Source organism: Nonomuraea sp. NPDC049486 (assembly GCF_040676925.1).
Classification (GTDB): domain Bacteria; phylum Actinomycetota; class Actinomycetes; order Streptosporangiales; family Streptosporangiaceae; genus Nonomuraea; species Nonomuraea ferruginea.
In genome coordinates, this window is record NZ_JBFAPV010000008.1 from 367,394 (window position 1) to 413,039 (window position 45,646).

Sequence of the window (45,646 nt, forward strand, 5' to 3'; positions counted from 1 at the left end):
CTCTACCCGCTGACCGACCAGGCCCTCCAACGCTCGTACGAGTCGGCGCCCACCAGCTCATTGCTGTCATAGCGCAACTTCAGAGTTCGGCCATTGATCTTGACCGTGCGACCCTCGCTTCCCTCACCCTCAACGGCTACGTCGATGAACTGCCCATCGAGGTCCTCGACCGCCTCGAAGCCGGGCCGATCGGGGATGGACAGGATGATGCGCTTCATTCCGTCACTCATTGACTCATTGTGACGCAGAAGGGGGTGAGCGTGTTGTGCCCCGACCGACCATCGGCGACGCCAAACGCACCGCGATCCTCGACGACATCCGCGCAGGCGAGAAGTCAGCACGCCAGATCGCACGCGATCACGGAGTAGCACAATCCACCGTCTCCAAGCTGGCCAAAGACGCCGGAATCACGAACGCGTTCGATCGATCGAAAACGAAGAACGCGACTGAGGCGGCCCGCGCGGACAACGCCGCGTTGCGGGCGTCGACGAGCCGGCGCTTCCTGGAGAAGGCCAACCAGCTGCTCGACCAGATGGATCAGCCCCACGTCGCGTTCAATTTCGGCGGCAAGGACAACACCTACAACGAGAAGCAGCTCGACCGGCCGCCCGTGAGCGACCTCCGGAATCTGATGACGGCCGCGGCCGTCGCCGTCGACAAGCACCTCGTGATCGAGAAGCACGACAACTCCGGCGAGTCTCACGCGGCCGTGGATCAGTGGCTTGAGGAGATGACCGGGCTGTGAAGGTCGCCCCGCTCGTCGGCAAGCAGCGCCAGAGCGTGCAGCTTGCGACCGCCCGGTTGAACGTGTGGGACGGCTCCGTCCGCTCGTCGAAGACGATCAGCTCGCTGATGCGCTGGCTCAAGTTCGTCCGCACCGCGCCCCCAGGCCCGCTCCTCATGGTGGGCAAGACGGAGCGCACGCTGAAGCGCAACATCATCGACCCCTTGGTGGAGATGCTGGGCGAGAAGCGCTGCAAGTACGTGGCCGGCCTCGGCGAACTCCACCTCCTGGGCAGGCTCGTGTACGTGGCCGGCGCCTACAACGAAGGCAGCGAGGACAAGATCAGGGGCCTGTCCCTGGTGGGCGCGTACGTGGACGAGGTTTCCACGATCCCCGAAAGCTTCTGGGTCATGCTGCTCACCCGGCTGTCCATCCCGGGCGCGCAGCTGTTCGGGACGACGAACCCTGACGGACCCCAGCACTGGCTCAAGGTGAACTACCTAGACAGGGCCCGCCTGTGGGTCGACATCAACGGCCAGCTCCACGAGGGCAGCCCAGACAGCCTCAACCTGCACCGGTTCAGCTTCCAGCTCGCCGACAACCCCAGCCTCACCCCCGAATACGTCGCCGACGTCTCCAGCGAGTTCACCGGCCTCTGGTATCGCCGGCTCATCTTGGGCGAGTGGTGTCTTGCTGAGGGCGTGGTCTACGAATCCTGGGATCCGGCCCGGCATGTGGTCGACCAGCTGCCCGCCATCCAGCAGTGGCTGTGCATCAGCTTGGACTACGGCACCACCAACCCGTTTCACGCCCTCGCCATCGGCCTGGGCGCCGACGGCAGGCTGTACGTCGGCCACGAGTGGCGCTGGGACTCGAAGAAGCAGCGCGGCAGCCTCACGGACGCCGAATACGCGGAGCGGGTGCGCGCCTGGGTGACCGGGCTCGGCATCACCCCGTCGTACTGGATCGTCGACCCGTCCGCGAAGTCGTACCGCGTCGAGATGCACCGCGGCGGCATCGCGTCCACCCTCGCTGACAACGAGGTGGTTGACGGCATCCGCGACGTCGCGAGCTTGTTCGCCACCGGCCGGCTCAAGGTGCACGCATCGTGCCGGGAGCTGATCCGGGAGATTCCCGGCTACGCCTGGGATCCGGACGCGTCCGAGAAGGGCGAGGACAAGCCGTTGAAGGTGAACGACCACGGCGTGGACGCGCTCAGGTACGGGATCCGGACGACGCGCAACATCTGGCACGGCCAGCTCGCACCGCCGTCCAAGGCCGCGTGAGCAACTCCCAGCGAGCTCCCAGCATCTCCAACAACTTGGAGATCGCCGCTCTACCGATTAGTAAGTTGCGGGAACTCTAGCTTCCCGCAGGCAACCATCCATGATCCAAAACCGAGCCTTTTGGAGATCAACATGGCAAAGAAGCCCTACATCGGGCAGATCGTTCACTACCAGTCGTACGGCACGCCCGGCGGCGAGTACCCGAGCGTCTGCCGTGCCGCCATCGTGACTGCCGTCGACGAGTACCAGCCTCCCGTGGACGACAAGTGGTTCGGCCACATCGACCTCGCGGTGCTCAACCCGGAGGGCATGTTCTTCAACCGGGGCGTCCACCAGGATCAGGACGAGTGCCGCGGCGGCACCTGGCACCTGGTGCACCCGTGATGACGCCGGAGGAGGCGGCCGAGAACGCCGCCAAGGTGCTCGACCTGGCCGTCGACGAAGCGGACTGCAACCCCAACTTCGTGAACGCGCTGATCGCGATAGCGGATGCGTGGACGCGCCTGCACACCGCCCTCGCCGCCACACAGCCCCGCATCCCCGCCCCTACCGTGACCTCGCACAGTGACGACATGCCGGTGCTCGGCGGCGACCTCGCCGCCCATGCGCTGCCTGAGCCTCCCGATCTGTCCCCGATTCGCGCCGCCCTCGTCCAACTCCCCGTGACGTGCCAACACCACGGCAACAACACCAAGCCGCGCGACGGCTTCCCCGGGCGTGAAGCGTGCTGCGACTCCGGCATCCCCGCCCGCCGGCGCAGGCTCGCCGCGGAGACGCTCCAGGCGCTGAGCGACTTCTTCCACATCTGAGAGGGGAGGCCCGTCGTGCCGCTCCCGGCCGGCGGCGGCACCTGGCCGCCCCAACACTTGCAGCCCATCTACAACCACTACTCGGTGCTGGACGCCTGGTACACCGGGGATCCCGAGCAGCTAGCCACCATCTACGGCGACCCCCACAACCACGGCGTCCCCGCCAACCGGCCCAGCCAGCACCGCGGCGGCCTCGTCGGCACCGTCGCCAGATGGTTCTGGGGCCACCCCACACCGCAAGGCCAGAAGCGGGCGAAGGTGCATCTGCCGATCGCCGCCGACCTCGCGACGATGGGCTCGGTGCTCCTGTTCTCCGAACCGCCGACGATCACCGTCCAGGATCCCGGCACGCAGGAGCGCATCGACGACATGCTCCCCAGCCTCCAGGCCACCCTCCTGGAAGGCTCCGAGGTCGGCGGCGCGCTCGGCTCCTACTACCTGCGCAGCGTGTGGGACACGTCCATCGCCGAGAAGCCCTGGATGGCCGCCGTCCACGCCGACAGCGCCGTCCCCGAATGGCGGCACAACCGGCTCTGGGCAGTCACCTTCTGGCGGATCATCGAACAAGAGGACACCACCTGCCTCTGGCACCTCGAACGCCACGAACCCGGCTGGATCCTCAACGGGCTGTACCGGGGCGGGCCCACCTCGCTCGGCGAGCAACTCCCGCTCACCGCCCACCACGAAACCGCCGGCATGCAGCCCGCCATCGAAACCAAGCTGGCCCGCTCCACCGCCGTCCACGTCCCGAACATGCGGCCGCAGCGCACGTGGCGGAACTACCCCGCCGGCGCCGCGCTCGGCCGCTCCGACTTCGACGGCCCGATCATGGGGCTGATGGACGCACTCGACGAAACCTGGACGTCGTGGATGCGCGACATCCGCATCGGGAAAGGCCGCGTCCACGTCCCGGCCGCCTACCTGCAGTCGCAGGGCCGCGGCCAGGGCGCCTACTTCGACCCGGACCGCGAGATCTACGAGGCCATGAACGTGCTCGGCGGCGACGAGCGGATGGAGATCTCGGCCACCCAGTTCGCGATCCGAGTGCAGGAGCACAAGGAAACCCAGGCTGAACTGCTCGAAGCCATCCTGAGGTCGGCCGGGTACAGCGCACAGTCGTTCGGGTTGCGCGGCGAGGTCGCCGTCACAGCCACCGAGGTGACCGCCAAGGAACGCCGCTCGCTGACGACGCGCGGCCAGAAAGCCCTGTACGCCATCCCAGAGTTGGCGGCCGGGATCGAGATGCAGCTCCAGCTGGAGGTGGCGCTCGGCTTCACGTCGGGCATCGTCCCGGAGAAGCCCACCGTCGTGCTCGCCGACTCCGTGTCGCCGGACATGATGCAGCTGGCCACCACCGCCGAGCTGATGCGCCGGGCCGAGGCCGCGAGCGACGAGACCCTCGTCAGGATGCTGCACCCGGACTGGGACGAGGACCAGGTGCAGGCCGAGGTCGCGGCGATCGGGGATGCCCGGCCGGAGCCGATGCCGGATCCGTTCGCGCTCCCGGCCGAGATGGTCGACCAGGGCGGGGACGGCCAGGAGGAAGAGCAGCCCGCGGAACCTTCAACCGAGGATTGATAGTTCGGGGAGGTCCTGCTCGTGGCCGTCGACCAGGACCTGCTCGACCGCATCGCCGGCACCATCGCCGACCTCTACCGCGAAGTAGAAACCGCGCTGGTGCGCACGGTCGCCCAGCGTCTGCGCAAAGACCTGCCGTCCCCCTTCCAGGAGGAGAAGCTCGACGCGGTCCGGCAGTTGCAGGAGACGGCCCGGCGGATCCTGGCCAAACTCCAGGCCGCCCGCGCCGGCCGGATCCGGGAAGCCATCGCCGCGGCGTACCGCACCGGCCAGGACGCCGCCACCGTCGACCTGCCCGCGTCGTGGGATCCCACGGTGGGCCCGGCCGCCCGCCAGGCGGTCGCCGTCATCCCGAACGCCCGCCTCATGGAGAACCTGGCTCAGGCCCTGCACCGCGATGTGGGCCGAGTCGACGCCAACATCCTGCGCGCCCCCGTCGACGCCTACCGTGCCGTCCAGGCCGGGGCCGCCGCCCGCATCGCGTCCGGGGCTTACACCAGGCGGGAAGCGTCGCAGGCCGCGTGGCAGGCGCTGATGGACAAGGGCATCAGCAGCTTCACCGACAGGGCGAACAGGCGTTGGCGGCTCTCCAGCTACGTGGAGATGATGGCGCGCACCAACATTCAGCGGGCCGCCACCCAAGGCCAAACCGACCGGCTGCAGGAGATCGGCATCGACCTCGTGTACGTGTCCGACAACGTGCAGGAGTGCAAACGCTGCCGCCCGTTCGAGTCGAAGGTGCTGCGCAGGGATGCGGGCCAGACCGGCAAGATCCAGGTAGAGCACGCCACCCGCGACGGCGAGATGATCGAAGTCGACGTGCTCGACACCCTGGCCGGGGCGATGGCCAAGGGCCTCATGCACCCGAATTGCAGACATTCCGTGTCCGCGTACCTGCCCGGCGTCACCAAACTCCGGACGGGCACCGCCGACCCCAACGGCGACAAGGCCCGCCAGAAGCAGCGTGCCCTCGAACGCCGCATCAGGGCCGCGAAAGAGGCCGAGGTGGGCGCGCTCACCCCGGAAGCCAAGAAGCAGGCCGCCGCCGACGTGCGCGCCGCCCAGGAGGCGCTCCGCGCACACCTCAAGCAGCACCCGTTCCTGAAGCGCTTGCCGTACCGGGAGCAGATCGGCGCCGGCAACATCCCCCGCGGCGGTGAAGCGCCGGGCGGTCCGATCACCGACCTGACCCCGCCGCCGACACCGCCCACCACGCCGACCCCGGCCGTGGTCCCGGCCCCGCAACCGCCCGCCCCCGAGCCTCTGCGCGAGCGCGCGGCGAAGCCGGAACCGAAGCCGAAGCCCGCCCCGAAACCGAAGGCGAAGCCCTCGCCGGAGCCGGAGCAGCCGCGGCAGGAGAAGACGCTCGCCGACCGCATCGCGTCCGGCGAACGCTCCCGCACCGAACTGTCGGGCGGCATGTACGGCGACACCAGCCTGGTCGTCCTCAACGACGGATCCAAGGTCGTCCACAAGGTCACGAAGAGGACGCACATCTCGGACGACGCCGTCAACCAGGCCGACGCCGAAGAGCTCGGCGGCAAGGTCGCACGCGCCCTCGGTGTCCCGGCCCCGCAAGTTCACCGGGTAGGCCCCACCGAGATGTATCAGGAGTTCATGGAGGGCAAGCTCGCCGAAAGCAGCCGCCGCCCCACCGGCTACGTCCGATCAGACGACGGCTGGCGGATGGGCTTCCTCGACGCGCTCGTCGACTACCCGGACCGGCACGGCGGCAACTGGCTCCACCAGCGCGGACGGCTCATCTCCATCGACCACGGCCTCGCCTTCCGCTACCGCGACAAGATGCTCAACCCGATCCGGGACGGCCGCCCGGTCCTGCACAAGGCGGGCACCTTCGAAACCCTGTTCATGCGGGAAATCCCGAACAACAAGGGCGTCGGCAAATGGATCGACAACGACCTCTCCCCAGCCGACATCGACACCGCCCGCCAACGCCTCACCCAGCTCCGGCCAGACTTCCAGCAGCTGGGCAGGCTGGACTGGTGGGAGGCGATGATGGCCCGGCTGGAGGCGATCGCACCCCACGCCAAAGGCGACAAGCGGAGAATCACCTGATGACCCTCCACTACGTCGACGCCGACGACCAGCTGCTCGACACCATCACCCTCGCCGACGGGCGGCTCGCCTACGACACCGGCGCGGCCCGGCCGGTGCTCGAATCCCTGCGAGCACGCACCCCCGACGGTTCGGACCGGGGCGTGTTCGCTGCTCTGGCCGAGGGCGGCTGGTCGAACGGGTACGCCACCATCCGCCCTGCCTGACATCTGAGTCTTCCCGCCAACCCTGGCGGGCGCCTCGCCCAGCGTGACGCTCGGCGGGCTTTTCGGCATGCCCGGCGTGACGCCGCGCATCCCCACCTGAAGGAGCAGCCGCATGGCTGACGACACCACCACCGACGACGCCACCGTCCAGGACGACACGACGGCGGGGGACGGGACGTCCACCGACACCGACGACCTGGCCAAGCTGAAGTCGGCGCTCGCCTCCGAACGCGAGCAGCGCAAAGCCTTCGAGAAGCAGGCCAAGGCCAACAGCAAGGCGGCCGAGGAACTGCAGCGGACGCGCGAGGCCGCGATGTCGGAGCAGGAGAAGGCCGTCGAACTGGCGCGCGCCGAGGGCCGCGCCGAGGCGGCACGCGAGCACGGCCGCGTCCTGGCCGAAGCCCGCTTCGAGGCCGCACTGGCGAAGAAGGGCATCGAGCTCGGCCCGGCCGCCGACCTGATCGACAAGACAAGGTTCGTGGCCGAAGACGGCAGCGTCGACGGCAAGGCCATCAGCGCCGCGGTCGACCAGCTGGCCAAGCTCACCCCCAAGGGGCCGCCCGGATCGTCGGGCGGCGACTTCGGCGGCGGCAACGGCAGCGGAACCCCCGCGAAGAACCTGCGCGAGCAGATCCGCGAGGCCGAGACCAAGGGCGACTGGAAACTCTCACGCCAGCTGAAGTCCCAGCTCGCCCTCGAACAGACCAAGCAGTAGACGACAGGGCCAGGCGCCGCGCCTGCCCGACCTCGACCAGAGAGGATGACACCCCATGGCGGGTATCACCGGGCAGGGCGACACCTTCGACCTGCCGAACTACGTCGGCGAACTCTTCGCCGTCACCCCCGAAGACACCCCCTTCCTCAGCGCCATCGGCGGCCTGACCGGCGGCACCCCGGCCGACGCCACCCTGTTCCAGTGGCAGAGCTACGACCTGCGTGACGCGTCCGCGACCAGGCAGCGCGTGGAAGGCGCGGACGCGCCCACAGCCGAGGCCCGCACCCGCAGCAACGTCACCAACGTGGTCGAGATCCACCAGGAAGCCCTGGAGCTCTCCTACACGAAGCTGGCCGCCACCGGCCAGTACAACAGCACCGGCTCCAGCCACGCCGGCTCCGTCGGCGTCAACGGGTCGAACCCGGTGCTGAACGAGCTCGACTGGCAGATCACCCAGCACCTGAAGCAGATCGCCCGCGACGTCGAGCGCAGCTTCATCGTCGGCACGTTCAACAACCCGAACACGAACGGCACCGCGAGGCGGACGCGCGGCATCCTCGAAGCGGCCAGCACCAACACGACCACGCACGGCACCACGGTCGGCACCGCCACCATCGAGTCCGACACCGAAGTGTGGACGATCACCTCCCACGGGCTTGCCGTCGGCGACCAGATCATCGTCCACACCCTCACCGGCGGCGCCGTCGGCGTGCTGGTCGAGGACACCATCTACTACGTGCGCACCGCCCCGGACGCCAACACCTTCACGGTGTCGACCCGGCCGGGCGGATCTGCGGTGGCGTTCAGCACCGACGGCGGCGCCGCCGTGGTCGAGCCCACCCCGCTCACCGACGCGGTCGTGTTCGACCTGCTGCAGACGGTGTGGGAGAACGGCGGCATCCAGGAGTCGGAGACCGCCACCGTGATGGCCGGCGCCTCGCTGAAGCGGGCCCTGACCAAGATTTTCATCAAGGACCGCAACTTCCAGGAGACCACCCGCACCGTCGGCGGCGTCAGCTTGATGACGTTCGAGTGCGACTTCGGGCGGCTCAACCTGATGCTGAACAGGCACATGCCCACCAGTACGCTCGCCGTCGTCTCCCTCGACGAATGCGCCCCGGTCTTCCTGCCCATCCCGGGCAAGGGCCACCTGTTCGTCGAAGAGCTTGCCCGCTCCGGCGCGGCGGAGAAGCGGCAGATCTACGGCGAGATCGGCCTCAAGTACGGCAACGAGCGGGCGCACGGCAAGCTGCTACGCGTCGGCGCCCCGAGCGGCGCGTAGACCGGTGCCGGTCTTCCGCTGCGGGCGCTTCCCCGACGGGGAAGTCCCGATCCGGACACGCCTCGGCCTGGTCACCTTCAAGGATGGCCGGGCCGAGGTCGAGGATCCCGAACAGGCTCAGGCGCTGCGCGAGCAGCCGCCGTCGTTCGAGATCACCGAGGACGTGGCGGGGGCCGGGAACCACGGGCCCGCCCCCACCACCCCCTCACCGAAACCCGCGCGCCGCAGGCGCTCCACCCAGTCCAAGGAGTAGGCGATGGCGCGTACCGCGGTCACCGTCACCACCCTGACCGAGGCCGGCATCGACCCGGCCGACGTCGACCAGGCGGCCGAACTCACCGACGGCAACTCGTTCCCATGGGCGCCGCACCGGCTCCTGTACGTCCTCAACGGCGACGACAGCGCGCTCACCATCACCGTGCCCACGCCGGCCACGGTCGGCCGCGGCCAGCTCGCCATCGCGGACACGACGATCGCCGTCCCGGCCGGCGAGTACAGGATCGCGGGCCCGTTCGGGCCGGAGCATCGGCAGGCGGACGGCTCCGTCCACGTCGACTACGCCGGCACCACCCCGTCCGGGGTGATGGTCGCCGTCCTGGACGCCTAGATCGTGCGGGCGGGCGAGGGGTTCTGGAGGGTGCGCGCGCCCGCCCGCGCACAACCATCGAGTGGAGGGGCAGGGATGGCGTACGCCACCAGCGAGGAGTACGAGGACGAGACCGGCACCACCGCGCCGGCGAACATCGGCCGCCTGCTCACCCTCGCCAGCAGGGACGTCGACGCAGCACTCATCTCGGCCGTCTACGACACCGAGGACGAAGACGTCGTCACCGCGCTGCGGGAGGCGACGATCGAGCAGGCCGCCTACTGGCTCGACACCGGGGACACGACCGGCACCGGCGGCATCGCCGCCTACAGCGCGGTGTCGATCGGGTCCGTGCAGCTGGCCCGCGCCCAGACCGGGGGGGCGGGCGGAGGCTCGGCCGCCCGCCCCCTCGCACCACAAGCCTTCTCCGTCCTGCAGTTGGCTGGCCTCACCGGGCACAGCCCGCGGACGTACCCGGTGTGCGAGGCAGCGGATGGGTGACATCCCGGCCTTCCTGCTACGCCACACCGTCCAGATCGAGCCGCACACGGGTGACGGCCCGTTCGGGCCGCAGTACGGCGAGCAGGCCAGCGTGCTGTGCTTCGTTGACGACAAGCGGCGGCTGGTAGTCGGTCCGACCGGCGATCAGGTGGTGTCCGAGTCCACCGTCTACATGCCGCTCGACACCGTCTGCCCCGTCCACTCCCGCGTCACCCTCCCCTCCGGCCGCACCACGGTGGTGCTGGCCGCGTCCCGGCGCGACGGCGGCGGCCTCCCCACACCCGACCATCTTGAAGTGAGCCTCATGTGAGTTGGCCGCGCCTACTCCTGACATAGTGCATGTTGCACATCCCCGTCGTCCTGTAGGGCCGATCACATCCGGGGAGTTCACACCTTCGACCGATTGCGCCAGCGGCTTCTGACTGGCGGCGCCTGTTCTCGGCCTGGGTCACGGCTTCGAGGTGGTCGGGCCGCACGCACGTAATGTTTCGACACAAGTGATCGATCTGGAAATCGTCAGGGATGGGTCCGACGAACCACTCGTAGGCCACCCGCGACGCCATCTTCCAGCGCCGGGCAACCGAGAAGAGCGGATAACCGCCGCGCGTCCTGGTTTTCGCTTGCCAGACCCAGCAGGTCTCGGTCTTGAGCACCTTGCTGAAGAACCGCTTCTCATCGTCGCCAACGATTCGTTGCATGATCGGTTCGGGGTTTCCGTGCAAGATCCAGCGGTTGTAGTGCATCGAGCACCAGCCGCGCATCTTCACCCACACAGGCCGCTCGCAATGTACTACTGAGCAGGTCAAATCCACCTAATCAGAGTATCGAATGTTTACGTGGTCGGTAAGGGGGCGGGGATGGCGCAGCGCGCGAGCTTGAAGGTGAACACGCAGCATCTGGCCGACCGCGAGCGGGAAGGCGCAGTGGCCGGGCTGAAGGTCGCTTTGGAGCATCTGCTGCAGGCGAGCCGCGAGATCGTCCCGCACGAGGAAGGCACCCTGGAGCGGTCGGGCACGACGAGCGTGGACGGGTTGAAGGGCGCCGTCTCCTACGACACCGTGTACGCCGCCCGCCAGCATGAGGAGTTGACGTGGCGGCATGACCCGCCCCGCTCCGCCAAGTATCTGGAAGGGCCGGCCGTCACCGAGTGGCCGCAGATGCAGGAGCTGATCGCCGCCCAGATCAGGCGGTCCCTGCGGTGACCCTCCTGGAAGAGCTCATCGCCTACGTGCAGCTGCTCGACCTCGACGTCGGCCCGCTGTACGCGACGAAGATGCCGGCCTCGCCGGATCGGGCGGTAGCGGTGGCCCGGTATGGCGGGCCGGAGTCCCGGCTCGCGGACAACTACGACGAGCCCAGGGTGCAGTTCCGTACGCGGGGCCCGTCGACCGATCACCGGGTGGCCGAACGCGACGCCGAACTGCTGTACGACGCGCTCAACGGGCTGCAGGACGTCGCCCTGCCGGGCGGCACCCGCCTATCGCTCATGGTCGGCCTCCAGGCGGGGCCGGTCTACATCGGCCAGGACCAGAACGGCCGCGCCGAGTTCACGGTCAACTTCCGCTGCGAGATCAGCCGGACGAGCACGAACAGGGAGAACTGATGACTTCCGTCAAGATCAAGGCCAGGGACTTGATCGTGGAGGTGGAGACCACCACCGACACGTGGCTGCGGGTCGAAAACCTCGCCAACATCACGATCAACCCGAGCGAGAACGTGGAGCGGGCCGACCGCACCGACTTCGACTCCCAGGGCGCCTACGAAGAGTGGATCATGCAGCGCGGCGCCAGCATGACCCTGTCCGGGCAGGACGAGAACGACTCGTCGACCGGAGCGGCGAAGCCGGGCCGCGCCCAGGTCGAAACCAACGCCGGCGAAGACAAGCTCGGCGAGGACTCCATCGCCCGCTACCGGTTCCGGCACCCCCGCCACACCTCGTGGAAGATCTGGGAGGCCACCACGGTGCTGGGCGAGAAGGGCGGCGACACCAACGCGATCAGCTCCTGGGCCGCCACCATCACCAAGTCCGGCCTGACCACCACCGAGGCGGTGGAATAGGCCGTGTCGACCACCGAGCCAGTCGACCACGACGAGCACGACGACGACGACGACGAAGAGTACGGCTCGTGGGACGCGTTCTGGGACGAAACCCTCCGCCAGGAGGCGGCCGAGCGCGGCCAGGAGCCGTCCACCACCATCCGCGGCATCCAGGTGCGCATCCCCGTAGACCTGCCGCTCGGCTTCGAAGAGAAGCTTCGCCGCGCCCGGGCCGCCTACGACGAAGCCACCTTCAAGCAGCTGCTGCAGGACCTGTTCGGCGTGGACGTGCTCGACGCCTGGTTCGCCGCCGGGATGGGCGAACGCGAATACCAGGTCGTGCTCACCTGGGGCATCTCCTGCGGGCGGGGCCGGCCCATCTCGTTCCGGGAAGCGTACGAGCGGTTCCAGGCCCGGCAGGCCCCGGGAAAAGCGGCGGCGGAGACGACCTCGACCCGGCCGAGCGACGAATCCGACGCTACTGGCGGCTCATCGAAGCCGACTTCCGCAGGGAATACCAGCTCACGCCGAAAGCGATAGCTGGCCTGACGTGGCGCGAGTTCTGGACGCTGCTGGACGGCCTCTCCGTCGACAGCGTCTACCGGCTCGTCGTCGCCAACGCGCCCCTCGAACTGTCCGGCGAGCGTGCCGCCGACTTCATCGACACCCTGTAACCAGGTGAGAGGCGGTGGTCTCTCATGCCTCTCACCGTCGGCGAGCTGGTCGCCTACGTCGAGATGGACGACCGCGACTTCCAGCGCGGCGCCCGCGACGTCGACCGCGGCCTGAAGTCGATGGAGTCCAGCGCCACCCGGTCGACGGCGCGCATGGAATCCACCACGTCGAAGGCCTTCCAGAGCATGGCCAGGTCCGCGGTGGACGCCCTGGCCGACGTCGAGCGGGCCGCCGACGACCTGATCCGGTATGGCCACATCGACATCGACGTCGACGTGGACACCGCCGCCGCCCTCGCGGCTCTGGCCGCCTTGGAAGTGGAGGCGGAGCGGGCCGGGGAGCGGACCGCAGACGGGTTCTGGCGCGGCGCCGACGGCCGCCTGCGCGACGCGAAGGGCCGGTTCGCCAGCGAGGACGTGTTCAGGCCGATCGTCGACCAGGCCGACAAGGCCGGGTCGGCGATCGGCTCCGCGATGAACGCCGCGCTCGGCGCGGTCGGCGAGATGGGGCCCGCGAAGGTCGGCATCCTGGCCGCCGCCATCCAAGCCTTGCCCGCCGTGGCCGGTGTCGCCGCATCCGGGATCGTGCTCGCGATCGGCGCAGGCCTGCTCACGGCCGGCATCATGGCCGTGAGCCAGTCGGAGAAGGTGCAGGCGACCTGGTCTCAGGCCGCTGATGTGATCAAGGCCGACATGGCGGACGCGGCTCAGCCGCTGGAAGCCAGCACGGTACGGGCCGCCGACGTCGCCATCTCGACCTTCGAGCGGATCAAGCCCGCCCTGTCCCGGATCTTCCGCGACCTGGTCCCGGATGTGGACGCCTTCGTTGACGGGGTCGGTGTCGGCGTCCAGCGGATCATGCCCCACCTGGAAAAGGTCGGCGATTCCTTCGGCGATCTGCTGGCGAATCTGGGCCGGGAAATGCCCGCGATCATGGACGCGCTCGGCGGCGCCTTCTCCACCTTCGCCGAGATCATGGACGAGAACCCGGCCATGCTCGCCAACCTGATCAAGGACGCGGTCGGGCTGCTGCAGGTCGGCGCCGACGTGTTGAGCTGGGCGGACGAGATCAAGGTCGCGTTCGACACGCTGACCGCCACCAACCCCACCACCCTGGTGGACCGGCTGATGGGCGGCAGCCCCGAAGAGCAGATGCGCGCCCTCGAAGAACTCCCCAACAGCATGGCGGCGATGGAGCTGTCCGTCCGCAAGGCGATCGCAGCCCAATACGATCTCGGCAAGGCCGGCGGCGACGCCGCGTCCAGCGTCCGCGACCTCAACGAGGCCCTGAAAGAGCATTACGATCCGGCCGCGAAGGCGCTCGAAGCCGAAATCGGGCTCAAGAGGGCGCTGGAGGAATCGGCCGAAGCGGGCAAGATCGCCAAAATGTCGGAGACTGACCGCCTGGCCAAGGTGCAGGAGCTGACTGGCGCGATCGCGAAACGGTCGATGGCCGAGATGGACTCGACCGGCAAGACGAAAGAGTCGACGGCTGCTTTCCTGTCCGCTCTGCCGCAGCTCACCGCGTACGCGGGCAGCAACGACACGGCGAAGGCGGCGATCGCCGCGCTCGGCGAAAGCCTCGGCATCACGACGCAGAAGACGAAGGGCGGCATACTCGCCGTCAACGAACTCGGCGAAGTGATCAAGATTCTTCCCAACGGGAAGAAGGTGGAGATCGACGCCAGCACCGCGGCCGGGAAGAAGCAGATCGCCGACTTCCTGCTGTACGTCGCCCGCCAAAAAGGCACCATCGACGTGCACGTCCGCACCATCTACGACAACCCGTCCGGCCGGGCGGCCATCGCCCAGAAGACCCGGGCGTCGGGCGGCATCTACTCCGGCGACGGCAACACCCGCTACATGGCCGCCGGAGGCATCACGTCCGGGTCGTCGAGCGGGCCGCCTCCGCCGATGATCGCCGACAAGGCCACCTTCCTGCCCCACAACAACACGATCTTCGGCGAGGCCGGGCGGGAAGCCTTCATCCCGATGAGCGGCAAGCACCGCTCACGCGCCCTCGGCATCCTGGCCGAGGTGGCCGACGCGCTCGGCGTCGAGGTGTTCAACAAGCAGGCCAGCAAGCGCATGCAGGACTCATCCGACGTCATCAACCAGGGCGCCGGCATCGTGTCCACCGGCCTAGAGTCCGCGATGGGCGTCGTCTCCGGGAGCCTCGGCGCGTCCGGCACGCTCACGTCGGCGATCATCGGCGTGGGCGAGACCGGCGGCCAGGTCGCCGACTCCTGGATCACCGGATCCGACCAGATCACCCGGAGCGTGGAGGACGCGGGAGATCGGATCGGCGACATCACGCACGGCGTCGCCGGCACCGTCTCCGCCGTGGTCGACGACATGACCGGCCGCATGGGTGCCAGTATCGGCGACCTGACCAGCAGCGTCGGCCAGCTCGCGCAGGCGATCGTGGCGGCGAAGGCAGCCGCCGCGAAAGCGCCGGCGCAGAAGGCGGGCAAGGGCGGCGACCCGGCCGACCGCGGGTCATCGGCAGGGTCGGTGATCCCGCCGGGGCCGGGCAGTCACCCTGCCGACCGCGGATCGTCGGCAGGGTCGGTGATCCCTCCGGGGCCGAAGTCGAAGTCGCCGGGTGGCCTGGTCGGCGGGCATTACGGCACCGCCGCCAGCGTGCCGCTCGTCGACATGAGCGGCTCGTCGTGGACGGTGCGCGAGGAGGCCGACATCGACAAGATCGGCAACACCATCGGCTTCAAGGTTCTGGCCCAAGGACTCACGTAGGAGGACCCGCATGGGCGTGCAGGGATACAGCGCCATGGACCTGCGGCGGCTCAAGTCCGTGCAGGTCCGGCCGCGCGGCTGGACCCACCAGGTCAAGCCGCACGTCACCGAGTACCGCGACGAGCTGACCGGCCACTGGATCAAGGTCATCCGCGACCAGCTCGGCAACCGGGTCCGCATGCGCTGGGAGGGGCAGGACGCGCGCATCGTCCTCCCCCACTTCAAGGTCAACCCGTGGACCGGGGTCACGATCAGCAAGGAGTACACCTGACATGGCGAAACGGATCGTCCGGCACGGCCAGCGCCAGCGCGCCGCTGTGCGAGCCCTGGAGGACGCGTGCACTCCTCTGGAGGAGGCGCTCTATCAGGCGAAGGAGGCGTACTGGGAGGCCGTCGACGGCGGCGACCGGGCCGCCATCCGCGCGGCCAAGCAAGCCAAGCAGGAGGCCGCCGCCAGGCTGGAGGAGACCCGCACCTGGCTGCGCAGAGAGGCCGAGATCGTGAAACTCCAGTCGCGGACCATCCCGCGGCTGGAGCAGATCCTGGCCGGGCCCATGTTGGTCAAGGACGGCAAGAACGACGCCCGCGAGGACCTGGTCGCACGAGCCGAGGTTGAGCAGGCGCTCACCGCGGCCCGGGCCGAGCTGGAGACGCTGACCGCGCTCGCCATTCCGCTGCGGCGGCAGCTGCAGGAGCTCGGCGGTGTGGTCGAAAGCGATCCGGTGCCGCCGGACCTGCCGCCCGGCAGCGCGGACGTCACCCTGCCCGCGGTCACAGTGAAGCCGAAGGCCCGCCGCGCCAACACGACCACGGACGGGGGGCGCTGACATGGCTTCTGGCGTGTATTTGCCGACGATGGAGGACATTCTCGACGCCACCGGGCTCGCACTCGCCTGGGACGCTGAGGACCACCAGGCCGCCCTCTACAACAGCACGAGGGCGTCCGCGGCCAACTACAACTCGGACACGTCGTACTCGACGACGAACGAGATCGTCGGCACGGGCTACACGGCCGGCGGCGTCGTCGTCACCGGCACCGCGTTCACCCGGCCGGGAGCCGGCCTGATGAAGTACAGCTCGAACGCATTCCAGTGGGAGGGCTCCACCCTGTCCGGGGTGGCGCACATCGACGTGTACGCGGCCGCGGTGAGCGGTGATCCGCTCATGTTCGGGGTCACCATCTCGCCCGTCAACACGAGCGACGGCACCCTGCTCGTCACCCCGCACAGCAACGGGCTCGTCACCTTCGACCTCACCCCATAACCCCCAGCACAGCCCGCTGATCCGCCGCCTCCCGGGGCGGCTTTCCCATGACCGGGGGAAGGGAGGGGCTGCATGGTCGCCGCATACCGCTCCCACACCACAGCCACCAACGACGCCAGCGGCACCTACACGATCAACCGCCCGCCAGGCACCACCGAGGGCGACATCCTCGTCCTCGCCCACGCCACCGACTCCGGCGCGGTCACCACGCTCACCGCCCCGTCCGGATTCTCGGTGGAACTGTCGCAGGCGTCCGCACAGACGTACACGCGCGGCCGCGTCTTCCTCAAAGCCGCCGGCGCGTCCGAGCCGGCCACGTACACGCTGACGAAGACGGCTTCGGACGCGGCAGCAGCGATCCTCATCTGCATCTCGGGGGCCGAGCTCCCCGCAGTGTCGGCGGCTTCGTCCTCCGGATCCGGCAGCAACGTCTCCACCCCTTCGGTCACCCCGTCCACGGCGAGCGGCATCGAGGTCCGGTTCGCTGCCGGAGACGGCAACGAAACCGGGCGCACGTTCACCGCCCCGGCCACCTACACGGAGCCGTCCGGCGCCGACATCAACATCGGCGGCTACACGCATCTGACCGCCGCCTACAAGGTGTTGTCGTCGGCGGCGGCCACGGGCGCGCTCAACTTCACCGCCTCCGGGACCATGGTGTCCTACGTAGGCTTCACGATCTTCCTGCCGTCCGCCGGCGAAGACGCTGAAGCCACCCCGGGCACGGTGGCGGCCGTCGCCGCCGTCCCCGATCCTGTGGTCGGCATCGGCGCCGAACCGATCCCTGCCACCGTGGCCGCCACCGCGGCACTACCCGGCCCGGACGTGTCGGCCGGGTCGACGGCTACCCCGGCCACCGTGGCGGTCGAGGCCGCCGTACCGGCCCCGTCCGTGACGACCCAGGACGTGGAGCTCGTCGTCCCCGCCACCATCGAGGCGGCGGCCGGCGTGCCCGATCCGGCGGTCGCTGCCAGCGCGGATGCCACCCTCAACACGATCGAAGCCGTCGCCGCCCTGTACGGGCCCGACGTGTCGTCCAGCGCGTCGGTCACCCTCGCCACCGTCGCGGTGGTGGCCGACGTGCCAGCGCCGTCGGTGACCGTGCCCGTCCTGCCGGGAGACCAGATCAGCCGGGCAGGCCAGATCGAGTGGAATGGTTTCCTGCTCGGCTCGCTCACCCCGTACAGCTGGCAGGAGCTGCAGGGCTGGACGGATTCGGCGCCGTTCATCTCCGGCAACGTCGACCGGCCCGACAGCAGCGGCTCCTACCCGGGGCAGCCGTATACCGCCGAGCGGACCATCAACTGGGGGATGTTGATCAAGGCGCCGCGCGCCACGATGGGCCAGGTCGTGCATGACCTGGTGATGGCCACCGGCCCAGCCCAGAGCGAGGACGAAGGCTGGTTGGTGATCTGGGACTTCGACGACCTGCAGCCGCGGCTCGTACGGGCGCACCTGGCCGACCGCCTGCCGGGCCCCATCAACCAGCAGGCCAGATTGGGCCTGATGCGCGGCGCCCTCCAATGGATCGCCTCCGACCCGCGCCGGTATGACCCGGTCCGGTCGTCGCTGACGATCGCCAAGGACGTCGAGACGTCGATCCTCAACAACGGCAACGATTCGACGCCGGGCGAGCTCCGCTTCCCGGGCCCGGCGACCGGCATCCAAGTCGAGAACCTGACCACGGACAGGGTGATCGCGTTCTCCACCACGGTCGCCGACGGCGAAACGCTGATCGTCGACGTCAAGGAGGGAACCGTCGCCATCGGCGACACCAACAAGCTCAACGACCTCGTCGAAGGCAGCAGCAGCGTCCAGGACTTCGTGTTCGATCCCGGGCCGAACACCCTGTTCTACACGGCCGACACGGGCGGCACGGCCGGCATGGAGACGTTCTGGCGGCACGCCGTCAGCTGACCGCAAGGGGGTGAGCGGCATGGCCGGAACCGCATCCCCCCGCTCCGTCAACGTGTACGCCGTCGACGACTTCGACCTCGTCGACGCCCCCGACGGCGTCCAGCCCGGAGACATCATCCTCGCCCTCGTGTCCTCCACCGGCGACGTCGACGACATCGACATCACCGGCGGCAGCCCGTGGACGGTGCTCGCCGAGAACACTGACCAGTACAAGACCCGCCTGTACGCGCAGGTGGCCGGCACCACCAACCCGACCCGCTACCGGGTCGAGCTGGGCGCCTTCGACTCCGGCCTGGTCGCACTCGCCCACCTGCGCGACGCCACCCTGTCCAACCTCATCATCGAATCCACGAGCGGCGGGTTCCGAGAGAGCGGCGTGCCGTGCCCGGCCGCGGCCCCAGGCGTCGCCGGCGGCGCCGAAATCCGGGTCGCCCTCGCCTACAACTCGGTCGACGACCTGAACTTTTCGGGCGGCGGGTACACGCACCAGGACCAGGCCGTCGAGAACGGCGACGCCATCTGGGCGGGCGCCCGCACCAGCCTGTCGTCGACGGATCTGCCGCAGCAGACCATCTCCACCCGGGGCGACTTCGTCATCGCCTGGCAGTCGTGGACGATCATCGTCTCCCCGGCCAACACGGTGCCACCGCCGCCGCCGGTGCCCGCCTTCGCCGTCAGCGGGCGCGCGCTCTACAGGTACACGGCGCACGACTTCAAGACCGGCGAGTACATCGACGACATCTACCCGCGCGACGTCGAATACTCGAAGAGGCTGCGCGAGCCCGGATCCTTCTCTGGGTCGCTGCCGATCCCCAACCAGCGGGTCGCGCGCGCCGTACGAAGGGTCATCCCCAAGGTCAAATCCGATATGACGACCGGCCCGGGCCGCGTCGAGATCCGCATCTGGCGCGACGGCCAGCTGTGGGGCCGGTACTGGCTGACCGGCTCCCGCCTCACCCGCGGCCGCGACGGCAAGATCAGCATCGAGCTGCGCGGTGCCACCCTGGACGCCTACTGGTACAGCCTCATCGTCCGCAACAACCTGTCCGCCTCCAGCGACCAGGTCGCCAACGCCAGGACTTTCCTGGCGTTCGCCTTGTCGGAGGCTGACGACATCGACCTCGGCATCACCTACCAGACCGGTAGCAGCGGCAAGACCAGGCCGTTCGCGGTGAAGCCCGAAGACAACACCTCGTACGGCCGCGCCATCGAGGAGTACTCCAAGTCGGCGGACGGCTTCGAGTACTTCCTGGCCGAGAGCGTCGGCGAGTCGGGCGTCGTCTCCACCTGGAAGTGGGCCTCACCGCGGTTCGATACGGGGATCGCCCACGTCGTCTCCACCAGCCCGCACGGCGGCGACATCCTCGAATACGGGGTCGACGTAGACCCGCTGCGCGGCGGCACGGACTGGCGGGCGCGCGGCGGCACCCTCCAACTGGATCCGGAGACAGATGGTTTCGCCGTCTTCTCCAACCCGGTCGAGACACCGCACCGGGACGCGGGCTGGCCACGCATCGACCACCACGTCGACCACCCCACCCAGAGCATCGACGGCGACGAGCTGGACGAGCTCGCCGAGTACTACGCCGAGATCGCCGGCGGCGCCCTCTGGGTCCGCACTGTCACCATCGTCCCGGCCAAGAAGACCACGATCACCATGAACTCGCTTGGTGACCGGCTGCGGATGCTGATCACCGACGTATGGCACGAGAGCGTCGACGGCGGCGCCGGCCTCGACATCTCGGAGCGCATCCTCGAGATCCGGGTGCGGCCGACCGGGCGCGGGCGGGGCCGCGAAGAAGTCACCCTCACCCTCGAATCCGTGGAGGTGCCATGACGGACCAGTACGGCGCCAACCTGGAACGCATCCTCAGGGACATCGAGAGGCGCCTGCAGAAGTTGGAGACGGCCGCCCGCACCGTGCGCGGCATCGACTTCCCGGATCCGCCACCGCCGCAGACCACACCTGACATCGGCGGATTGGACGGTCTGGAAACGCCGAACGCGTGGCCGGGCACGTACGACCCCACCTACGGGGAGCGGGTTCAGAACGATCTCGAACGGTTCCGGCTGTACATGCTCGCGATCCGGGCCGGCCTGGTCGACGCTGACATCTTCATCTGACCGCCCTCTACTTCTGGAGTTCATGTGACCGAGATCCTCGCCGTCTGCGGCGCCCTGGTCGTCCTGGCGGGCGGTGGCGTCGTCGTCGTGAAAGTCCTGCGAATTCTGAAACGCGTCGGGGACTTCGTGGACGACTGGCAGGGCGAGCCAGCGCGCCGCGGCGTCCCGGCCAGGCCGGGAGTGATGGAGCGTCTGGAAGCGATCGAGGCCCAGTTGAAGCCGAATGGCGGATCGTCGCTGCGTGACGTGGTCAACCGTGTTGAGCAGACCACGGCGCGCCTGGACGAGCACCTCACCCCTCAGGAGAACTGACCGTGGCCAGCATCGTCTCCCGCGCCGGTTGGGGCGCCCGCAAACCGCGCACCGCGCCCACCCGGCTCGCCCGCACCAAAGGCGTCAAAGTCCACTACACGGGCGGGCATGTCGACCCACGCATCGTCGACGATCACGCACGCTGCATCGAGCTGATGATGCAGATCCAGATCCACCACATGAACGGCAACGGCTGGTCGGATTTCGCCTACAACCTGGCCGCCTGCCCGCACGGCCGCCTTTTCGAGGGCCGCGGCTTCGAAGTGATGTCGGCCGCCAACGGGTCCGGCCTCAACACCGACCACTACGCCATCCTCGGCCTGGTCGGCAACAGCGGCTTCACCCAGCCCAACAGCGCGCTGCTGAACGCCCTACGCGACGGCATCGACCTGCTCCGCAAGCGCGGCGCCGGACCCGAAATCAAGGGCCACCGCGACGGCTACAGCACCGACTGCCCGGGCGGCCCCCTGTACGCGTGGGTACGCGCCGGCGCGCCCCGACCCGACCCCCTGGAGGATGACGTGTCCGCCGACGACCTGTGGCACAAGGCTCGGATCAAGCGCAAGAAGGGCACCCTCGAAGAGCGCGAAGTGTCGCCCGCCAGCTTCCTGCAGGAGCTGGAGATGGAGCAGGACGCGCAGAGCGTCCAGCTCGACCGCATCGAGAAGATGCTCGGCCAGCTGCTCGCCAAGTAGCAGCACCCCTAGTCGTCCCGGCCGCCGTGAATGCGCGCCGGGTCTTTCCCATGTCCCCGAGCCCAGGAGCATCCTGTGCGCACGAAGATTCTCGCCGCCGCCGCGGTGTCCACCCTCACCCTGCTCGCCGCCAGCGCCGCGTCGGCCACGGCCGCCAGCGCCGCGCTCGACATCGCCAGCCTGGACATCACGGCGATCAACTACAACTCCTACGGCGCGGACAGCGTCGACAACAACACGGAGTACGTCGAGGTTAAGGCGAGCGCAGACGTCAACGTCGCCGGCCTGCTCGTCCAGGACGCCTGGGCCAAGGGCCGCGACAAGACCCGCGGCTGCAACACCGCCCGCATCGCCCCTGGCACCCTCCCCGTCGCCGCGGACGCCACCCCTGACGTGCTCCCGGCCGGCGCGGTGCTGCGCGTCCACATGGGCAAGGGCACCCCGGGCATCGACCGGCAGGGTGTCCGGCACGTCTACCGCGCCATGCCCGCCGTCTGCGGCTACAAGAGCAACGTGTTCAACAACAGCGGCCCGGCGGGCAACCGGTACGCCGACTGGGACCGCGTCTGGGTGACGCTCGGCGACCAGGTCGAGTCCAAGGGCTACAACTTCTCGTTCGGCTACGTCGCCAAGTAGCCACCCCCGGCCCCGGCACCACCCGGGGCCAACCCTCTCCCCCATGCCTCCTGAGGAGGTCCGCATGTCCCTGTCTGACTGGCTCGTCTCCTGGCTGCGCACCAACGTCGCCGCCTGGATCCCCAGCGTCGCGGCCTGGCTCGCGAGCTACGGCATCGACCTCCCGGTCGAGCCCTCGTCCGTGGTGCTCGTCTCCCTGGCCGTCTCCGTCTACTACACGCTCGTCAGGCTCCTGGAGACGGCGTGGCCCGCGGCCGGGCTGCTGCTCGGCTACCGGGCGGCCCCCACCTACCAGGCGCTCTCTGGTGGCCATCCTGGCGTGCACGCCGGCCGGGACCTGCACGGCCTGTAGACCCGCACACGGGCGAACGCCCCCGCCCCGCCATCACGGTGGGGCGGGGGCGTTCTTCGTCGTGTCCACGGCCAGCCTGGCGCCGCGCGAGTACCCTCCGCAGCATGCGCACCCTCTTAGCCGCGGCGGCCATACTCACGGCCGCCGCATGCAGCACACCTCCCCCAGCCCCCACCGCGGCCGCCACACCGGCCCCCTCCTACGACCCGGCATGCACGTCGAGCGAGCTGGCCGACGTCCTGGCCGGGATCGACCGCGCCTTCCGCCGGGGGGCGTTCGACACGCCGCCGCGGGCCGACCTCGACCCGGACGACGTCTCCGATTGGCACTACCAGCTGCGCAGGCTGGAAGCTTCGGCTGGCGGCGAGTTGGCCGGCCAGTTGGCGGACACGCGGGAGGCGGCCGGGAAGTGGCTCAACAGCGACGGCGGCGAGCAGGACGTGCCGCGCAGGTTGATCGTGGTCAGCGCGGGGACGCTGGCGTTCGCCTGCCACCGGTACGAGCGGTACCTGTTCACCAACCAGGGATAGCCTGGGCGTGGGGGCCGGCCGTGGGGAAGCGACCGGCCCCCGCCCGCGCGCACGGCTGCGCGTAGCCTTCGAGCCCAAACCCGTTTTTGATCTTGCAGGAGTGTCGGCCGGGTGTCGCCCAGGGTGTCGGAGACTGTCGGCGACACCTGTCGCATCGCGCCGACCTGTAGATCCCTCGCGTCCACCCCGGGCCCCTGTCGGCGACACTCACACGCCGACAGTCTCCCCGGCGAGCACGTCGGGGCGGACGATCCGGTAGCAGCGCCGCTCGTCGTCCCGCTCGATCACGCCGTCGTCGGCCAGGAGCGCCAGCTGGTCGTTGAGCCAGCCGCGGGAGGGGCGGCCGGTGCGCTCCTTCACCTCCTTCAGGTCGCGCACCGCGAACTCCTCCCGGCCCTCCTTGGCCCACTCGGCGAGCTGGGCGAGCAGCACGCCGCGCGCCTCCCCCGGCTCCATCTTCGGGCCCGGCCGGGCCGGGAACTTGGCGTTGTCGCCGGGTTCGATCGGGTCGTCGATCCCCGCCTTCAGCTCCGGTGACGGGTTCTCCGTCTTCACCTTGCCCGCCACCGGCTCCTCCTCCTGGCCGTCATCATCGTCCTGGCCGTCGGCGACCCCAGCCGCGGCGGTCCCGAAGTTGGCGGCGATGATCGCGGTGAACTCGTCGACCTCCTTCGCCGCGGCCGGCCACGCGTCGGCATGCTGGCGCATCCGGGCGTTGGCCTCCTGGTCGTCGGCGCCCCAGTCGAAGGTGCGGTTGGCCATGGCGATCCGCTCGTCCGGGATCGACGGCGCGTCCAGGTAGGACATGCCGGGCACCTTGTTGGCCCACAGTTCGGGCCGGGCGCCGCCATCCCTCTGGGCCTCGCTGAGCGCGAACTTGCCGTCGGTGGCGCGTTCGAGGCCGAAGCACCACTTCGCCAGCTGCGACCGCGCGAGCGTCGGCATCTGGCTGTAGTCGGAGCGCTGCAGCGACATGACGATCGTGCCGCCCGCGCTGCGCAGCTCCTTCACCAGCTCCAGGAACTTCTCCTGCTCCTTCTCCGGCAGCGCGTCGAAGATCTTCGGGAACTCCTCCAGCCAGATGATCCAGTAGGTGAGGCCGCAGCCGGGCACCCACTTCTGGTAGCCGCGGGCCGCCAGCCAGTCGGTGCGCTTCGGCGCCTCTGCATGCAGCGTCCGCAGTAGGGCACGGACGGCGCCGATCTCGGTCTCGAACCGGTGCAGGCCCCGCCGGAGCGGGCCGAGCGTCTGCTCCTTCTTCGCCGTGTCCGCCGCGAAGATGGCCACGTCGAATCGGGTCATCGCCTCGGCCAGGAAGTTCCACGCCCCGCCGATGCTCTTGCCGGCCCCGGTCATGCCGTTCACCTGGAGGTGGTGGCCGGTGCACACGTATTCGAGCGGGTCCAGGTCCTGCCAGAGGGCGAGCCGCATCGGCTCGGCGATGCTGCCTCCCGGCCTGCTGGGACCGGGCCACGGGATCCGGTTCTTGAGCACGCGCGGATCCGAGATCGTCACCTTGGCCTTGGACGCGTCGTCCGGGTCGAGGCTGACAGTGATGCTGCCCGGGGGCAGGCCAGCCCCGGACTCGATGTACGGCACCTTCTTCTGCAGGTCCTCCGCGGTTCCCTTGCCGTGCTCCAGCTGCACCGAGGCCTCGGCCTTGTGCTCGCCCTGCTTCGTCGTGGTCGCCTGGGCGGTGATCCCGGCCCGCTCCGCGCCCGCACCGAACAGCGCCTTCAAGGGGTCGGCCACCAGCTGGTCGCCGTCCACCCCCTTACGCCTGAGCACGGCCCGGATGTTGAACGAGAAGATGACGGTCAGCCCGCCGATGAGGGCGAGCCGTCCCGGCCAGGTGGCCGCCGGGCTGTTGATGGTGGCGGCCACCATCCACATCCCGGCCAGCACCGTGGTGGCGGTCGTGTGCACCCGGCCCCAGACGCTTCGGGCGTGCGACTGGAACCAGGTGACGACGGCGAGGGCGATCACGCACACCGTCATCAGCACCATCGTCCACGCGATCACCTGCGCGTCATCCGAGCGGAGCGTGACGTGCAGCACCCAGCCGAGCCCGTACAGCAGCGGGCCGACGATCCACGGCGGCAGGTAGACCACCGCCTTCGAGACTTCGCGGGCGGCCACCTTCTCCAGCGAGGACTCGTGGACTTCGCCTTCGACGATCGTCTTGCGCCCCATCGTCACCACGTCCACTTTCGGACGCGCTTCTTCTCCGGCGCGACCAGCTCGGCGAACTGCTTCTTGTACTCCTGGTTGAGCAGCACGGACTCGACCGCGACCCAGGACGCCATCTCGGCCATCCGCTCCAGCCGCTTCGCGACCTTGCGTGCCCGCAGTTTGACGTCGATCCCGAACGCGAGCGGGTGGCCCTTGCCGAGCTCGCACAGGATCCCGTACAGGTCGTCGCCCGCCCCCTCGAATTCCTGGGAGAGCGCCCTGGTGTGGTCGCGCGCCTTCAACGCGTACGCCGCCACGGACTCAGACCCGTCGAATTCGATGCCGTCGAGGCCGGCCACGTCCTTCTTCTGAGCCACGTCTCACGCCTCCCAGGTTTCGTGCAGGGCGGCCCGCGCCCGCCTGGCGAGCACCGCCATCCGGGGGATGCCGAGCCGGGCGGTGACGACCGCGTCCACCGCGCCGGCCGCCTGGCCGAGCGCGTGCCCGGTCCAGGCGAGCGCGTACACGATCCGGGCCAGGATCAGGAGGAGGACGGCCCGTACGGTACGGGCCCGTACGCCGGGCGCGGTGGTGACCACGTACACGGTCCTCACGGAGCCACCCCCGTACCGGCCACAGGAGCCCCGTTCACCGACGGCACAAGCGCTGCCGGGGCGATCGCGAGCGAAGGTGGCGGCGCGGCCTGCTGGCCGTCCACCTCCTCCTGAATCTCGACCGCTTCCCGCTCGCTGATCCCCCACCGGTTCGCCAGCGCCCGCCGGCCCGCCTTCCGGCCGCCTGGCTGCAGGCTGTCCTCGTAGTCCCACGCGGCCGCCTCGAACCGGTCCTTCGGCAGCACCCGCACTTCGCGTACCACCTCGACCTGCACCTCACGATCCCGGTACACGATCTTCTCCACCGGCTCGACCGGTGCCGCCTCGGCGTGGTTCTGGCCGGACCGGATCAGCCACATGAGCAGCTCGTAGGCGCCGACGAAAGCGACCGGTGCGAGGGCGCTGAGCAGGCGCGATCCGGTGCCGCCGTCCCAGCCGTGAGCCACGTTGGCGGCGAGGGTGACCGCCCCGCCCAGGGCGAGCGCGGCCCAGGCGAGGAACGGTACGGGCAGGCCGCGCCGCGAGCAGTAGACCATGACGAGGGACGCCATGACGATGACGCCGTCGGACATGGCCGGGTACAGGATGGCCATGTCGTGCCGCTCGCCGAGCTGGAGGGCGAGCGCGTAGAAGTGGTGGTACGACACGTATGCGGCGGCGGCCGCGACGCCGAGCAGGACGATGACCGCGGAGCCGCGGATGAGCCGCCCTCCGCCGGGGTCGGCGACGGGCCGGGCAGGGATGGGGGCGGCCGGTACGCGGCGGGGCCGTGCGGGGCGGCGCTGGAGGCGGAAGCGGGGGGTGAGCGCCCGCGCGATGCGCCGCAGGCGTCCCGGTCCAGACATCTCGGGCAGGGGTAGCGCGTCCTGCGGTACGGCTTTAACGTCATGCATGGTTCAGGACTCCAAGGAAGGTTGGTGTCTTGGGCTAGAAGGACCCCGCCCCGGGTTGCCGCCCGGGTGCGGGGCTTCTTCATGTATGGAGCTGGTAGCCCGCCCTCCCGACGCTGGAGCATGGGAAGGCGCGGGAGAGCGGGCGGCTACTGGTCCGGGCGCGGCAGGTCCTTGAGGACCTCGGCCGCCAGCTCCGGATACTGGTTGATCAGCGCGATCAGCCGCTTGCGGTCGTCGGGGCTCTTGGACGGCGCCGGGGGTGCGGGAGGGGGCTCCTGCCCCGCGTCGCGCGGGTGAAGCTGCTCGTCGTACGCCTCCTGCCACCGCCGCATCGTCCACACCTCGCATAGCCGCTCTTCGCTGCCGTACTGCCGCACGAGGGCGGCGTACTGCTGCTCCAGCGACGACCGGTCGGCGCCGCGCGCTATCGCGTCCTCGCGCGCCTGCTTCAGGTCGGCGGGCGTGACTTTCCACCCCGCGTTGTCCACCCCGGACGGGGCGGTCCAGATGTCCTTCACGTCGGGTCCCCGGTGCGGAACATGATCTCGTCGCGGGCCAGGTCGGCGAGGACTCGCAGGCGTAGGCCGGCGATGCGGGCCTTCCGCGCGTCGGGGGCGTGCGCCGTGGTGCCGCTCTCGTGGACGACTTTGAAGCCGTCGGGCGTCTTCTCGACGTCGCATTCGGGGATGTCCGGGAGCTCCGGCTCCGGGTTACGCTGGGCCATACGTCGCACCTCCATCGTGCGATCAGGGCCCGCGCCGACGCGTCAGCAACGTCTGCCGGGCCCGAAGTCTGTCTAGCAGGGAAAACCTTGCTTCCACCATAGGACCTCTTAAGACCTCTGGGAAGGTAGTCATGCGTTCCCGCAGGTCACGCGACGTTTAGCGTCGGATCATGGCGTTGGACGACAGAAGCGGTCGGATCGACCACCATGGCGCGAAGCTTGTCTGGCAGCAGGTGGCCGACGACGTCGAAGCCGACATCTCGTCTGGCCGGCTCACGCCCGGGGCGAAGATGCCGTCGGAGCTCGACATGGCGGCCCAGTATGGGGTTGCCCGGGTGACGGTCCGGCGAGCTGTGAAGGATCTCGCGGAGCGCGGCCTGCTCGCCGTGGTGCACGGCCGCGGCACGTTCGTTGTCGACCGCCAGGCCGAGCCGGAGGGGGATGCCGGCCGGGGTGCGTGAGCGTGGCCGGTGCAGGTGACGCTGCACCGGCCACGACCCGCGCCCTACCCGGACTGGGTCACGCTTATGCACGCTGTAGCGCGCTTATATCCGCTGGAGGGTGCACATGCGTGCGTCCCTACGCTCACAACGTGGTCGAGTGGCGGGAAGACGTAGAGATTTGGCGGCAGATTTCCGCCGAAATACGGAAACGTATTCAGAGTGGCGAATACGGGCCGGGTAAAAGGCTTACTCAGAATACGCTTGCGCAAGAATTCGGGGTCGCGCCGAATACGGTCCGGAAAGCGCTCAAAGATTTGCGCGAGCGCGGCCTGATATATACACGGCTGCGGCTCGGCTCGTTCGTGGGCCCCGAGCCCGAGGAGGAGGGCAACTAGCCCCGATCCCGGCTACCGTGTGTCATAGCCGCAGGTCAGCGACGTGTGATGATCGGGGATTGCTGGTCTGATTCGGCCCGTACGCTGCATCCCGGAGTCCTGCTCAAACGGGTGGTCGTACGCTGCTTGACCGGTTATTATCCGTAGTCAGATGCTCTATCCATTGAGCTACGGCCGCTCGCTGCGTAAGCAAGCATAGCGGGTTCTGAGCGATGCCTCGAACCAGTTACGGCTTTCATGACCCCGCCGGTTCCTCCTTCTTGGGCCACAGCGTGTAGCTGACCGGCCAGATCAGGGCGATCAGCGGGACCTTGGCCGCCTGGCCGAGGAACATGTACAGCTCCCCCATGCTCCCCGGCTTCCCCACGAGCCAGCCCATGACCAGGACGACCGCCCAGGCGATCCCGTACGCGAGGACGATCCGCAGCCAGAAGATCCACTCGGAGCGGGTTCTGGCGGAGCCGGCCTCGGGTGGGCGGGGCGGTGGGGGGCCGCCGGCGTAGCGGTGGTGGAATTTGGCGTCGGCCCACTTGAGCGTGCTGTGGCCGAACACGATCGAATAGGCGAGGTACGCGGCGGCGAGGCCGTGTTTGAAGTCCGCCGGGGCGCCGCCGCGCATGTCGATGACCGCCGCCGCGAGCAGGATCACGTCCAGCAGGGGGACGCTGACCAGGAGCGCGGTGCTGAGGGCGCGGCGGTTCCACAGGTAGCGGCAGGCGAGGCCGAGACCGAGCAGGATCCAGAAGCCGATCTCGCAGGCGATGATGACGGCGACAATCACGATGTCCAGTCTTCCGGCTCGTACAGGGAAAACATCCTCTTGGGGGACGGCCTGTGGATACATCGAAGTGTGTATCCACAGGCCGTCCCGCGAAGGATCGAAACCGCCGCGCGACGTGGTGGGATGTGGGCATGAACCGCGTGGCGCTGGGTGCGGGCCTGGCCTTTCTCGTGGGCCTGGCGCTGATCGAGTCCGGGGCCCGCATCGACCGCGGCGTGCCCGATTGGGTGCTCGCCATCCCGCTGGCGATCACGTGTCTGGCCGTGCTGCTGCGTTACCGGTCGCCGCTGGGCTCGCTCGGGTTGGGCACGGTGGGAGTCGTCCTCGACCTGTTCGTGGGGCCGTCGCTGGGCACGGTGCTCGTCTACACCGACAATCTGTACGCGGCCGCGCTCTACGGGCCGGCCCGGTTCTCCCGCTGGCTGCTGGTGATCACGACGGTGGCGGCGGTGGGGACAGGGGCCGTGACGGGGTTTCTCTGGGCCGACTGGCGGGCGCTCGCGCTCACCGTGGTCCAGCTGGGGCTGATCCTGGTCACGCCGGTGACCACCGCCCACATCCTGCGCCAGCACCGCGACCAGGCGGCGGCCGAGCGGGCCAGGGCCGAGCAGGTGGCGCGGCTGGCGGAGCTCGACCGGCAGGCGGCCATCACGTCCGAGCGGACGCGGATGGCGCGCGAGCTGCACGACATGATCGCTAACCATTTCAGCGCCATCGCCATCCAGTCCACCGCGGTGCTGTCGCGCAAGGACCTCGATGCGGCCACCGTGCGGACGATCATGGAGTCCGTACGGGAGAACAGTGTTCAGGGCCTGGCCGAGATGCGTTCCATGATCGGGCTGCTGCGGCAGGAGGGCGACGAGGGCGAGGCCCTGAGACCTCGGCTGCGCGACGCCGAGGGCCTGGTGGAGCGGTCGCGCCAGTCCGGGCTGGCCACCGAGCTGAGCGTCGACGGCCCGCCCCGCGATCTGCCCGCGCCCATCGACCTGGCGGCCTACCGGATCCTCCAGGAGGCGCTGACCAACGCGCTCAAACACGGCGACTCGCCGGCCAGGGTTCATCTGGTGTACGAGCCGGACCAGGTGTCGATCACCGTCGACAACGCGGTGAGCAGCCGGGACGACCGGCTGCCAGGGGCCGGTGCGGGCCTCGTGGGGATGAAGGAGCGGGCCGGTCTCGTGGGCGGGACGTTCGAGGCCGGGCCGCACGCGGACGGCTGGCGTGTCTCGGCGACGCTTCCGGCGCCGGGCCGGGAGGCGACGTGAAGTCCTCCAGGGCGGATGAAGGGCACTGTCGCCGGACGCACGGTGGCAGCGCGGCATACGTCGATGGGACCGGTGGGGGAGATTGCAGCGTGGCATACGCCGGTGGGTGAGCTGGTGAAAGGCGAGGTGGGCCGAGTGGGCATCAAGGTGCTGGTGGCTGACGATCATGCCGCCGTGCGGGCCGGGATCGTATTGATCCTGGATGGCGACGAGGACATCGAGGTGGTCGGGGAGGCGGCCGACGGCGTGGAGGCGGTCGCCATGGCCAAGGAGCTGCGGCCCGACGTGGTGCTGATGGACATCCGCATGCCCAGGATGGACGGCATCTCGGCCACGGCGGAGCTGGCGGGCATCACCGATGTGCTGATCCTGACGACGTTCGACGTGGACGAGTACGTGTTCGGCGCGTTGCGGGCGGGGGCCGCAGGATTCCTGTTGAAGAACACGGACGCGGACGCGCTGGTCGACGCGGTGCGCTTGGTGGCCGGGGGTGACGGGTTGATCTCGCCGGGGGTGACGCGCAGGCTGATCAAGGCGTTCGGGGAGCAGGCGCCGGCGCGGCGGGAGCCGGTGGATCCGAAGACGCTGACGCCTCGGGAGCGGGAGGTGCTGGCGTGCATCGGGCGGGGGCTGTCCAACGCGGAGATCGCCGAAGAGCTCGCCATGGCCGAGGCGACGACGAAGACGCACGTCAGCCGGGTGCTCCACAAGCTGGGCCTGAAGAGCAGGGTGCAGGCGGCCATCTACTACTCAGAAGGGGAGATAGGGCCGTAATGTGGGCGTCGTGTCCATGCCGCCGCCTCAGCAGCCACAGCAGCCCCGGTCCACCGGCGTGGTCGTGGGGCTCGCGGTGGTCGGGCTCTTCGCCTACATCGTGGTCAACGTCTTCGTGGGGGTCGTCGCCGTGTCGATGGCCACGAACGTGGTGCTGGCACTGGCGGCCGGTTTCCTGGCCGTCGGCGCGCTCGGGGGCGGGGTGGTGTTGCTGTCGCTGCGCAGGCCGTGGTCCAAAGGGCTGGGCCTGGGGTTGATGATCGGCTGGGGGTTGGTGTCGATCGTGTCGGCCGGCTGGTGCACGGGGCTCAATCCGGGGTTGTACGCCTGAAAGCGGACGTCAACCGGCGGGTTCCATCCTGTTCGTCGGTCAAGAGGGAGAGGGATGACGACACCACCGCCGGACGATCCCGGCAAGCACGATCCGGGCCAGGAGGGGCCGACCCGAAACTTCCGTGACGGGCTTCCGGGACAGGTTCCGCCGCCACCGCCACAGGGAGCGCCGTGGCAAGCGCCTCCCCCGGAGGGTCCTCCCTGGCAGGGCCCGCCGCAAGGCCACGCGCAAGAGCCGCCGCCAGGGCCTCACTGGCAGGGCCCGCCGCACGGTCCACCCCATGGCCCACCGCCCGGGCCCCCGTACGGTCCCGGGATGGGCGGTTGGGCGCCGCCCCCTCCCTCGCCGTCCACCGGCGACAAGGTCGGGATCACCATCGGGATGGCGTTCGTCGGCTTGACCGTCTACAGCGTCATCAACGCGATCCTCGGCTTCTTCGTCTTCCTCGGCGCCATCAGCACTCCCGAACACAGCCGGCCCATGCTCATCGCCGGCACCGCGACGCTGGTGGGCCTCGGGCTGGTCGCGGGCCTCGTCCTGGTGCTGATCCGCAGACCCTGGACGCGCGGGATCGGGATGGGGTTGATGATCGGCTGGGCGCTCTGGTCGATCTGCACGGCAGGGCTGTGCACGGGGCTGAACCCGGCACTGTACGGCGCGTGACATGCCGCTGCACGAGATCTTCGTCGGCCTCGGCGTCGCGGTCGCCTCGGTGGTGTTCTTCTACGAGGCCCGCAGCAGGGGCGCGCTCAACGAGCAGTCGCTGGTGGCCGTCACCGGCGCGCTGGTCGGCGGCGCCATCGGCATGCGCCTGGCCGGCTGGCTGGAGACGCTGGACCTGCAGCAGCTGTGGCTGTACGGCTCGCGCAGCGTCCTCGGCGGGCTGGCGGGCGCGTACGTCGGGGTCCTGGTCGCCAAGCGGATCATCGGCTACAAGGAGCGCACCGGTGACCTGTTCGCGCCGGCGGTGGCGCTGGGCATGGCGGTCGGCCGGATCGGCTGCCACCTGACCGAGGCCCCGGGCCGGCCGACCGGCCTGCCGTGGGGGGTCCGCGCCCCCGCGAGCACGCCCGACTGCCCGGGCTGCCTGGCGGGGCAGGCGATGCATCCGTCGTTCCTGTACGAGATCGTCTTCCACGTGGCCGCGTTCGCCGCCCTGTTGTGGGCGCGCAAGCGGCTGACCCGGCCCGGTGAGCTGTTCACGTTGTATGTCGCGGCGTACGCGTTCTTCCGGTTCTGTGTGGAGTTCACCCGGGCCAACGACATCCTGTGGCTGGAGCTGACGGGCCCGCAGTGGTTCCTCCTGCCGGGGATGCTGCTGCTCGGGCTGAGGCTCGCGTACGGGTGGCGACGCGGCTACTACGCTGCCCTCTTCAAGCGAAAGGTCATGACATGAGCACGGGGATGGGTCTCCGAGGCGACCGCGTCGTCCGCTACGTGAACGCGTTCTGCCCCCACTGCCACGGCCGCGACCTCGACCGGATCGAGCGGCTGAGCGGCTACCTGGCGGTGCGCGACGGCAAGGTGTGGCTGGAGCGGGGCTGCCGGGAGCACGGGCTGGTGCGCACGCTCTACGACGAGGACCCGGAGATCCTCGCCTACCTGGAGGAGTGGACCGCTCCAACCAAGCAGCACGTGCCGGATCTCGCGGGCAACTTCGATCCGGTGCCGGCGGCGTACCTCAAGGGGCTGCCCGAGCTGCAGACGCAGCACACCTGCATCCTGCTGGAGGACATCGCGGAGGCGTGCAACCTGCGCTGCCCCACGTGCTTCGCCGACAGCTCGCCCGAGCTCAACGGCGTGGTGCCGGTCGCCGAGGTGCTGGCGAACGTCGACCAGCGGCTGGCCAGGGAGAACGGCAAGCTCGACGTGCTCATGCTGAGCGGCGGCGAGCCGACCCTGCACCCCGAGTTGAAGACGCTGCTGCACGAGCTGGCCGCACGCCCGATCACCCGCATCTTGATCAACACCAACGGCGTGCTGATCGCCCGCGACGACGCCCTGCTCGACCTGCTCACCGAGCACCGCGAGCGGGTGGAGGTCTACCTGCAGTACGACGGCTCCTCGGCGGAGGCGTCGAGACACCACCGCGGCGGCGACCTGCGCAGGCTGAAGCGGCAGGCCGTGGCGCGGCTCTCGGAGCGGGAGATCTTCACCACGCTGGTGATGACGGCGGCGCTCGGCGTGAACGACGGCGAGATCGGCGACGTCGTCAAGGTGGCGCTCGACACCCCGTTCGTGGGCGGCGTGTCGCTGCAGCCGCAGTTCGGCTCGGGCAGGTCGGGGACGATCGACCCGATGGACCGGCTGACCCACACAGGCGTGCTCAAGCGGCTCGGCCCGCAGACCGGCGGGCTGGTGACGTGGCGTGACCTGACCGCGCTGCCGTGCTCCCACCCGCACTGCTGCTCGGTCGGCTACCTCATCCGCGACGACTCGCAGCGGTGGCGCTCGCTGGTGGCGCTGATCGGCCACGACCGGCTCAAGGAGAACCTGGGCCTGGTCGCCAACCGCATCGCCGACGCCGAGATCCCCCGCGAGCTGCGCCTGGCGGTGCAGGAGTCGCTGCTCGACCTGCTGTCGGAGCAGTCGTCGCTGTCGCATCCGCAGATCGGCGAGCTGTGGCGCAACATCTGCGAGAACTGCGACCTCGGCGTCTCCACGCTGCTCACGCTGGCCTCGTCGGCGCTGCCGGGCCGGCGCAAGAAGCTGCGCCGGATGATGGGCGAGCGGGTGGTCCGGATCACGATCAAGCCGTTCATGGACATCTCGACCATGATCGAGGAACGGCTCACGCAGTGCTGCGTGCACGTCGGCACCCGGTCGGCCCGGGACCAGTGCGCGCCGTTCTGCGCCGTGCAGGCGTGGCCGCAGCTGTCGGCGCAGCGGCTGTCGGCGGTGGCGTCCGAACCGCGGCTGCGGCTCCCGCTGGAGGTGCTCCCGTGACGACTCCACAGAGCACGCCGTACGATCCGCTCCGGTTGTGCGTGTACGCGACGATCGCGCTCCTGGCTTGGGTGTTCGGGCCGTGGGCGCTGCTGGCCTTCGCCGGGCTGGGGTTCGCGGGTTACTGGAAGGCGCGGCGGGCCGGGCTGACCCGGAGCAAGTGCCTGCTCCGGGACACCCGGCTGGTCCTCGCCTACCTGGGCGTGCTCGCGCTGGCGGCGGTGACGGCGATCGTGCTGTCCTTCACCTGACGGCGAGCAGGTTCACCACGGTCAGGTTCGAGCCTTCCCTCCAGGAGAAGACCGTGGGGACGCCGCCGCCGAACTCGGCCTCGTCAAGGCCCACGACCTCTTCGGTGGTGAGGTCGTACAACGCCTGGATGACCGGCCCGGAGGACAGCCGGCCGAGCACGAACCGGTCGGCGGGCAGGCCTTCGAACACCAGAGGGCGCAGGTCGGCGGGGATCGGCCGGCGGTCCGATCCGTCGGGCCGCTGGCGGAAGGGGCCGCCGTCGAGCACGCCCGCGCACCACTGGATACCGCAGATCAGACCGCGGGCTCCGCTCGGCACCGAGACGTCGGCCGACCGGCCGGTTTCCAGGTTGACCGTGCGGTTCTGGTTCCGCTCGTGCGACTCGCCCGCGGTGTAGCCGGCGGCCAGCGGCCATGACCTGAGATGGAGGCCGTCGGTGCCCTTGATCTTCTCCGGCTTGCCACCGGTCAGCGGGAGCCGGTAGACGCCGCCCCGCTCGACGGAGAACACGATGTGGTCGCCGGTGATGTCGACGGCGTCCACCTGGGCCAGCTCTCCGGTCAGCTTGGCGACGTGCCCGGACTCGCCGCCGGCTCGCGGCACGTACCAGAAGTCGGCCCATGCGCCTTCGCCGGCGTGAGGCGTCTCGCCCCACCAGACGATGTGATTGTCCCTCGCCTTGACGTCGCGGAAGCGGTAGCCCGGCACGTTGGGCTTCGGCATGCTGGTGACCGTCCGGAACTGCCTGATTCCGGTGTCGAACACCTCCAGGCGATCCGGCTTCACGCCGGGTGCCACGGCGCTCACCAGCACCTCGGCCGGGCTGATCGCGGCCATCGGCTGGTATTCCCGGCCGTCGACGGCCGTGCCCGGCACCGTGAACATCGCCTCGGGCCAGACCTCGGCGGCCTGCTCGACACCCCGGGTGGGCTCGGCCGCCGGTCGCGCCCGTCCCCCGCCGTCGGACAGGACCGCCGTCGTGCCTCCCGCCACCAGCACCACCGCGGCGGCGGCCAGCGCCACCCGCGCCCACCCTCCACGCCGGCGCGACCGGCGGCGGGCGGCCACCGAGGCCGCCAGCGTGGGCTCCGGCTCGGCGTGCCCGGCGGCGGTGCGCAGGGTGCGGATCAGGTCCTCTTCGCTTCTCATCGCGCCTCCTCCAGCGCATGCGTGATCCGGAGCTTGCCCAGGGCGCGCGCGGCCTGGCTGCGCACGGTGCCGCGGGAGACGCCGAGGATCTCCGCGATCTCGTCGTCGGGGAGATCCTCGTAGTAGCGCAGCACGAGCACGGCACGCATCCGGCGGGGCAGCCTGCCCAGCTCGGCCCAGAGGTCGGCGTCGTCGTACCGGTCGAAGTCGCCGCGCTCGGGCACGGCCGCGACGAGGTCCTCGCGATGGCGGCGCCGCCAGGCGTTGATGTGCAGCCGCACCATGGTGGTGCGCACGTAGCCTTCAGGGCTGTCCTTCTTGCGCACCCGCGACCACGCGTTGCCCAGCCTGGCCAGCGCCTCCTGGACGAGGTCGGCCGCGTCCTCGGTGTTTCCGGTCAGTACGTAGCCGTACCGGAGGAGAGCGTCACCCCTGGCTCGGACGAACTCGTCGAACGATTGGTCCACGGATCCAAGGACCGTGAGAGGGGCGCTTCTGTTGCATCACTCGGCGGGCACGTACAGGGAGAGGGTCTCGGCGACGCAGGCGGGGCGGCGCTCGCCCTCGACCTCGATGGTCATCTTGAGCGCCGACAGGTAGCCCGCCGGGGTGCCCTTGACGCTGGTCAGCTCGGCGACGGCGCGCACGCGCGAGCCGACCGGGACGGGGCGGGGGAAGCGGACCTTGTTCAGGCCGAAGTTGACGCCCATCTGGATGCCCTCGACGCGGATCAGCTCGAACATGAACGACGGCAGCAGCGACAGGCTCAGGTAGCCGTGGGCGATCGTGCCGCCGAACGGGCCCTCCTTGGCCCGCTCGGCGTCGACGTGGATCCACTGGTGGTCGTCGGTGGCGTCGGCGAACAGGTTGACCCTGTCCTGGGTGATCGTGCGCCACTCGGTGGGGCCGAACGTCTCGCCGACGCCGTCCTTGAGCTCCTGGATGTTCGCGAAGGTCCGCATGAGGCCGAACGCTATTGGGCAGGTGGGACGGCTGCCAAGTTGAGCACCCGGAACTCGTCCGGCTTGTCCCCCTTGGTCGCTCCCCAGTAGAGGATCGTGCTGGGCTCGGACGAGGTGCCGGTGCCGTACCAGTCGGTCGGCTCGTCGAGGCGGCCCAGCTTGTCCGTGGCGAGGTCGTACACGTCGCTGTCGACGAGGAAGCGCTCCAGCGCGGGATAGGCGTGCATCCTGACGCTGTGGACCTGACGCGACCGCGGCGTGCCGGTGCCGTCGGCGCGCTGGATCAGCAGGCCGTCATCCCTCTGGCCGTGGCACCAGACGGGGCCGCACCTCCAGCCGGTCACGCCCGGCGGCGCGGCCGTGGTCCGGGTCGTGCCGTCGGCGAGGTTCACCAGCCGGGTCTGGTTGTGCTCGAAGCCCTCGGGGCCCTTGGCGACGTCGGCGGCCCAGGGCCACGCGATCAGGTGGAGGCCGTCGCCGCCGGGGACGCGCTCCGGGTCGCCGCCCGCGAGCGGGACGCGCCACAGGCCGCCGTCGGTCTCGGACCAGACCACGTGGCCGCCGCCGATGGAGATCCCGTCGAGGTCGGCGTCCTCGCCGGTGCGGGTGGCGAGGAGCCTCGCCTCGCCGCCGGCCAGGGGGGCGGTCCAGATCTCGCGTACGGGGGTGCCGTCAGCCCGTTCGCCGGATCCGGACCAGGCGATGTCGGCGGGGCCCACGGTCGCGGACTGGGGGAAGTACCTCTTCAGGCCCCTGCCTCTCGGCACCTGGGTGACCACCCTGGCCGTCCCGGTCCCGGTGTCGTAGATCTCGAACGTGCCGGCCTTCTCGAACGAGGACTCGGCGGCGAGCAGCACCTGAGTGGCGCTGAGCGCGGTGACCGGGCGGTAGCGCCAGCCGTCGGCGTTGGTCGCCGGCATCGTGAACAGCGCCTGCGGCCACAGCTCCGTCACCGTCGCCGCGACGGGGGCCACGGTGACCATCGCGGTGGCCGCCGGCCGGGAACCCTCTCCTTCCCCCGGGCCGAGGCCCCTGACCACCGCCGTGCCCGTACCCGCCACCGCGATCACCGCCGCCGCGGCGAGCACCTGGACCCGCCGCATGGTGCGCCTTCGGCGGAGCCGTGCGACGCCTGCCAGCAGATCCGTGTCGGGCGCGCCCGCCGCGCCTTCGCGCAGGGCCCTGACCAGCTCTTCCTCGGTCCTCACGAATGCCTCCCCTCGAAGACGGCCGGCCGTACCCGGAGCGTGTTGAGCGCACGGAAGGCCAGGCTCCGAACCGTTCCGCGTGAGATGCCGAGGATGTCGGCGATCTCCTGGTCCGACAGGTCCTCGTAGTAGCGCAGCACCAGCACGACACGCTGCCTGCCCGGCAGCGTGGCCAGTTCCCTCCACAACTCACCGGTGGAGTGGGCGTCGGTGTACGAGCCATCGGGGACGTCGTCCGTGATCCGCTCGCGCCGCCGCCTGCGCCACCAGCTCACGTGCTGCCTGGCCATGGTGATGCGCACGTACGCCTCGGGGTTGTCCTTGTTGCGCACCCGCCGCCAGGAGTCGCCCAGCTTGAGCAGCGCTTCCTGTACGAGGTCGGCGGCGTCGTCGGGGTTGCCCGTGAGCACATACCCGTAGCGCAGCAGGGCCGGCCCGCGGGCGCGGACGAAATCCTCGAACTCCACACTTCCATGACGCACGGGGGCGCGGAGCTGTTGCGAAGATCTTTACCTGAAATCATCGCGCACCTGTTCGAGTCCGCGCTACAGTCGTACCAGCGCGAATCGAACAGAGGTTCGGCCTGGTGAGAGGGGGTGTGTCCGGTGACGGTGCTCGCGATGCCCCCTGCTCGGACACGCCATCACACTTTCTTCCCGAATCTAAGACGCCCGCTATATGGCGCAATAAAGTCGGAGAGCGTGGACCCCGTGCGCAATCCTTATGCCCCCGGAGCCGGGCAGCGTCCGCCGGAGCTCGCCGGGCGCGACCGTGAGCTTCAGCAGTTCGAGGTCGTGCTGGAGCGGGTGGCCCGCGGGCGGCCCGAGCGCAGCATGGTCATCACCGGCCTGCGCGGCGTCGGCAAGACCGTGCTGCTCAACACGTTCCGCTCGATGGCCATCCAGCGGCTGTGGGGCACCGGCAAGATCGAGGCCAGGCCCGACCAGTCGATCCGCAGGCCCGTCGCCGCCGCCCTCCACATGGCGATCCGCGAGCTGGCGCCGCGCCACCGCGCGCCGGAGCGCATCGAGGAGTTCCTCGGCGTGCTGAAGGCGTTCGCGATGCGCGACCCGTCCGCCGCCAAGGGCACCTCCCACTGGTCGCCCGGCATCGACGTGCCGGCCACGCGTGGCCGCGCCGACTCCGGCGACCTGGAGATCGACCTCACCGAGCTGTTCGTCGACGCCGCGGGCGTCGCGACCGACCTGGGCGTGGGCATCGCGCTGTTCATCGACGAGATGCAGGACGTCCAGTCCGCCGACATCTCGGCCCTGTGCGCCGCCTGCCACGAGCTGTCGCAGACCGGCGGCCCGCTGATCGTGGTCGGCGCCGGGCTGCCGCACCTGCCGAGCGTGCTGTCGGCCAGCAAGAGCTACTCCGAGCGGCTCTTCCGCTACGCCCGCATCGACAAGCTCGACCGCGAGGCCGCCGACCTGGCGCTCATGCTGCCCGCGCGCGAGGAAGACGTCGAGTTCACCCAGGAGGCGCTCGACGCCCTCTACGACGCGGCCGACGGCTACCCCTACTTCGTGCAGGCCTACGGCAAGGTCGCCTGGGATCTCGCGCCGCGCAGCCCGATCACGCTCGACGACGTCCGGGTGTCGGCGCCGGAGGCCGAGGAGGAGCTGGCCGTGGGCTTCTTCGGCAGCCGCTACGAACGCGCGACCCCGGCCGAGCGCGACTACATGCGGGCCATGGCCGAGATCGGCGACGAGCCGGTGGCGACCGCCGACGTGGCGGAGTCCCTGGGCCGCAAGCCGTCGAGCCTGTCCCCCGCCCGCGACAGCCTGATCAAGAAGGGTCTGATCTACAGTGCCGAGCGCGGGCTGATCGCGTTCACCGTGCCGCATTTCGGGAGGTTCCTGCGTGCCCAACCGATCTAGACGGCACCCCTAGACCTCTATTGGGTTGTCTAGAGGGGAAGCTAGATAGCCCAATAGAGTTAAATCGCCATGCCCGTCGAGGGAAATCTAGCCCTCTCTAGCGTCAGGCCGATACTGGCGTATACGAGGGCAGAGACTCGCTGTCCGCCTCGACCACCGCCACCCTGACGGCCGGTCGGCGGCCGGCCATGAAGACGGCGAACACCACGTCGTCCTGCTGGTGGTTCTTGAACGCGAAGAACCGCCAGCACAGCTCGCGCCAGCTGTCGTAGGGCTCGGCCGTGGTCAGCTCCGCCCGGTGGGCCCGCCACGTGCCGCTCGACCGCAGCCGCGCCAGCATGATCCCCTCGGCGGGCCCGCGGCGCTGCTCACACGGCGCCCGGTGGCGGGCCCGCTCGATCAGCTCGTCGATCTCGGGCGAGAGCACGGCCAGCACCACCAGCCCGGCCAGCGCGAACTCCCACGACGGCTGGGCGAACGCCACCCAGCCGGGCACCGGCGCCCACACCGTCACCACGGCCATGCCGGTCAACGCCATGGTCCTGGCGATCGACCGTACCCCGACCGGAGCCGAGCTGACCTCGCCGAAGCACCCGCAGCCCGCGTCGGGCCGGCGCCTGCGCAGCTCCAGGAGCACGTACGTGGACATGGCGAAGAACGCGACCGTCGCGAAACGGAAGATCGGGTGCGTGGTGAGCAGCAGCCCGGCGGCCAGCACCAGCTCCGCCGCCCCGCACGCCAGCAGAGCCGGGGCCCGGAAGCGGCCGGGCACCAGCACGGCGGGGCCGAGCCTGGCCAGCGCGTTCGGCTCCCTGCCGGACCGTATGACGGCCACCTTCGCCGCCGTGCCGAGGCACAGCAGGACGATCAGGACCGGCAGCTGCGATGCCAGCATGTACCTCACCCCAAGCCGATCTGCGCGTTGAAACACCCTTTGACCAGGTCGCCGCCGAGTTCGACGTACGAGAGGGGCGACAGCTCGGCGATCCGCCCGCGCGGCGAGGTGTCGCACTCGACGCAGCGGTCGCAGAAGCGCCCGGCCAGGCAGCCGCACGCGACGATCGGCACGTTCACCGAGCGGCCGTCGCACACATTGTGCACCTGCAGCAGCGAGCCGATCGCGAGGTAGGGCAGCCCGGCGCAGGACACGCCGGCGTCCGGGCAGCCCGCGTCGGAGCGCTCCACCATGGGGTAGGCCGCGCCCCGCTCGTCCTCGTCGAAGGCGTCCGCCCAGGTGACGGTGCCGGAGATGCGGGAGGTCATGCCGCCGTAGGCGGGCGGCGGCGCCGGCACCGACCGCGCCGGGTAGGCGGGCTGGGAGGTGGCGGGCAGCATGGCCAGCGCCGTGCCGTCCTTCCTGATGCCGATCGCGTCGAACAGGTAGCCCGGCTCGAACTGGGGATGGCGCACCCGCAGCCTGCCGGTCGCGCGGTACGGGATGAGAATGGTCCGGCGGCCCCGGTGCGGCCCGCAGTCGAGCTCGACCGTGACGTCCTTGCGGCCTTCGACGGACATGATCGTGCCGGTGATGCGGATCGTGTCGGCCCAGATGCGCTCGACCACGCGGCCCTCGCGCGTACGCATGACGACCCTGGCCCCGACGGGCAGGTCTGCGGGCGTGACGTCGGCGCCGTGCCAGGCCTTGGCCCACGGCGCGATGACCAGCCGCTCGCTCCCGCCCTCGGGGGTCTCGACGAGGATGAGGTGCGGGCTGACGTCGCGGATCTGCCCGGTGACCGCGCGTAGCGGCTCCCCCTCCGCGCCCGGGCCCGGAACTCCCGGCTCGCGGCCCAGCACCGCGGCGGCCAGCACCCGCCTGCGGTCAACGCTCGGATACGCCATGCGTTCTAGGGTCACACGGCCGGAAGAGAGGTCGCGCCGTACGCCGCAGACAAGAGCAAAATACGCATCCCTCAGTGAAGGAGATGACATCCGGCGTCGAACAATCTGCCACCGACCTTGACGGACCTTTGTCGTCGGCGGGCCGAATCCTGGATTGCGGGTCAGCCTGATCAGGGCTCTGGGCTGCGATTCTGGCCACGATGCAGACGGCCAGGGTGGAAGAAGAGTTCCGCGAGTACGTACGAGCGCGCGGTCCGGCGCTGCTGCGTGCCGCGAACCAGCTCACCGGGCACCCGCTGGACGCCGAGGATCTGCTGCAGAACGCGCTCACCAAGACCTATCTGGCCTGGGACCGCATCCAGGACAGGGCCGCGCTCGACGGGTACGTGCGGCGGGCCATGGTCAACATCAACATCTCGCAGTGGCGGCGCCGGAAGCTGGAGGAGTACCCCTCGGACGAGCTGCCCGAGACGGTCATCGTCACGGACAGTGCCGGCGGCGAGGTGCACGAGCGGCTGGAGCAGGCGCTGCAGGGGCTGCCCGCGCGCATGCGGGCGGCGGTCGTGCTGCGGTACTACGAGGACATGACCGAACCGGAGATCGCCAGGAGACTCGGCATCAGCGTGGGCACGGTGAAGAGCACCGTGTCGCGGGCGATGGCCAAGCTCAGGACTGAGCTGTCACCTCTACAGCCCCCGCCGTAGCGCAGGGCCGCACGACGCTCCGGATCTTGCGGAGCGCGGCCAGGAACCCGTCCAGCTCCTCCCCGCTGAGCAAGCCCGTGAGGAGCTCGTCGACGTCGGCCAGGTGCTGGGGCAGCACCTCCTCCAGCTTCTCCCGGCCGGCCGGGGTGAGCGTGGCGTACGAGGCGCGGCGGTCGGTGGCGCACGCCTCGCGGATGACCAGGCCGTCACGTTCCAAACGATCGACCACGCGGGTCACCCCACTCGTGGACAGGCCGGTCTGCGCCGCCAGGTCGGTCATGCGCAGCGCCTGCCGGGGCGAGCGGCCGAGCCTGATCAGCGTCTCGAAGTCGATCTCCGACAGGCCCGCGGCGTTGAACACCGGCTGCAATCTGGCCGTCAGCCCTGCGTAAACCTCCGTCAGCAGCCCGATGGCTGTCAGCCGAGGGTCGTTCATGTTGGTCACATCCATACTGTAGACGACGTTAGTTGACGGAGGGAATATTCCTCGTGTAGATGTTTGTTGTCACAACTGTCCGCACAACAAGCACACTCCTGAAGGACTTCTTCTCATGACCACTCGCACCTGGAACGGCCTGACCATCCCCGTCGCGGGCACCTACGCTCTCGACGTCGCCCACACCAGCATCGGCTTCGTCGTCAAGCACATGATGGTCAGCAAGGTCCGCGGCAACTTCTCCGAGTTCTCCGGCAGCATCACGATCGCCGAGGACCTCCTCCAGTCGACCGCCGAGCTCACGATCAAGACCGAGAGCATCAGCACGGGCGTCGGCGACCGCGACGGCCACCTGCGCAGCGACGACTTCCTCTCCGTCGAGAAGTTCCCCGAGATCACCTTCCGGAGCAAGCGCGTCGTCGCCGACGGCGGCGACGAGTTCAAGGTCGTCGGCGACCTCACGATCCGCGACGTCACCAAGGAAGTCGAGCTCGACGTCGAGTACGGCGGCGTCGGCACCAACCCGTGGGGCCAGCCGGTATGGGGTTTCTCGATCAGCACCGAGGTGGACCGCGAGGAGTTCGGCCTGACCTGGAACCAGGCCCTGGAGACCGGCGGCGTCCTGGTCGGCAAGAAGGTCAAGATCGAGATCGAGGGCGAGGCCAACCCGGCCGCCTGAGTCCTGGGTTATCCACAGGCTTGAGCCCGCCCTCGACCAGGGGCGGGCTCTTTTCCACAACCCGTTACCCACAGGCTGTGGATGACTCGCCCCCACGGTGGACGGGTTACCGCTTTGCTGCCTGGGCCGAAGGCCGGTACTCTAACTCTGGCCACACGGCTCCCGAGGAGGATTCGCCTAGTCAGGTCTATGGCGCCGCACTGCTAATGCGGTTTGGTGGCAACACCATCCGGGGTTCAAATCCCCGATCCTCCGCTCTTCGAAGGCCCTCTTCCCCTGAACGGGGAGAGGGCCTTTTCGATCTCTGTTGCGGACATCGAAAAGCTGGCCAGCCTCGATTCCCGGCAATCGGTCATACCCACGCCCTGATGGACGGCGGCCACCAGCACGCAGCCATCGGCGCGGTCCGCAGCGCAGCCGAACACCTCGCCGAGCCCACCCCCAATGACCTGTAGATCTACGGATCTCTGCTGCTCCGCGGAGCCACACCTCCCGCGCCTTCCTCATGTCGAACCGGCACGACAAGGCCCTGCGCATCCTGCGCGCCGCACCCCACAGGAAATCGCCCGCCGCCCGCGGCCCTCCGGCTGGTACGTGACATCCTGGCAACAGCCCCGATCAGCGTCCGCCGCGAAGCCCGCGACTACGCGGCAACCCTGGGAGTCATCGCGTGACCCGACCCGGCCAAGTCCTGTACATCATCGTCTGCGCCGCAGGACCAGCCCCAGACGTCGGGCGCCTCGTCACCCTCGCCCAAGCCGCCGGCTGGACCGTCCAGATCATCGCCACCCCGTCGGCACTCGACTTCATCGACGTTGCCGAACTGGAGAAGCAGACCGGCCGCCCCGTCCGGAGCCAGTACCGCAAGCCGCACGAGCCCAAGTCACCGCGCGCCGACGCCATCATCGTCGCGCCCGCCACCTACAACACGATCAACAAGTTCGCCCAGGGCATCGCCGACACCTACGCACTCGGTGTCCTGTCCGAAGCCCCAGGGCTTGGCATCCCCGTCGTCATCCTGCCCTTCGTCAACACCGCCCTGGCCGCACGCGTCCCCTTCCAGCGCAGCGTCGACCAGCTCCGCGCCGAAGGCATACGCGTACTGCTCGGCCCCGGCCAGTTCGAGCCGCACCCGCCAAGCTCCGGAGCAGAACGTATCGAGGACTATCCGTGGTCGCTGACCTTGGAGAACTTGCCGAATTGATCTCTTATGGATCAAGGGCAGCGCTCAGCGCCGCCACGCGGCCCCATGCTGCGCGTGCGGCCTGAGGGCCGTTCTCGCGCGCGCCCGCGCTCGGGCCGCGTCTGCGCAGCATTCCGACTGATCCGCTTCACGGCTAGCCTCGCAGGGTGGATGCGATCCAGCTGTGGAGTGACGCCGAGCTCGCTGTCGGAGCCGGCTTCGCTGTTCTGTTGATCCTCTTACCCACCATCATCTGGCTCGCCAGGGTGATGCTGCGCCGCCCCAGATAGTGCCTCCGGTGGGGCGCTCCGGCTCCGGGATGATCAGGCGGGAGCGCGTGGCTCGGGCGGGAATTCACTGCTCAGCAAGCCGTGGAAGATCGAGACTGGACTGTATTTTGATCGTTCCTCTGCGCCAAGACATAGGCGGTTCGCGATGACGCGCCCCGAGAAATCATCGCCGCTCACGGTGAATGTCACGCCCGAGGCTCCCCTACCCTCGTCGACAGCAACCATGAGCCCGTTCATCCTGGCCGGAAGGTTGATCAGGTGAACGGACTGGAAGAGCAGTTCGACATGGGGCGTGTCAGGCTCGAACTCCGTCCGCACGACGAGGCCGCTATGTGTGGGCACGTAGCTCCAGAGGCGGAAGCGGCGGTTCGGGAAGGCAAGAGGAAGCGCGAGCTCGCCGGGGTACCAAACTTTACTCACGGCAGTGAGCCCAGCACGGCCGGACCCGCATAGCAAGTGATCTGTACATGATCGTCGTGTAATTGGACACAGGTGACGAGCGGTCAGTCACGGTCACTCACAGACACGCGTTTTCCCAGTTCGCGGCCATACGGCGCAAGGTCGGTGTCCATCCCCTGAAAGCGTGGAGACTCGGTTATGCGGCGATGGTCTCCTGAGACTTCGCCTTGGTGGCTGTTCGCGCGGTCATGATCTGCTGCT

At 69.5% G+C, this 45,646-nt stretch carries 61 protein-coding genes and 1 tRNA gene; 43 read left to right on the plus strand and 19 right to left on the minus strand.

The genetic code is table 11. From position 1 onward, the window contains the following. Window positions 1-2: 2 nt before the first annotated feature. Complete coding sequence (locus AB0K05_RS24845) at window positions 3-218, minus strand: hypothetical protein (RefSeq protein WP_364231969.1); 216 nt, start codon at window positions 216-218, stop codon at window positions 3-5. Window positions 219-265: 47 nt separating this feature from the next. Here AB0K05_RS24845 and AB0K05_RS24850 point away from each other — a divergent pair, with 47 nt between their 5' ends. The 13 genes from AB0K05_RS24850 to AB0K05_RS24910 all read left to right on the plus strand — a co-directional run bounded on the left by AB0K05_RS24850 (window position 266) and on the right by AB0K05_RS24910 (window position 10,073). Then, a complete protein-coding gene (locus tag AB0K05_RS24850; RefSeq protein ID WP_364231972.1) occupies window positions 266-745 on the plus strand; it encodes a winged helix-turn-helix domain-containing protein in 480 nt (159 codons plus the stop codon). After that, window positions 742-2,010, plus strand: coding sequence for a terminase family protein (locus tag AB0K05_RS24855; RefSeq protein ID WP_364231975.1), 1,269 nt, complete (start codon window positions 742-744; stop codon window positions 2,008-2,010). Before AB0K05_RS24850 ends, AB0K05_RS24855 begins: the two co-directional genes overlap by 4 nt. A gap of 132 nt (window positions 2,011-2,142) precedes the next feature. Beyond that, window positions 2,143-2,394, plus strand: a complete 252-nt coding sequence (locus AB0K05_RS24860; protein WP_364231978.1) for a hypothetical protein — start codon at window positions 2,143-2,145, stop codon at window positions 2,392-2,394. Continuing rightward, entirely contained in the window at window positions 2,391-2,819 is a 429-nt protein-coding gene (locus tag AB0K05_RS24865; RefSeq protein WP_364231980.1) for a hypothetical protein, read from the plus strand. Before AB0K05_RS24860 ends, AB0K05_RS24865 begins: the two co-directional genes overlap by 4 nt. A gap of 15 nt (window positions 2,820-2,834) precedes the next feature. Further along, on the plus strand, window positions 2,835-4,397 hold the full coding sequence (locus AB0K05_RS24870; RefSeq protein WP_364231982.1) for a hypothetical protein: 1,563 nt from the start codon (window positions 2,835-2,837) through the stop codon (window positions 4,395-4,397). A 21-nt stretch (window positions 4,398-4,418) separates the two neighbouring features. Further along, complete coding sequence (locus AB0K05_RS24875; protein ID WP_364231985.1) at window positions 4,419-6,473, plus strand: phage minor capsid protein; 2,055 nt, start codon at window positions 4,419-4,421, stop codon at window positions 6,471-6,473. Further along, window positions 6,473-6,679, plus strand: coding sequence for a hypothetical protein (locus tag AB0K05_RS24880; RefSeq protein ID WP_364231987.1), 207 nt, complete (start codon window positions 6,473-6,475; stop codon window positions 6,677-6,679). Before AB0K05_RS24875 ends, AB0K05_RS24880 begins: the two co-directional genes overlap by 1 nt. Window positions 6,680-6,791: 112 nt before the next feature. Continuing rightward, entirely contained in the window at window positions 6,792-7,394 is a 603-nt protein-coding gene (locus AB0K05_RS24885) for a hypothetical protein (protein ID WP_364231990.1), read from the plus strand. 55 nt (window positions 7,395-7,449) lie between these two features. Then, the gene (locus AB0K05_RS24890) at window positions 7,450-8,676 is read left to right on the plus strand and encodes a DUF5309 family protein (protein WP_364231993.1); all 1,227 of its coding nucleotides are present in this window, start codon (window positions 7,450-7,452) and stop codon (window positions 8,674-8,676) included. Between the two features lie 4 nt (window positions 8,677-8,680). Continuing rightward, window positions 8,681-8,929 (plus strand): hypothetical protein, encoded by a 249-nt coding sequence (locus tag AB0K05_RS24895; RefSeq protein ID WP_364231995.1) that lies wholly within the window; start codon window positions 8,681-8,683, stop codon window positions 8,927-8,929. 3 nt (window positions 8,930-8,932) lie between these two features. Then, window positions 8,933-9,283 (plus strand): hypothetical protein, encoded by a 351-nt coding sequence (locus AB0K05_RS24900; RefSeq protein ID WP_364231998.1) that lies wholly within the window; start codon window positions 8,933-8,935, stop codon window positions 9,281-9,283. 75 nt (window positions 9,284-9,358) lie between these two features. Beyond that, a complete protein-coding gene (locus AB0K05_RS24905; RefSeq protein WP_364232000.1) occupies window positions 9,359-9,763 on the plus strand; it encodes a hypothetical protein in 405 nt (134 codons plus the stop codon). Beyond that, window positions 9,756-10,073 (plus strand): hypothetical protein, encoded by a 318-nt coding sequence (locus AB0K05_RS24910; protein WP_364232003.1) that lies wholly within the window; start codon window positions 9,756-9,758, stop codon window positions 10,071-10,073. Before AB0K05_RS24905 ends, AB0K05_RS24910 begins: the two co-directional genes overlap by 8 nt. Here the strand turns inward: AB0K05_RS24910 and AB0K05_RS24915 are convergent. After that, window positions 10,066-10,524 (minus strand): HNH endonuclease signature motif containing protein, encoded by a 459-nt coding sequence (locus AB0K05_RS24915; protein WP_364232113.1) that lies wholly within the window; start codon window positions 10,522-10,524, stop codon window positions 10,066-10,068. The genes AB0K05_RS24910 and AB0K05_RS24915 overlap by 8 nt on opposite strands. 96 nt (window positions 10,525-10,620) lie before the next feature. Here AB0K05_RS24915 and AB0K05_RS24920 point away from each other — a divergent pair, with 96 nt between their 5' ends. Genes AB0K05_RS24920 through AB0K05_RS24935 form a run of 4 tightly spaced genes read left to right on the plus strand, consistent with a single transcriptional unit; the run spans window position 10,621 to window position 12,340 of the window. Next, a complete protein-coding gene (locus AB0K05_RS24920) occupies window positions 10,621-10,965 on the plus strand; it encodes a hypothetical protein (protein ID WP_364232005.1) in 345 nt (114 codons plus the stop codon). Further along, the gene (locus AB0K05_RS24925) at window positions 10,962-11,366 is read left to right on the plus strand and encodes a minor capsid protein (RefSeq protein WP_364232008.1); all 405 of its coding nucleotides are present in this window, start codon (window positions 10,962-10,964) and stop codon (window positions 11,364-11,366) included. The genes AB0K05_RS24920 and AB0K05_RS24925 overlap by 4 nt, the downstream gene beginning before the upstream one ends. Continuing rightward, complete coding sequence (locus AB0K05_RS24930) at window positions 11,366-11,821, plus strand: hypothetical protein (protein ID WP_364232011.1); 456 nt, start codon at window positions 11,366-11,368, stop codon at window positions 11,819-11,821. Before AB0K05_RS24925 ends, AB0K05_RS24930 begins: the two co-directional genes overlap by 1 nt. A 3-nt stretch (window positions 11,822-11,824) precedes the next feature. Further along, window positions 11,825-12,340 carry a hypothetical protein gene (locus AB0K05_RS24935; RefSeq protein ID WP_364232013.1) on the plus strand — a complete coding sequence of 172 codons (516 nt, stop codon included), beginning with the start codon at window positions 11,825-11,827 and terminating at the stop codon, window positions 12,338-12,340. Window positions 12,341-12,527: 187 nt separating this feature from the next. Here the strand turns inward: AB0K05_RS24935 and AB0K05_RS24940 are convergent, their stop codons facing one another. Continuing rightward, entirely contained in the window at window positions 12,528-12,740 is a 213-nt protein-coding gene (locus AB0K05_RS24940; protein ID WP_364232016.1) for a hypothetical protein, read from the minus strand. A 10-nt stretch (window positions 12,741-12,750) separates the two neighbouring features. Between AB0K05_RS24940 and AB0K05_RS24945 the strand changes: the two genes are divergently transcribed. The 12 genes from AB0K05_RS24945 (at window position 12,751) to AB0K05_RS25000 (ending at window position 23,057) form a co-directional block, all read left to right on the plus strand. Next, complete coding sequence (locus AB0K05_RS24945; protein WP_364232019.1) at window positions 12,751-15,228, plus strand: hypothetical protein; 2,478 nt, start codon at window positions 12,751-12,753, stop codon at window positions 15,226-15,228. Between the two features lie 10 nt (window positions 15,229-15,238). Beyond that, entirely contained in the window at window positions 15,239-15,499 is a 261-nt protein-coding gene (locus AB0K05_RS24950; RefSeq protein WP_364232022.1) for a hypothetical protein, read from the plus strand. A 1-nt stretch (window position 15,500) separates the two neighbouring features. Further along, window positions 15,501-16,055: a hypothetical protein gene (locus AB0K05_RS24955; protein WP_364232025.1), complete on the plus strand. Its 555-nt coding sequence runs from the start codon at window positions 15,501-15,503 to the stop codon at window positions 16,053-16,055. Window positions 16,056-16,083: 28 nt separating this feature from the next. Further along, the gene (locus tag AB0K05_RS24960) at window positions 16,084-16,491 is read left to right on the plus strand and encodes a hypothetical protein (RefSeq protein ID WP_364232028.1); all 408 of its coding nucleotides are present in this window, start codon (window positions 16,084-16,086) and stop codon (window positions 16,489-16,491) included. A 72-nt stretch (window positions 16,492-16,563) separates the two neighbouring features. Continuing rightward, window positions 16,564-18,408 carry a hypothetical protein gene (locus tag AB0K05_RS24965; protein ID WP_364232030.1) on the plus strand — a complete coding sequence of 615 codons (1,845 nt, stop codon included), beginning with the start codon at window positions 16,564-16,566 and terminating at the stop codon, window positions 18,406-18,408. 19 nt (window positions 18,409-18,427) lie between these two features. Next, window positions 18,428-20,245 (plus strand): hypothetical protein, encoded by a 1,818-nt coding sequence (locus tag AB0K05_RS24970; protein WP_364232033.1) that lies wholly within the window; start codon window positions 18,428-18,430, stop codon window positions 20,243-20,245. Then, on the plus strand, window positions 20,242-20,532 hold the full coding sequence (locus AB0K05_RS24975; RefSeq protein WP_364232035.1) for a hypothetical protein: 291 nt from the start codon (window positions 20,242-20,244) through the stop codon (window positions 20,530-20,532). The genes AB0K05_RS24970 and AB0K05_RS24975 overlap by 4 nt, the downstream gene beginning before the upstream one ends. Window positions 20,533-20,556: 24 nt before the next feature. Further along, a complete protein-coding gene (locus tag AB0K05_RS24980; RefSeq protein ID WP_364232037.1) occupies window positions 20,557-20,844 on the plus strand; it encodes a hypothetical protein in 288 nt (95 codons plus the stop codon). A gap of 2 nt (window positions 20,845-20,846) precedes the next feature. Further along, entirely contained in the window at window positions 20,847-21,539 is a 693-nt protein-coding gene (locus tag AB0K05_RS24985) for a peptidoglycan recognition family protein (RefSeq protein ID WP_364232040.1), read from the plus strand. Between the two features lie 75 nt (window positions 21,540-21,614). Beyond that, window positions 21,615-22,175, plus strand: a complete 561-nt coding sequence (locus tag AB0K05_RS24990) for a hypothetical protein (protein ID WP_364232043.1) — start codon at window positions 21,615-21,617, stop codon at window positions 22,173-22,175. Window positions 22,176-22,239: 64 nt separating this feature from the next. Continuing rightward, on the plus strand, window positions 22,240-22,527 hold the full coding sequence (locus tag AB0K05_RS24995) for a hypothetical protein (RefSeq protein ID WP_364232046.1): 288 nt from the start codon (window positions 22,240-22,242) through the stop codon (window positions 22,525-22,527). Window positions 22,528-22,631: 104 nt separating this feature from the next. Further along, entirely contained in the window at window positions 22,632-23,057 is a 426-nt protein-coding gene (locus AB0K05_RS25000; protein WP_364232049.1) for a hypothetical protein, read from the plus strand. Between the two features lie 207 nt (window positions 23,058-23,264). On the opposite strand, the gene AB0K05_RS25005 is transcribed toward AB0K05_RS25000, so the two are convergent. The 6 genes from AB0K05_RS25005 to AB0K05_RS25030 all read right to left on the minus strand — a co-directional run bounded on the left by AB0K05_RS25005 (window position 23,265) and on the right by AB0K05_RS25030 (window position 27,460). Further along, a complete protein-coding gene (locus AB0K05_RS25005) occupies window positions 23,265-25,265 on the minus strand; it encodes a hypothetical protein (protein WP_364232052.1) in 2,001 nt (666 codons plus the stop codon). Next, window positions 25,253-25,606 carry a hypothetical protein gene (locus tag AB0K05_RS25010; RefSeq protein ID WP_364232055.1) on the minus strand — a complete coding sequence of 118 codons (354 nt, stop codon included), beginning with the start codon at window positions 25,604-25,606 and terminating at the stop codon, window positions 25,253-25,255. Before AB0K05_RS25010 ends, AB0K05_RS25005 begins: the two co-directional genes overlap by 13 nt. Window positions 25,607-25,609: 3 nt before the next feature. Beyond that, entirely contained in the window at window positions 25,610-25,843 is a 234-nt protein-coding gene (locus tag AB0K05_RS25015; protein WP_364232058.1) for a hypothetical protein, read from the minus strand. Beyond that, on the minus strand, window positions 25,840-26,736 hold the full coding sequence (locus AB0K05_RS25020; RefSeq protein WP_364232060.1) for a DUF2637 domain-containing protein: 897 nt from the start codon (window positions 26,734-26,736) through the stop codon (window positions 25,840-25,842). The genes AB0K05_RS25015 and AB0K05_RS25020 overlap by 4 nt, the downstream gene beginning before the upstream one ends. A 146-nt stretch (window positions 26,737-26,882) precedes the next feature. Continuing rightward, the gene (locus AB0K05_RS25025) at window positions 26,883-27,254 is read right to left on the minus strand and encodes a hypothetical protein (RefSeq protein ID WP_364232062.1); all 372 of its coding nucleotides are present in this window, start codon (window positions 27,252-27,254) and stop codon (window positions 26,883-26,885) included. Further along, window positions 27,251-27,460 carry a hypothetical protein gene (locus AB0K05_RS25030; protein ID WP_364232065.1) on the minus strand — a complete coding sequence of 70 codons (210 nt, stop codon included), beginning with the start codon at window positions 27,458-27,460 and terminating at the stop codon, window positions 27,251-27,253. Before AB0K05_RS25030 ends, AB0K05_RS25025 begins: the two co-directional genes overlap by 4 nt. Before the next feature lie 170 nt (window positions 27,461-27,630). Between AB0K05_RS25030 and AB0K05_RS25035 the strand changes: the two genes are divergently transcribed. Together AB0K05_RS25035 and AB0K05_RS25040 are read left to right on the plus strand one after the other, a co-directional pair. After that, window positions 27,631-27,921, plus strand: a complete 291-nt coding sequence (locus AB0K05_RS25035) for a GntR family transcriptional regulator (protein ID WP_364232068.1) — start codon at window positions 27,631-27,633, stop codon at window positions 27,919-27,921. A 131-nt stretch (window positions 27,922-28,052) separates the two neighbouring features. After that, window positions 28,053-28,298 (plus strand): winged helix-turn-helix domain-containing protein, encoded by a 246-nt coding sequence (locus tag AB0K05_RS25040; protein ID WP_364232071.1) that lies wholly within the window; start codon window positions 28,053-28,055, stop codon window positions 28,296-28,298. A gap of 235 nt (window positions 28,299-28,533) precedes the next feature. Here AB0K05_RS25040 and AB0K05_RS25045 read toward each other — a convergent pair whose 3' ends face one another. Further along, on the minus strand, window positions 28,534-29,079 hold the full coding sequence (locus AB0K05_RS25045) for a hypothetical protein (RefSeq protein WP_364232074.1): 546 nt from the start codon (window positions 29,077-29,079) through the stop codon (window positions 28,534-28,536). A 131-nt stretch (window positions 29,080-29,210) separates the two neighbouring features. On the opposite strand from AB0K05_RS25045, the gene AB0K05_RS25050 reads away from it, so the two are divergent. The 7 genes from AB0K05_RS25050 to AB0K05_RS25080 all read left to right on the plus strand — a co-directional run bounded on the left by AB0K05_RS25050 (window position 29,211) and on the right by AB0K05_RS25080 (window position 34,649). After that, entirely contained in the window at window positions 29,211-30,344 is a 1,134-nt protein-coding gene (locus tag AB0K05_RS25050) for a histidine kinase (protein WP_271276286.1), read from the plus strand. A 102-nt stretch (window positions 30,345-30,446) separates the two neighbouring features. After that, window positions 30,447-31,118: a response regulator transcription factor gene (locus tag AB0K05_RS25055; RefSeq protein ID WP_308249186.1), complete on the plus strand. Its 672-nt coding sequence runs from the start codon at window positions 30,447-30,449 to the stop codon at window positions 31,116-31,118. Between the two features lie 10 nt (window positions 31,119-31,128). Continuing rightward, a complete protein-coding gene (locus AB0K05_RS25060) occupies window positions 31,129-31,449 on the plus strand; it encodes a hypothetical protein (RefSeq protein ID WP_187281569.1) in 321 nt (106 codons plus the stop codon). Between the two features lie 318 nt (window positions 31,450-31,767). Continuing rightward, window positions 31,768-32,115 (plus strand): hypothetical protein, encoded by a 348-nt coding sequence (locus AB0K05_RS25065; RefSeq protein ID WP_364232078.1) that lies wholly within the window; start codon window positions 31,768-31,770, stop codon window positions 32,113-32,115. A 1-nt stretch (window position 32,116) separates the two neighbouring features. Then, a complete protein-coding gene (locus AB0K05_RS25070; protein ID WP_364232081.1) occupies window positions 32,117-32,848 on the plus strand; it encodes a prolipoprotein diacylglyceryl transferase family protein in 732 nt (243 codons plus the stop codon). Continuing rightward, window positions 32,845-34,398, plus strand: a complete 1,554-nt coding sequence (locus AB0K05_RS25075) for a radical SAM protein (protein WP_364232083.1) — start codon at window positions 32,845-32,847, stop codon at window positions 34,396-34,398. The genes AB0K05_RS25070 and AB0K05_RS25075 overlap by 4 nt, the downstream gene beginning before the upstream one ends. Beyond that, window positions 34,395-34,649 carry a hypothetical protein gene (locus AB0K05_RS25080; RefSeq protein ID WP_364232085.1) on the plus strand — a complete coding sequence of 85 codons (255 nt, stop codon included), beginning with the start codon at window positions 34,395-34,397 and terminating at the stop codon, window positions 34,647-34,649. Before AB0K05_RS25075 ends, AB0K05_RS25080 begins: the two co-directional genes overlap by 4 nt. On the opposite strand, the gene AB0K05_RS25085 is transcribed toward AB0K05_RS25080, so the two are convergent. Genes AB0K05_RS25085 through AB0K05_RS25105 form a run of 5 tightly spaced genes read right to left on the minus strand, consistent with a single transcriptional unit; the run spans window position 34,642 to window position 38,436 of the window. Next, window positions 34,642-35,799: a hypothetical protein gene (locus AB0K05_RS25085; protein WP_364232088.1), complete on the minus strand. Its 1,158-nt coding sequence runs from the start codon at window positions 35,797-35,799 to the stop codon at window positions 34,642-34,644. The two genes, AB0K05_RS25080 and AB0K05_RS25085, sit on opposite strands and share 8 nt — an antisense overlap. Next, on the minus strand, window positions 35,796-36,266 hold the full coding sequence (locus AB0K05_RS25090; RefSeq protein ID WP_148036113.1) for a SigE family RNA polymerase sigma factor: 471 nt from the start codon (window positions 36,264-36,266) through the stop codon (window positions 35,796-35,798). The genes AB0K05_RS25085 and AB0K05_RS25090 overlap by 4 nt, the downstream gene beginning before the upstream one ends. A 36-nt stretch (window positions 36,267-36,302) precedes the next feature. After that, a complete protein-coding gene (locus AB0K05_RS25095; protein WP_148036112.1) occupies window positions 36,303-36,761 on the minus strand; it encodes a MaoC family dehydratase in 459 nt (152 codons plus the stop codon). A gap of 11 nt (window positions 36,762-36,772) precedes the next feature. Then, complete coding sequence (locus tag AB0K05_RS25100) at window positions 36,773-37,969, minus strand: hypothetical protein (RefSeq protein WP_364232092.1); 1,197 nt, start codon at window positions 37,967-37,969, stop codon at window positions 36,773-36,775. Beyond that, a complete protein-coding gene (locus tag AB0K05_RS25105) occupies window positions 37,966-38,436 on the minus strand; it encodes a SigE family RNA polymerase sigma factor (protein WP_271276281.1) in 471 nt (156 codons plus the stop codon). The genes AB0K05_RS25100 and AB0K05_RS25105 overlap by 4 nt, the downstream gene beginning before the upstream one ends. A gap of 234 nt (window positions 38,437-38,670) precedes the next feature. Between AB0K05_RS25105 and AB0K05_RS25110 the strand changes: the two genes are divergently transcribed. Next, the gene (locus tag AB0K05_RS25110; RefSeq protein WP_219549995.1) at window positions 38,671-39,852 is read left to right on the plus strand and encodes an ATP-binding protein; all 1,182 of its coding nucleotides are present in this window, start codon (window positions 38,671-38,673) and stop codon (window positions 39,850-39,852) included. A gap of 103 nt (window positions 39,853-39,955) precedes the next feature. Here the strand turns inward: AB0K05_RS25110 and AB0K05_RS25115 are convergent, their stop codons facing one another. Together AB0K05_RS25115 and AB0K05_RS25120 are read right to left on the minus strand one after the other, a co-directional pair. Further along, window positions 39,956-40,747: a MauE/DoxX family redox-associated membrane protein gene (locus AB0K05_RS25115; protein WP_364232095.1), complete on the minus strand. Its 792-nt coding sequence runs from the start codon at window positions 40,745-40,747 to the stop codon at window positions 39,956-39,958. 5 nt (window positions 40,748-40,752) lie between these two features. Beyond that, window positions 40,753-41,694, minus strand: coding sequence for a hypothetical protein (locus AB0K05_RS25120; protein ID WP_364232097.1), 942 nt, complete (start codon window positions 41,692-41,694; stop codon window positions 40,753-40,755). 200 nt (window positions 41,695-41,894) lie between these two features. On the opposite strand from AB0K05_RS25120, the gene AB0K05_RS25125 reads away from it, so the two are divergent. After that, complete coding sequence (locus tag AB0K05_RS25125; protein ID WP_148036106.1) at window positions 41,895-42,398, plus strand: SigE family RNA polymerase sigma factor; 504 nt, start codon at window positions 41,895-41,897, stop codon at window positions 42,396-42,398. Here the strand turns inward: AB0K05_RS25125 and AB0K05_RS25130 are convergent. Further along, window positions 42,361-42,849, minus strand: a complete 489-nt coding sequence (locus tag AB0K05_RS25130) for a MarR family transcriptional regulator (RefSeq protein WP_148036105.1) — start codon at window positions 42,847-42,849, stop codon at window positions 42,361-42,363. The genes AB0K05_RS25125 and AB0K05_RS25130 overlap by 38 nt on opposite strands. A gap of 100 nt (window positions 42,850-42,949) precedes the next feature. On the opposite strand from AB0K05_RS25130, the gene AB0K05_RS25135 reads away from it, so the two are divergent. The 3 genes from AB0K05_RS25135 (at window position 42,950) to AB0K05_RS25145 (ending at window position 44,717) form a co-directional block, all read left to right on the plus strand. Next, on the plus strand, window positions 42,950-43,513 hold the full coding sequence (locus AB0K05_RS25135; RefSeq protein ID WP_271276279.1) for a YceI family protein: 564 nt from the start codon (window positions 42,950-42,952) through the stop codon (window positions 43,511-43,513). Between the two features lie 166 nt (window positions 43,514-43,679). Beyond that, window positions 43,680-43,768, plus strand: a tRNA-Ser gene (locus AB0K05_RS25140). Between the two features lie 415 nt (window positions 43,769-44,183). Further along, complete coding sequence (locus AB0K05_RS25145) at window positions 44,184-44,717, plus strand: flavoprotein (protein WP_364232100.1); 534 nt, start codon at window positions 44,184-44,186, stop codon at window positions 44,715-44,717. 302 nt (window positions 44,718-45,019) lie between these two features. Here the strand turns inward: AB0K05_RS25145 and AB0K05_RS25150 are convergent, their stop codons facing one another. Next, on the minus strand, window positions 45,020-45,406 hold the full coding sequence (locus tag AB0K05_RS25150; protein ID WP_364232102.1) for a hypothetical protein: 387 nt from the start codon (window positions 45,404-45,406) through the stop codon (window positions 45,020-45,022). Window positions 45,407-45,646 lie beyond the last annotated feature (240 nt).

Excerpts from the sequence above, each read along its gene's own strand:
- AB0K05_RS24845 (WP_364231969.1), bottom strand. The coding sequence starts at position 218 with ATGAAGCGCATCATCCTGTCCATCCCCGATCGGCCCGGCTTCGAGGCG.
- AB0K05_RS24860 (WP_364231978.1), top strand. The coding sequence starts at position 2,143 with ATGGCAAAGAAGCCCTACATCGGGCAGATCGTTCACTACCAGTCGTAC.
- AB0K05_RS24880 (WP_364231987.1), top strand. The coding sequence starts at position 6,473 with ATGACCCTCCACTACGTCGACGCCGACGACCAGCTGCTCGACACCATC.
- AB0K05_RS24885 (WP_364231990.1), top strand. The coding sequence starts at position 6,792 with ATGGCTGACGACACCACCACCGACGACGCCACCGTCCAGGACGACACG.
- AB0K05_RS24890 (WP_364231993.1), top strand. The coding sequence starts at position 7,450 with ATGGCGGGTATCACCGGGCAGGGCGACACCTTCGACCTGCCGAACTAC.
- AB0K05_RS24900 (WP_364231998.1), top strand. The coding sequence starts at position 8,933 with ATGGCGCGTACCGCGGTCACCGTCACCACCCTGACCGAGGCCGGCATC.
- AB0K05_RS24905 (WP_364232000.1), top strand. The coding sequence starts at position 9,359 with ATGGCGTACGCCACCAGCGAGGAGTACGAGGACGAGACCGGCACCACC.
- AB0K05_RS24910 (WP_364232003.1), top strand. The coding sequence starts at position 9,756 with ATGGGTGACATCCCGGCCTTCCTGCTACGCCACACCGTCCAGATCGAG.
- AB0K05_RS24915 (WP_364232113.1), bottom strand. The coding sequence starts at position 10,524 with ATGCGCGGCTGGTGCTCGATGCACTACAACCGCTGGATCTTGCACGGA.
- AB0K05_RS24920 (WP_364232005.1), top strand. The coding sequence starts at position 10,621 with ATGGCGCAGCGCGCGAGCTTGAAGGTGAACACGCAGCATCTGGCCGAC.
- AB0K05_RS24930 (WP_364232011.1), top strand. The coding sequence starts at position 11,366 with ATGACTTCCGTCAAGATCAAGGCCAGGGACTTGATCGTGGAGGTGGAG.
- AB0K05_RS24940 (WP_364232016.1), bottom strand. The coding sequence starts at position 12,740 with ATGTCGATGTGGCCATACCGGATCAGGTCGTCGGCGGCCCGCTCGACG.
- AB0K05_RS24950 (WP_364232022.1), top strand. The coding sequence starts at position 15,239 with ATGGGCGTGCAGGGATACAGCGCCATGGACCTGCGGCGGCTCAAGTCC.
- AB0K05_RS24955 (WP_364232025.1), top strand. The coding sequence starts at position 15,501 with ATGGCGAAACGGATCGTCCGGCACGGCCAGCGCCAGCGCGCCGCTGTG.
- AB0K05_RS24960 (WP_364232028.1), top strand. The coding sequence starts at position 16,084 with ATGGAGGACATTCTCGACGCCACCGGGCTCGCACTCGCCTGGGACGCT.
- AB0K05_RS24965 (WP_364232030.1), top strand. The coding sequence starts at position 16,564 with ATGGTCGCCGCATACCGCTCCCACACCACAGCCACCAACGACGCCAGC.
- AB0K05_RS24970 (WP_364232033.1), top strand. The coding sequence starts at position 18,428 with ATGGCCGGAACCGCATCCCCCCGCTCCGTCAACGTGTACGCCGTCGAC.
- AB0K05_RS24975 (WP_364232035.1), top strand. The coding sequence starts at position 20,242 with ATGACGGACCAGTACGGCGCCAACCTGGAACGCATCCTCAGGGACATC.
- AB0K05_RS24995 (WP_364232046.1), top strand. The coding sequence starts at position 22,240 with ATGTCCCTGTCTGACTGGCTCGTCTCCTGGCTGCGCACCAACGTCGCC.
- AB0K05_RS25000 (WP_364232049.1), top strand. The coding sequence starts at position 22,632 with ATGCGCACCCTCTTAGCCGCGGCGGCCATACTCACGGCCGCCGCATGC.
- AB0K05_RS25020 (WP_364232060.1), bottom strand. The coding sequence starts at position 26,736 with ATGCATGACGTTAAAGCCGTACCGCAGGACGCGCTACCCCTGCCCGAG.
- AB0K05_RS25030 (WP_364232065.1), bottom strand. The coding sequence starts at position 27,460 with ATGGCCCAGCGTAACCCGGAGCCGGAGCTCCCGGACATCCCCGAATGC.
- AB0K05_RS25035 (WP_364232068.1), top strand. The coding sequence starts at position 27,631 with ATGGCGTTGGACGACAGAAGCGGTCGGATCGACCACCATGGCGCGAAG.
- AB0K05_RS25050 (WP_271276286.1), top strand. The coding sequence starts at position 29,211 with ATGAACCGCGTGGCGCTGGGTGCGGGCCTGGCCTTTCTCGTGGGCCTG.
- AB0K05_RS25065 (WP_364232078.1), top strand. The coding sequence starts at position 31,768 with ATGGGCGGTTGGGCGCCGCCCCCTCCCTCGCCGTCCACCGGCGACAAG.
- AB0K05_RS25070 (WP_364232081.1), top strand. The coding sequence starts at position 32,117 with ATGCCGCTGCACGAGATCTTCGTCGGCCTCGGCGTCGCGGTCGCCTCG.
- AB0K05_RS25075 (WP_364232083.1), top strand. The coding sequence starts at position 32,845 with ATGAGCACGGGGATGGGTCTCCGAGGCGACCGCGTCGTCCGCTACGTG.
- AB0K05_RS25085 (WP_364232088.1), bottom strand. The coding sequence starts at position 35,799 with ATGAGAAGCGAAGAGGACCTGATCCGCACCCTGCGCACCGCCGCCGGG.
- AB0K05_RS25095 (WP_148036112.1), bottom strand. The coding sequence starts at position 36,761 with ATGCGGACCTTCGCGAACATCCAGGAGCTCAAGGACGGCGTCGGCGAG.
- AB0K05_RS25115 (WP_364232095.1), bottom strand. The coding sequence starts at position 40,747 with ATGCTGGCATCGCAGCTGCCGGTCCTGATCGTCCTGCTGTGCCTCGGC.
- AB0K05_RS25120 (WP_364232097.1), bottom strand. The coding sequence starts at position 41,694 with ATGGCGTATCCGAGCGTTGACCGCAGGCGGGTGCTGGCCGCCGCGGTG.
- AB0K05_RS25125 (WP_148036106.1), top strand. The coding sequence starts at position 41,895 with ATGCAGACGGCCAGGGTGGAAGAAGAGTTCCGCGAGTACGTACGAGCG.
- AB0K05_RS25130 (WP_148036105.1), bottom strand. The coding sequence starts at position 42,849 with ATGGATGTGACCAACATGAACGACCCTCGGCTGACAGCCATCGGGCTG.
- AB0K05_RS25135 (WP_271276279.1), top strand. The coding sequence starts at position 42,950 with ATGACCACTCGCACCTGGAACGGCCTGACCATCCCCGTCGCGGGCACC.